The 56,223-nt window shown below is 39.2% G+C and carries 63 protein-coding genes (2 of these 63 only partly in view); 37 read left to right on the top strand and 26 right to left on the bottom strand.

What is annotated here, in order from left to right; genetic code table 11:
* The 11 genes in view from B9A18_RS15910 to B9A18_RS15860 are tightly spaced (at most 48 nt apart) and all read left to right on the top strand, a layout consistent with a single transcriptional unit that may run on beyond the window.
* Positions 1-494 carry the end of a cbb3-type cytochrome c oxidase subunit I gene (locus tag B9A18_RS15910; protein ID WP_084290324.1) on the top strand. Its footprint begins 1,570 nt before the window's first position, so only the last 494 of its 2,064 coding nucleotides appear in the window; its start codon lies off the left edge, out of view; its stop codon occupies positions 492-494.
* An 11-nt stretch (positions 495-505) separates the two neighbouring features.
* Complete coding sequence (locus B9A18_RS25690) at positions 506-1,519, top strand: cytochrome c (RefSeq protein ID WP_084290322.1); 1,014 nt, start codon at positions 506-508, stop codon at positions 1,517-1,519.
* Complete coding sequence (locus B9A18_RS15900; RefSeq protein WP_084290320.1) at positions 1,519-1,830, top strand: phosphoribosylpyrophosphate synthetase; 312 nt, start codon at positions 1,519-1,521, stop codon at positions 1,828-1,830. The genes B9A18_RS25690 and B9A18_RS15900 overlap by 1 nt, the downstream gene beginning before the upstream one ends.
* 25 nt (positions 1,831-1,855) lie before the next feature.
* Positions 1,856-2,116, top strand: a complete 261-nt coding sequence (locus B9A18_RS15895; protein ID WP_084290399.1) for a hypothetical protein — start codon at positions 1,856-1,858, stop codon at positions 2,114-2,116.
* A gap of 1 nt (position 2,117) precedes the next feature.
* The gene (locus B9A18_RS15890; protein ID WP_084290318.1) at positions 2,118-2,531 is read left to right on the top strand and encodes a cytochrome C; all 414 of its coding nucleotides are present in this window, start codon (positions 2,118-2,120) and stop codon (positions 2,529-2,531) included.
* Entirely contained in the window at positions 2,528-2,914 is a 387-nt protein-coding gene (locus tag B9A18_RS15885; protein ID WP_084290316.1) for a group III truncated hemoglobin, read from the top strand. Before B9A18_RS15890 ends, B9A18_RS15885 begins: the two co-directional genes overlap by 4 nt.
* A gap of 7 nt (positions 2,915-2,921) precedes the next feature.
* Positions 2,922-3,323: a group III truncated hemoglobin gene (locus B9A18_RS15880; RefSeq protein ID WP_235005338.1), complete on the top strand. Its 402-nt coding sequence runs from the start codon at positions 2,922-2,924 to the stop codon at positions 3,321-3,323.
* Positions 3,324-3,371: 48 nt separating this feature from the next.
* A complete protein-coding gene (locus tag B9A18_RS15875; protein ID WP_159452671.1) occupies positions 3,372-3,848 on the top strand; it encodes a hemerythrin domain-containing protein in 477 nt (158 codons plus the stop codon).
* Positions 3,829-4,152 (top strand): 2Fe-2S iron-sulfur cluster-binding protein, encoded by a 324-nt coding sequence (locus B9A18_RS15870; RefSeq protein WP_084290395.1) that lies wholly within the window; start codon positions 3,829-3,831, stop codon positions 4,150-4,152. The genes B9A18_RS15875 and B9A18_RS15870 overlap by 20 nt, the downstream gene beginning before the upstream one ends.
* A gap of 8 nt (positions 4,153-4,160) precedes the next feature.
* On the top strand, positions 4,161-4,730 hold the full coding sequence (locus B9A18_RS15865) for a uracil-DNA glycosylase family protein (protein ID WP_084290312.1): 570 nt from the start codon (positions 4,161-4,163) through the stop codon (positions 4,728-4,730).
* A 44-nt stretch (positions 4,731-4,774) separates the two neighbouring features.
* Positions 4,775-5,089, top strand: coding sequence for a cupin domain-containing protein (locus B9A18_RS15860; protein ID WP_084290310.1), 315 nt, complete (start codon positions 4,775-4,777; stop codon positions 5,087-5,089).
* Positions 5,090-5,412: 323 nt separating this feature from the next.
* Here B9A18_RS15860 and B9A18_RS15855 read toward each other — a convergent pair whose 3' ends face one another.
* The gene (locus B9A18_RS15855) at positions 5,413-7,155 is read right to left on the bottom strand and encodes a chloride channel protein (protein ID WP_084290308.1); all 1,743 of its coding nucleotides are present in this window, start codon (positions 7,153-7,155) and stop codon (positions 5,413-5,415) included.
* Between the two features lie 221 nt (positions 7,156-7,376).
* Here B9A18_RS15855 and B9A18_RS15850 point away from each other — a divergent pair, with 221 nt between their 5' ends.
* The 14 genes from B9A18_RS15850 to ric all read left to right on the top strand — a co-directional run bounded on the left by B9A18_RS15850 (position 7,377) and on the right by ric (position 21,320).
* Positions 7,377-8,069: a Crp/Fnr family transcriptional regulator gene (locus B9A18_RS15850; RefSeq protein ID WP_084290306.1), complete on the top strand. Its 693-nt coding sequence runs from the start codon at positions 7,377-7,379 to the stop codon at positions 8,067-8,069.
* A gap of 637 nt (positions 8,070-8,706) precedes the next feature.
* Positions 8,707-9,162 (top strand): carbon-nitrogen hydrolase family protein, encoded by a 456-nt coding sequence (locus B9A18_RS15845; protein WP_084290304.1) that lies wholly within the window; start codon positions 8,707-8,709, stop codon positions 9,160-9,162.
* Between the two features lie 207 nt (positions 9,163-9,369).
* Positions 9,370-9,762, top strand: coding sequence for a hypothetical protein (locus B9A18_RS15840; protein ID WP_084290302.1), 393 nt, complete (start codon positions 9,370-9,372; stop codon positions 9,760-9,762).
* 157 nt (positions 9,763-9,919) lie between these two features.
* Positions 9,920-10,738: a FixH family protein gene (locus B9A18_RS15835; protein ID WP_084290300.1), complete on the top strand. Its 819-nt coding sequence runs from the start codon at positions 9,920-9,922 to the stop codon at positions 10,736-10,738.
* A 4-nt stretch (positions 10,739-10,742) separates the two neighbouring features.
* Entirely contained in the window at positions 10,743-12,764 is a 2,022-nt protein-coding gene (locus tag B9A18_RS15830; RefSeq protein WP_084290298.1) for a TonB-dependent receptor domain-containing protein, read from the top strand.
* Positions 12,765-12,786: 22 nt separating this feature from the next.
* On the top strand, positions 12,787-13,383 hold the full coding sequence (locus B9A18_RS15825; RefSeq protein WP_084290296.1) for a Crp/Fnr family transcriptional regulator: 597 nt from the start codon (positions 12,787-12,789) through the stop codon (positions 13,381-13,383).
* Positions 13,384-13,509: 126 nt separating this feature from the next.
* Entirely contained in the window at positions 13,510-14,040 is a 531-nt protein-coding gene (azu, locus tag B9A18_RS15820; RefSeq protein ID WP_084290295.1) for an azurin, read from the top strand.
* 27 nt (positions 14,041-14,067) lie between these two features.
* Positions 14,068-16,302, top strand: coding sequence for a nitric-oxide reductase large subunit (locus B9A18_RS15815; protein WP_084290294.1), 2,235 nt, complete (start codon positions 14,068-14,070; stop codon positions 16,300-16,302).
* A 29-nt stretch (positions 16,303-16,331) separates the two neighbouring features.
* Complete coding sequence (locus B9A18_RS15810) at positions 16,332-17,060, top strand: hypothetical protein (protein ID WP_084290293.1); 729 nt, start codon at positions 16,332-16,334, stop codon at positions 17,058-17,060.
* Between the two features lie 48 nt (positions 17,061-17,108).
* Positions 17,109-17,789, top strand: a complete 681-nt coding sequence (locus B9A18_RS15805) for an anaerobic ribonucleoside-triphosphate reductase activating protein (protein WP_084290292.1) — start codon at positions 17,109-17,111, stop codon at positions 17,787-17,789.
* A 41-nt stretch (positions 17,790-17,830) separates the two neighbouring features.
* The gene (locus B9A18_RS15800) at positions 17,831-18,646 is read left to right on the top strand and encodes a DUF2249 domain-containing protein (protein WP_144009517.1); all 816 of its coding nucleotides are present in this window, start codon (positions 17,831-17,833) and stop codon (positions 18,644-18,646) included.
* Positions 18,643-19,935 (top strand): hypothetical protein, encoded by a 1,293-nt coding sequence (locus B9A18_RS15795; protein ID WP_084290290.1) that lies wholly within the window; start codon positions 18,643-18,645, stop codon positions 19,933-19,935. Before B9A18_RS15800 ends, B9A18_RS15795 begins: the two co-directional genes overlap by 4 nt.
* A complete protein-coding gene (locus B9A18_RS15790) occupies positions 19,922-20,257 on the top strand; it encodes a metal-sulfur cluster assembly factor (RefSeq protein WP_200816374.1) in 336 nt (111 codons plus the stop codon). Before B9A18_RS15795 ends, B9A18_RS15790 begins: the two co-directional genes overlap by 14 nt.
* A gap of 100 nt (positions 20,258-20,357) precedes the next feature.
* Complete coding sequence (gene ric / locus B9A18_RS15785; RefSeq protein ID WP_084290289.1) at positions 20,358-21,320, top strand: iron-sulfur cluster repair di-iron protein; 963 nt, start codon at positions 20,358-20,360, stop codon at positions 21,318-21,320.
* A 59-nt stretch (positions 21,321-21,379) separates the two neighbouring features.
* Here ric and B9A18_RS15780 read toward each other — a convergent pair whose 3' ends face one another.
* On the bottom strand, positions 21,380-22,612 hold the full coding sequence (locus B9A18_RS15780; RefSeq protein ID WP_144009516.1) for a hypothetical protein: 1,233 nt from the start codon (positions 22,610-22,612) through the stop codon (positions 21,380-21,382).
* 159 nt (positions 22,613-22,771) lie between these two features.
* On the opposite strand from B9A18_RS15780, the gene B9A18_RS15775 reads away from it, so the two are divergent.
* The 7 genes from B9A18_RS15775 (at position 22,772) to B9A18_RS15745 (ending at position 30,360) form a co-directional block, all read left to right on the top strand.
* Positions 22,772-23,251 (top strand): c-type cytochrome, encoded by a 480-nt coding sequence (locus B9A18_RS15775; RefSeq protein WP_084290287.1) that lies wholly within the window; start codon positions 22,772-22,774, stop codon positions 23,249-23,251.
* Between the two features lie 12 nt (positions 23,252-23,263).
* Positions 23,264-25,258, top strand: coding sequence for a Sec-dependent nitrous-oxide reductase (gene nosZ / locus B9A18_RS15770; RefSeq protein WP_084290286.1), 1,995 nt, complete (start codon positions 23,264-23,266; stop codon positions 25,256-25,258).
* Between the two features lie 63 nt (positions 25,259-25,321).
* Complete coding sequence (locus tag B9A18_RS15765) at positions 25,322-26,353, top strand: nitrous oxide reductase accessory protein NosL (RefSeq protein WP_084290285.1); 1,032 nt, start codon at positions 25,322-25,324, stop codon at positions 26,351-26,353.
* Positions 26,350-27,588, top strand: a complete 1,239-nt coding sequence (nosD, locus tag B9A18_RS15760; protein WP_084290284.1) for a nitrous oxide reductase family maturation protein NosD — start codon at positions 26,350-26,352, stop codon at positions 27,586-27,588. Before B9A18_RS15765 ends, nosD begins: the two co-directional genes overlap by 4 nt.
* Positions 27,585-28,289: an ABC transporter ATP-binding protein gene (locus tag B9A18_RS15755; protein WP_084290283.1), complete on the top strand. Its 705-nt coding sequence runs from the start codon at positions 27,585-27,587 to the stop codon at positions 28,287-28,289. The genes nosD and B9A18_RS15755 overlap by 4 nt, the downstream gene beginning before the upstream one ends.
* 3 nt (positions 28,290-28,292) lie before the next feature.
* The gene (locus B9A18_RS15750; protein ID WP_084290282.1) at positions 28,293-29,060 is read left to right on the top strand and encodes an ABC transporter permease subunit; all 768 of its coding nucleotides are present in this window, start codon (positions 28,293-28,295) and stop codon (positions 29,058-29,060) included.
* Between the two features lie 25 nt (positions 29,061-29,085).
* Positions 29,086-30,360 (top strand): acetyl-CoA hydrolase/transferase family protein, encoded by a 1,275-nt coding sequence (locus B9A18_RS15745; RefSeq protein ID WP_084290281.1) that lies wholly within the window; start codon positions 29,086-29,088, stop codon positions 30,358-30,360.
* Between the two features lie 279 nt (positions 30,361-30,639).
* On the opposite strand, the gene B9A18_RS15740 is transcribed toward B9A18_RS15745, so the two are convergent.
* From B9A18_RS15740 to B9A18_RS15720, 5 genes are all read right to left on the bottom strand, one after another.
* Entirely contained in the window at positions 30,640-31,014 is a 375-nt protein-coding gene (locus tag B9A18_RS15740; RefSeq protein ID WP_084290280.1) for a hypothetical protein, read from the bottom strand.
* A gap of 61 nt (positions 31,015-31,075) precedes the next feature.
* Positions 31,076-31,444 (bottom strand): hypothetical protein, encoded by a 369-nt coding sequence (locus tag B9A18_RS15735; RefSeq protein ID WP_084290279.1) that lies wholly within the window; start codon positions 31,442-31,444, stop codon positions 31,076-31,078.
* Positions 31,445-31,493: 49 nt separating this feature from the next.
* Positions 31,494-32,567, bottom strand: coding sequence for a DUF932 domain-containing protein (locus B9A18_RS15730; protein ID WP_084290278.1), 1,074 nt, complete (start codon positions 32,565-32,567; stop codon positions 31,494-31,496).
* 3 nt (positions 32,568-32,570) lie between these two features.
* Entirely contained in the window at positions 32,571-32,750 is a 180-nt protein-coding gene (locus tag B9A18_RS15725) for a hypothetical protein (RefSeq protein WP_084290277.1), read from the bottom strand.
* A gap of 116 nt (positions 32,751-32,866) precedes the next feature.
* Entirely contained in the window at positions 32,867-33,388 is a 522-nt protein-coding gene (locus tag B9A18_RS15720; protein ID WP_084290276.1) for a hypothetical protein, read from the bottom strand.
* A 432-nt stretch (positions 33,389-33,820) separates the two neighbouring features.
* Between B9A18_RS15720 and B9A18_RS15715 the strand changes: the two genes are divergently transcribed.
* On the top strand, positions 33,821-34,087 hold the full coding sequence (locus tag B9A18_RS15715; RefSeq protein WP_084290275.1) for a hypothetical protein: 267 nt from the start codon (positions 33,821-33,823) through the stop codon (positions 34,085-34,087).
* A gap of 61 nt (positions 34,088-34,148) precedes the next feature.
* Here the strand turns inward: B9A18_RS15715 and B9A18_RS15710 are convergent, their stop codons facing one another.
* The 15 genes from B9A18_RS15710 to B9A18_RS15640 form a co-directional block, all read right to left on the bottom strand.
* Entirely contained in the window at positions 34,149-35,135 is a 987-nt protein-coding gene (locus tag B9A18_RS15710; protein ID WP_084290274.1) for a hypothetical protein, read from the bottom strand.
* Positions 35,136-35,222: 87 nt separating this feature from the next.
* On the bottom strand, positions 35,223-36,278 hold the full coding sequence (gene traM / locus B9A18_RS15705) for a conjugative transposon protein TraM (protein WP_084290273.1): 1,056 nt from the start codon (positions 36,276-36,278) through the stop codon (positions 35,223-35,225).
* Positions 36,279-36,350: 72 nt separating this feature from the next.
* On the bottom strand, positions 36,351-36,575 hold the full coding sequence (locus B9A18_RS15700) for a hypothetical protein (RefSeq protein ID WP_084290272.1): 225 nt from the start codon (positions 36,573-36,575) through the stop codon (positions 36,351-36,353).
* On the bottom strand, positions 36,572-37,198 hold the full coding sequence (gene traK, locus B9A18_RS15695; RefSeq protein ID WP_084290271.1) for a conjugative transposon protein TraK: 627 nt from the start codon (positions 37,196-37,198) through the stop codon (positions 36,572-36,574). Before traK ends, B9A18_RS15700 begins: the two co-directional genes overlap by 4 nt.
* Positions 37,199-37,201: 3 nt before the next feature.
* Complete coding sequence (gene traJ, locus B9A18_RS15690; RefSeq protein WP_084290270.1) at positions 37,202-38,398, bottom strand: conjugative transposon protein TraJ; 1,197 nt, start codon at positions 38,396-38,398, stop codon at positions 37,202-37,204.
* A gap of 6 nt (positions 38,399-38,404) precedes the next feature.
* Entirely contained in the window at positions 38,405-39,031 is a 627-nt protein-coding gene (locus tag B9A18_RS15685; RefSeq protein ID WP_084290269.1) for a hypothetical protein, read from the bottom strand.
* 4 nt (positions 39,032-39,035) lie between these two features.
* Positions 39,036-39,686, bottom strand: a complete 651-nt coding sequence (locus tag B9A18_RS15680; protein WP_084290268.1) for a hypothetical protein — start codon at positions 39,684-39,686, stop codon at positions 39,036-39,038.
* A complete protein-coding gene (locus B9A18_RS15675) occupies positions 39,673-40,371 on the bottom strand; it encodes a conjugal transfer protein TraI (RefSeq protein WP_084290267.1) in 699 nt (232 codons plus the stop codon). The genes B9A18_RS15680 and B9A18_RS15675 overlap by 14 nt, the downstream gene beginning before the upstream one ends.
* Positions 40,372-40,385: 14 nt before the next feature.
* Complete coding sequence (locus B9A18_RS15670) at positions 40,386-40,766, bottom strand: hypothetical protein (protein ID WP_084290266.1); 381 nt, start codon at positions 40,764-40,766, stop codon at positions 40,386-40,388.
* Between the two features lie 34 nt (positions 40,767-40,800).
* A complete protein-coding gene (locus B9A18_RS15665) occupies positions 40,801-43,266 on the bottom strand; it encodes a TraG family conjugative transposon ATPase (RefSeq protein ID WP_084290265.1) in 2,466 nt (821 codons plus the stop codon).
* Positions 43,263-43,598, bottom strand: a complete 336-nt coding sequence (locus tag B9A18_RS15660; protein WP_084290391.1) for a DUF4133 domain-containing protein — start codon at positions 43,596-43,598, stop codon at positions 43,263-43,265. Before B9A18_RS15660 ends, B9A18_RS15665 begins: the two co-directional genes overlap by 4 nt.
* Before the next feature lie 85 nt (positions 43,599-43,683).
* Positions 43,684-43,974, bottom strand: coding sequence for a DUF4134 domain-containing protein (locus B9A18_RS15655; protein ID WP_235005340.1), 291 nt, complete (start codon positions 43,972-43,974; stop codon positions 43,684-43,686).
* Between the two features lie 172 nt (positions 43,975-44,146).
* Positions 44,147-44,638 carry a hypothetical protein gene (locus tag B9A18_RS15650; protein ID WP_084290264.1) on the bottom strand — a complete coding sequence of 164 codons (492 nt, stop codon included), beginning with the start codon at positions 44,636-44,638 and terminating at the stop codon, positions 44,147-44,149.
* Between the two features lie 146 nt (positions 44,639-44,784).
* Complete coding sequence (locus tag B9A18_RS15645; protein WP_084290263.1) at positions 44,785-45,744, bottom strand: RteC domain-containing protein; 960 nt, start codon at positions 45,742-45,744, stop codon at positions 44,785-44,787.
* A 301-nt stretch (positions 45,745-46,045) separates the two neighbouring features.
* The gene (locus B9A18_RS15640; protein WP_084290262.1) at positions 46,046-46,669 is read right to left on the bottom strand and encodes a helix-turn-helix transcriptional regulator; all 624 of its coding nucleotides are present in this window, start codon (positions 46,667-46,669) and stop codon (positions 46,046-46,048) included.
* Between the two features lie 574 nt (positions 46,670-47,243).
* Here B9A18_RS15640 and B9A18_RS15635 point away from each other — a divergent pair.
* The 3 genes from B9A18_RS15635 to B9A18_RS15625 are packed head-to-tail and all read left to right on the top strand — an operon-like array spanning position 47,244 to position 53,330.
* Positions 47,244-50,438 (top strand): SusC/RagA family TonB-linked outer membrane protein, encoded by a 3,195-nt coding sequence (locus B9A18_RS15635; protein WP_084290261.1) that lies wholly within the window; start codon positions 47,244-47,246, stop codon positions 50,436-50,438.
* Positions 50,439-50,447: 9 nt separating this feature from the next.
* Entirely contained in the window at positions 50,448-51,836 is a 1,389-nt protein-coding gene (locus tag B9A18_RS15630) for a RagB/SusD family nutrient uptake outer membrane protein (protein WP_084290260.1), read from the top strand.
* Between the two features lie 9 nt (positions 51,837-51,845).
* On the top strand, positions 51,846-53,330 hold the full coding sequence (locus B9A18_RS15625) for a TlpA family protein disulfide reductase (protein WP_084290259.1): 1,485 nt from the start codon (positions 51,846-51,848) through the stop codon (positions 53,328-53,330).
* Between the two features lie 85 nt (positions 53,331-53,415).
* Here the strand turns inward: B9A18_RS15625 and B9A18_RS15620 are convergent, their stop codons facing one another.
* The 4 genes from B9A18_RS15620 to B9A18_RS15605 form a co-directional block, all read right to left on the bottom strand.
* The gene (locus tag B9A18_RS15620; RefSeq protein WP_084290258.1) at positions 53,416-53,727 is read right to left on the bottom strand and encodes a hypothetical protein; all 312 of its coding nucleotides are present in this window, start codon (positions 53,725-53,727) and stop codon (positions 53,416-53,418) included.
* The gene (locus tag B9A18_RS15615) at positions 53,714-54,202 is read right to left on the bottom strand and encodes a MauE/DoxX family redox-associated membrane protein (protein ID WP_084290257.1); all 489 of its coding nucleotides are present in this window, start codon (positions 54,200-54,202) and stop codon (positions 53,714-53,716) included. Before B9A18_RS15615 ends, B9A18_RS15620 begins: the two co-directional genes overlap by 14 nt.
* Before the next feature lie 230 nt (positions 54,203-54,432).
* A complete protein-coding gene (locus B9A18_RS15610; protein ID WP_084290256.1) occupies positions 54,433-55,083 on the bottom strand; it encodes a Crp/Fnr family transcriptional regulator in 651 nt (216 codons plus the stop codon).
* A gap of 38 nt (positions 55,084-55,121) precedes the next feature.
* Entirely contained in the window at positions 55,122-55,898 is a 777-nt protein-coding gene (locus B9A18_RS15605; protein WP_084290255.1) for a helix-turn-helix transcriptional regulator, read from the bottom strand.
* A 198-nt stretch (positions 55,899-56,096) separates the two neighbouring features.
* Here B9A18_RS15605 and B9A18_RS15600 point away from each other — a divergent pair, with 198 nt between their 5' ends.
* A protein-coding gene (locus B9A18_RS15600; RefSeq protein ID WP_084290254.1) for a hypothetical protein crosses the window boundary here: on the top strand, positions 56,097-56,223 show its start. 176 nt of this gene lie beyond the right edge of the window; 127 of the gene's 303 nt are visible here — the first part of the coding sequence; the start codon lies at positions 56,097-56,099; the stop codon falls past the right edge of the window.

Below are 56,223 nucleotides of genomic sequence, written 5' to 3'. Positions count from 1 at the left end.
TCATCTTCTACTTTACAGGATCTTTACAAGGTACTGCTGAGGCATTTCGTACCACAAATCTGGTGTGGCACTTTACCGATTTTACTGTAGCACACTCCCATTTAACCATGTACGGGATTATCTGTTTCTTTCTTTGGGCAGGTATTTATGCACTTGTCCCTAGATTAACCGGAAAAGAAGCACCGCAGATTACTGTTGGTGCACATTTTTGGTTGGCGCTGATTGGCTTAATGTTTTATACCATTCCGCTGATGTATGGAAGTACCCTGAAAGGGTTGATGTGGATGGATGGTAAGCCATTTATAGATAGTGTGGTATTTATGGCGCCATACTGGTTATGGCGTGCAATAGGTGGAAGTTTGATGTGGTTGTCGCATTTGTTTTTTGCTTACAACTTTTATAAAATGTTAAAAGGTAATAAAACCATTGATGTTACAGAGGTTGCCATCGAAAAATTGAATCTATCCAATGCTTCGGCAGAAATTAAGCTTTAAAATCAATAGATATGGATTTCTTTAACAATCATAAACAACTTTTTACTGCGGCATTTTTATTATTTGCTGTGCTTACATTATTTGTCTGTATCATTCCAGCCTTTAATAACGAACAGAACAATGCCCCCTTGCCTAATGCGATTCCTTTGGACGAGCAGGCTATTTTGGGTAAGGCTGTATTTATTGCAAATGGCTGTGTGGCCTGTCATACCCAACAGGTCCGCAATGTAGACATGGACAAGGTTTGGGGATCTAGGCCAAGTATTGCTGCTGATTATGCGGATATTCACAGGACAGATACCTGGCGTAATACGGCTACACTTATGGGTACGGAAAGAACAGGGCCTGATTTGACCAATATTGGTCTACGTCAACCCAGTATAGACTGGCATCTTGTCCATTTATACAATCCGCGTATTGTCGTAAAGGAATCTATCATGCCTGCTTATCCTTTTTTGTTTGAAGTTAAAAATAAGTTGGAAGAAGGTGATGTGGTGGTGAATGTTCCTGATGAATTTAGAAATGGGCGTAAAGGGAAAATAATTGCCGGTGCTGAAGCTTTACAACTGGTGGCTTATTTAAAAGCGCTAAAACAGACCAAATTACCTGACGGTACACCTGAGCCTGATTTCCTATACAAAAAACCGGGAGATCTTGGTTCTGCGAAGAAAGGCGAACCCAAAGAACTCAATGGTGCCATGTTATATACCAATAATTGTCAGAGTTGTCATCAGGGGAATGGAGAGGGCTTGAAAGGTGCCTTTCCGGCACTTAAAGGAAGTAAGATTGTATTGGATGACAATCCGGAACTTATGGTCGACATCATCATGAATGGTTATAGTGCAAGGGAAAATGAAGGCTATGGGGCAATGCCTGCGGTTGGGACCAATAGCAAGTTAAAACCGGAAGAGATTGCGGCGATTATGAATCATGAAAAAACAAGTTGGGGAAACAACGCTAAAAAGGTAACTACTGAACAGGTAAAGGAATTAATGGAAGTTGTAAAAGTTAAAGCCAGTAAATAATGAAAAGTTATGAAACGGTAAGTGAAGCTATAAATGACCTATTTGATCTGGGCTATACGAAAGATTTTAACATTGCGACGGATGAAGACTGTTTAATTTGTAGTAAAACCGGGCTGTCATTGTCTCCTGATGAGTTTCAGATTGATGAGGTGTACCGTTTTGAGGGAGAAACAGATCCCGGTGATGAGATGGTCATTTTTGCAATATCTTCCAAAGTCCTGTCGGTAGGGGGAGTATTAGTCAATGCTTATGGTGTATATGCAGATGAGCATGCATGGAAAGTTGTGCAGCGCTTGAAAAAATATGTATAAAGAGTTGTTATCAAAATTTGAGATCATGAAAAAAGCATTTTTAACCAGCATCGTTTTGTTTTTGTCTATAACAGCTATGGCTTGTCCTGCTTGTGAAAAACAGCAACCTAAATTATTGAAGGGAATTACCCATGGAGCAGGTCCGGATAGTAATTGGGATTATGTGATTATCAGTGTTACGGCAATCATTGTTATGTTTTGTCTTTTTTTCTCTGTAAAATGGTTATTAAGACCTGGAGAGAAATCTGCATCGCACATCAAATTTTCAATCTTAAATCTGGACTGATATGGAAGAGAAAAGCAAAGTATTTATTTTTATTGACGAAGAGATTAAACCGATAGCGGAGCTAATTTCTCCTGTCAACTTTGAGCTGGATACCTCAAAATTGGTCGATGGCAAACATGTACTTAGAATTGTCAGTAAGGATCCTACTGGTAAGGAAGGGATTAGGTTGATTCCGTTTGAAGTTAGAAACGGACCGGCCATTGCCATTGAAGGAATCCAGGAAAATGCGGTTGTTGATGGTATTGTCCCCATCATGATCAATGCTTATGGAAAAGGCAATCAAAGGAATTTTTTAATTGTTGGAAGTGAAACGCCACAAAGTATTCCATTCTGGATATTTATTTTATTAATCCTTTTTGTTGGATGGGCCATTTATTATTTGGTCACCTCCAATGCAATAAAACTATTTGTATGAAAACCGACATTAACAATTTTGAAGATATCGTATGGTTTGTGGATTCATTTTACCGCAAGGTGCAATCAGATGATTTGATCGGCCCTGTATTTGATGCCGTAATTATCGATTGGAAGCCCCACCTGGAAAAGATGTATAAATTTTGGAATGCAGCACTGTTTGGCATTCCGGGCTTCAGGGGCAATCCATTTGCCAGGCATGCACCTTTATCTCTTAAAAAAGAGCATTTTGATCGTTGGTTACTGCTATTCAATAAAACCATTGATGATCAATATGAGGGGAGTATGGCTAATGAAACCAAAAGGAGAGCTCAAGTGATGGCAGAGATGTTTTTAGAAAGGCTAGAAAATATGAATGGCGGTGCAGGTAAGGTCATTGTATAAAACGGATATGATGGAAGAAAATAGAAAGGATATAGCAGATGAAACTGATGTGGAATTGCTCGTAAACAGCTTTTATACGAAGGTAAGAAATGATCATCTTTTAGATGCTGTCTTTGGGCCTGTTATTAAGAATAATTGGGATAACCACCTGAAAATTATGGTTGATTTTTGGTCAACCTTGCTCTTATATACAAGGAAATATAATAGTGACCCTTTGCCTAAACATCTGCCACTGGAGCTCTCAAAGGAGCATTTTGATCGATGGATTCAATTGTTCAATGAAACAGTTGATGAATTGTTTGTGGGTGTAATTGCTGAAAATGCAAAAAAACGGGCCTCAAGCATCGCAAAAATTATGAAAGCAGTTAAAGGAATTTCTGATGTTGAAGTCAACAAACAGGGTTCCTAAAGTAAGCAGACTGAGGGCCATATTTAAATGTTATAGAGGAACATGTTTATGAAAAATCAACCAATAAAACGTAGCGAAGATATGAAGCTTTTTTCCAGGGATCACCATTTTGGTTTATTGTTTTCCTGGAAGATTAAACAAGGGATAGCTAATAATGTAGCTACCATAAGGATGAAAAATTATTTAAATTTTTTCTGGGACCAACACCTGAAAGATCATTTCTTGGATGAAGAAGTTTTGTTATTTAACAGGTTCGATGTAGAGGAACCTTGTGTGCAGGCAAAAAATGATCATCGACAGATTGTTAACCTAATAGATCAGGTGAATCTAGCCAGTCAGGGAGATTATGCGGTATACGAAAAACTGATCACCTTTCTTAATGATCATATCCGTTTTGAAGAGAGAGTAGTTTTTCCGCATTTGGAAAAGACATTATCTGAATCGACTTTAAGTAGTATTGGCCATTTTCTGGAAAGTCGGCATGATGAGTTCAAAGATGATTACCATGATGAATTTTGGAAATAATATTGTACTTACTGTAATATGGGATGAAGAAAGTTATGAAATACAAACCTTTCCCAATGAATACCGTAGTTTAATGATGTTGATCTTTGATCGGATAAGTCCGGAAGAATTTGGGGGATGTCTGGGAATGGGAAAATGTGGTACTTGTCTGGTAGAAGTTATTCAAAGTAGTATGTTAACTAATTTCAACAGAAATGAAAGCAATACACTTAGTAAGCATGGAATAAGTAACCCTAACCTACGCTTAGCCTGTCAGATATTGATCGATGAGCAATGCAATGGGATGATTGTTAAGATAGTATAAAAAAGGTCATGGACAAACTTTTAGAAGATATCAGAAATTGTAAAGTATGTGAAAGTTATCTGGAATTAGGGGCTAATCCGATTGTTTCGGCAAGTTCGAAAAGTAAAATTGTTATTATCGGGCAAGCGCCGGGGAGAATTGTTCATCAAACGGGCATTCCTTGGAATGATAACAGTGGGGATAATCTAAGAAACTGGTTAGGTGTTGATAAAGAAACCTTTTATAATGAGGATATTTTTGCATTAATGCCCATGGGATTTTGTTTTCCTGGAAAGGGAAAATCTGGTGATCTTCCGCCAAGAAAAGAATGTGCTCCCTTATGGCATGATAAATTGTTGGATTATATGCAGGGAAAAAGGCTGATTTTATTAATTGGTCAATATGCGCAGCATTATTATTTAAAAGAGAGACGTAAAAATACGCTGACAGAAACGGTGAAGAATTATGAAGTGTATTTGCCTCAATATTTGCCTTTACCACATCCATCGCCGAGAAATAATATTTGGCAGGCAAAAAATAAATGGTTTCAATCAGAAGTGTTGACGACATTAAAAGATCAAATTAAAATGGTGCTTTAAAACTTGAACAGTAACTTTCAAAAGAACGTACACGAACATATAACATGATTATAAAAGAAGTTTTAGCGCAGTTGGCACAAGCGCAAACAGGGCCAGTAATTAAAGTATTAGAAAAAGGGGATCAGTTTAAATTGATCGTACTTGGCTTTAAAAAGGATATGATTTTAAAGGCTCATCAAACCTCTTTAAAAGCTAAGCTGGTCGTTATTGAAGGTAAAGTAAATTACATTGAATCAGAACGTTCAATTGTGCTTGAAAAGTTCGATGAGTTGGAAATACCAAAAACTATTGTTCATAGTGTAGAAGCATTAGAGGATAGTATCTGCCTGTTGATTCAGTCTCAGGATTCAGTTAAATAGTAGGTTTTTATTGACTCAGTTTCGAGCAGTTTATAAAACTGTGGTTTCTTAGAAGGAGCGGACAGATAAACGCAATAAACTATCCCCGCTATATTAACTCCCTACTAACATGCTGAATTGTAAGACTCCGTCAATACCGTAATTACCAAACCGAGGCTTATTAGCGTGCCGTCCTTTTAAATTTTAGAGATTTTTAACTTTGATGTCATTTTAAACAGAAAAGGTGCAATTTCTTGTGTCTTTTCTAATCCTTGTGGAGTGATTATCTTACATGTTATTAAATAATCACATAAAAATAATTACCTATAAGAGATAAAAGAACATCATATAGTGCCCTGTTTTTTCATTAGTTTACGACTTTTGATCATTATTTTTATTCGTTGTCTTTTAAGCGAAAGGTTAATTCCTGCCTCTTGATTTTCTTTATGATATAACTCATAGGCATGGAGTATATCATTATAGCTGAGCATACCAATAACTTCCTTTGAATTTTTATTGGACATTACAGGCAAAACCTCTTCACCATTGATGGCCATCAATTCTACTGCTTTAGAAAGTGGATCATTGGAGCTTAGTATAGGGACATTTCTTTGTAGCAATTCTTCAATAGTAGGTGTTTGCTGTGCAATCTTTTTGCCTTTTCCAAGCACCTGTGCAATAACGATTCTTCTCAGTATATCAGGTTCATATGCATCTGGGGTATATATGCCTCGTCTGGCAATTTTCTCGGTCATGATGGTGTTTTCCATAAAGAAAAAGGAAATCAGGTATGAGGCGGTACAAGCTCCCAACAATGGAAGTAAGGCCTGTGACTGCATTGTTGACTCCAAAGCAAAAATAATACTGGTTAAATAGGCCCTGGAAGCACCAGCAAACATAGATGACATGCCAACAAGAGCAGCCATAGGGATACTAATTCCCGTGCCTGGAAAAAACATCAGTATCAAAGCCCCTAAAATAGCTCCTCCAGCACCGCCAATCGTTAAAAGTGGGGCCAGCGTTCCACCTGAGGTGCCACTTCCAAGGGCTATTGCCCAGGAAAGGAATTTAAAAAAGCATAAATTCAGCATCAGTGCAAGTGGAATTTTTCCAGAAAGTATATTGATAATGTTGTTATAACCAACCCCCAGAGTATTTGGGAAAAAGTATCCGATTAACCCGACAGTGAGTCCGCCTATTGCTGGCCACCACACCCAATGAATAGGAAGTTTCTCAAAAGTATCTTCAATCCAATAAACTATTTTAGTAAGCCCTAAAGAGATAAAGCCAATAATTATACCAATGACGCTATAAATGGCCAATGCAAAATTTGTTGGACTTTCTAAATCATGCATTGGGAAAACCGGACCTGATTCGAAAAGAAACTGGTGGCCTGCAGCCCCGGTTATACACGCCAATGCAACAGGCAAAATTGCTTTAGGGGAGAACTCAAAAAGTAGCAATTCAATAGCGAGGAAAATGGCTGCAATAGGGGTGCCGAATATGGCTGACATGCCTGCTGTAGCACCCGCTGCCAAGATAATTTTGCGCTCATTAGAGGTGATTTTAAAAAACTGACCAATAGTTGAACCAAGTGCCCCGCCGGTTGCAATAATTGGGCCTTCGGCTCCAAATGGCCCGCCTGATCCAATTGCAATTGCCGATGAAATGGGTTTCAAAAAAGCAATAGCTGGTTTAATCTTGCTGTGATTGGTCAGTATTTGTTCCATCGCTTCAGGTATACCATGACCCCTGATTGCTTTAGAGCCAAATAATGCCATTAATCCTACTAAAATGCCTCCAATTGCTGGAAGAATAATGACGAATAATCCCAAATTATTTTCAGCCGGACTGTGAAAAGCTAAATCAAAGGAACCATAGAAAGAAATATTGGTAACCAGGTTGATTAGCAATACCAGAACTTTAGCAATTAAGCTAATGAGAATGGCAACGCCAATGGATAAAAGAGATATTTGCAACAAACGTATTTTTAGGAAGCGAGCTCTAGGTAAGATATTATCTTTTTGTACAAGATATGGTAAAGATGGAGCGATAGAAATTCCATTTTTATGTATGTTTTTTTTCATCGTTTTGGTTTATTAAATAATCGTTTTAAGCGAACCGCCGCAAAGGTAGAGTTTTCAATTCGTATTCTGAAGTGATTAATATTGTTAATGATATATTATTATATTATTTTTTATTGTTTTATTATTAAATAATATTGTTTTAACAATGTATGTTGATGTTGAATCTGTTTGTTGTAATCTAGTGATTTAAGGTTTTGTTGTAAAAGTTGCATATTTGAAGAATGAAAGAATGCGGTAATGCTTGTGATCTTAAAACGTGTTTTTTATGTAAACTTTGTTTACCTGAATGGCTCCCGGCTTTGGCGGTGCAGAAAAGGAATTTTGAGGTGAAAAAGGGAGAGTTGATATTTAAAGAAGGGGATGCCGTTAATGGAATTTATTTTGTGCACAAAGGCAGTTTTAAAGTTCATAAAAGTTGGGATAAGGATAAGGAGCTGATTATTCGTTTTGCAAGATCCGCAGACATTATCGGTCACATGGGTTTAGGTAAAAGACTCCTGTATCCGGTATCGGCAACAGCGCTGGAGCCGTCTGTAGTTTGCTATCTGGAGATTGCTTTTTTCGAAGCTACCTTAAAGGTAAATACTGAACTAGCCTATCAGCTGATCCGATTTTTGGCAAATGAACTTGATGATTCCCATAGAAGCATGCGTGATTTAGCCCATATGTCTGTTAAAGCGCGTATAGCGCAGGCATTTATTTCCCTTCACCAGCAGTTTGGAATTGATGAGCAAGGCTTTATTGATGTAGAAATCAGCCGACAGGACATTTCTTCATTTGCAGGTACAACTTATGAAACCTTGTTTAAGGTTTTGAATGAGTTCGCTAAACAGAGTATATTGACCTTAACAGGGAGGAAGATTTTCATAGCAGATCATTTGAAACTACAGGAAATTGTTAATAATGACCATTGATCTTGCAGGATTTGAGTTAAAAAAGGAATAGTACAGTCGTTAAGGGATCTTGGATTTATATTGTGACCATGTAGATTTCTTTGTTAAATTTTATGACTTGTTTTTCATCAAGTCTGCAAATTATAATAGAATAACATTTTTCGAATTCTTCGATTTCTAGAACCGAGCCTAGGTTCACCAGGATGTCGTCTATTTCAATTTTAGAAATGTGTTTAACTTTGATTTCGGGAAGATTTTCAGAGTTATTGCATAATGTAGATGATTAATATTCAAATGGAGCAGGTGAAATATTTAGTTAAATCATAAGAGCGTTTTAATGGGGTATTTAGTTTTTAGTTTAGCATGATTTATCAGTACTGCGCAATAGAATTTTTACTAAATGGCAAATGGCGGAGGAAAACCAAGGCTGGCAGCCCCCGCACATTAACGCCTCGCATTAAAGAGACTAAAAAACTATTTTAAGTTTATAATATTTCGATTGAAAATACTGTATTTTCTTGTGAATCTATGGTTTGTGTTGGATTTGTATGCAATCTGAATGCCTAACAAATTCTGAAAAATTTAATAAGAGAATCGAAATATCTGCAAAGCAATAAATATGAATTGTTAAATTCGATTTCTAATTAAAATACTTCTAATGAATTTTATAATACTTGGCACAGAGATTCCAGATTATACTTTACCTATGATTGAGAAATATAACAGTCTAGATGAAAGTCAGATCGTTTCAGAGGACGTAAAAATGTACAATGCAGCTAAAATGTTAACTTCAGACACTTACGTAATAGATATGGAGCAAACCAGGCTCTATTATAAACAAAAAGTTTATGGCCTAAAGGTCTGCTTTGACCGATGTTTACTAAGTTTTGGCAAGTTCGATATTCCTAGCGGAGGCCTCGGTGTATGGATACCATTTGATAAGCCAGTCTATGTGGATTCTGCCTTACTGAGCTTAGTAAGTTGGGATTGTATATCACATCTGAAAATATTTATTTTAAACCATACGAGCCTATCCTGGGAATTCGGATCGGATTTGGGCAGCACGACCTTAAGACCTTTGATGCTGCATTCAGTTATCTTGCTACTGCCTTAAAATTTTAGTTGTTTTTTTACATTGCGTTAGGCAGTGTAAACTATTTTTTTATCGTTTCTATCTGCTTTTCAGGATCTTCATCTGTGTTAATATCGATTCCACTGCAAGTATGGAAGGGTCAATGCGTGAAAGTGATTAATATCAGATTTTTAAACGATGCTAATCATTACGCCAGATCTATTTAGTCATTACTTTTACCCTTAGAATATGGAGAGCGATAACAGGATGAAACAAGTAGTAAGTGTCGTGTTAATTTTACTTTTAGGTGCCCAATGCCTGATCCAATTGGGATTAATGGCCAGTTATCAACTCGATAAAGAATATATCGTTAAATCGCTTTGTGAAAATAGAAATAGACCTGAACTACATTGTGAAGGAAAGTGCTTCTTAAAAAAAAGGTTGGCTGAGGCCGAAAAAAAAGAGCGGCAAGCTTCCGGAATAGAGAAGCAATTGGAGATACCTTTGTTCCTTATGGTTGTTGATGAGTATGGCGCCATCGGATCGTTTGCAATCGTGGAAAGGAATATACCACTGATCAGGAATTATACGCATATTATTTATGTCAATATATTTCATCCTCCTTCGGTTTACTCTGCCTGAGCGATTTCACGAGCATATCTTGTTGCTGGACTAATTGCTGTCTAGTTTTCTTACTGTGGTCATTTGTTTCTTTAATGAGAAATGAAAAAACACGCCCTAAAATTCCCTTTTTCGTAATTGCGAAGCTTTGCTTTGTGCTTTTTTATCTTAAATCATCATGAAAAAACTATATATATTCTTCTTATTATGCTCAATCTTAACTGCCTGTAAAAAGGATGTAATCAACCAAACTGTGACTGATCCCAAAGCGGGACTCCAAAAAATCTCAGAAGTTTATGCTTTGGGGATATCAACAAAAGTGGAGTTATGGGCAGAAAAAGACCTTACCACAGGACATAACCAATTGTTTGTGACACTTTATGATTCTGTTTCTAATCAGCCAATCACTAAAGCTTTGGTTAAAATCCTGCCTGTTATGGATATGGAAATGAATGGGATGTATATGTCTCACTCAACCCCTTGCCTGCAACCGGAAAGCAGTGAGGTCGAAAACACTTTGTTTCCTTTTGCAGTAGTTTTTACCATGCCGGGTAATACTGACCAAAGTAAATGGTCTTTTGATGTAACCATTAAAAGAGATGGACAAAATAAGATCGGCACGGCTAAATTGGCAGTGGCGGTGGGGGCTTCTTCGCCTGAGCGGGTAAAAATGCTGACGACTACCCAGGGCGAGAAACTGGTAGTTTCGTACTATTTTCCGAACCCTCCAAAAATTGGAATTAATGATTTGGAAGTGATCATTTATCGTCAGCAAGATAAGATGAGTTTTCTTTCCGTTGATAATTTTCTCTTGGTCATGAGGCCTGAAATGCCTGCTATGGGACATGGTTCTCCCAACAATATCAATCCTGTTCATACAAAAAATGGGTATTATAAAGGAAAGGTCAATTTTACCATGACAGGCGACTGGAGAATCAATTTGGACCTGGTTAACGCTGAACAGAAAAATACTATATTTTTTGACCTTAGCTTTTAAGGTCATGTACAATTTTTTTCAGTTTGTTGCGACTATTATTTTGGTGGTCTCAACATCGGCGGCTATAGCGCAGCATCAGCAGGACAGTGTGATCAAGGAACTGTCATTAAAAGAGGTTCAGATACACACCATCAGGAAAAGTAAACAACCTGGAACCACTTTTTATCAATCTTCGCTACTTGCCAGTACGGAGGATATTTTGGCCAGGGTGGAAGGCGTAAATTTGATCAGGCGCGGACCGATTGGTATGGAGCCTGTTTTAAGGGGGTTTTCTGCTGGGCAGATTAATGTTGTTATTGATGGGATGAGAATTTTTGGTGCCTGTACGGATAAGATGGATCCGGCAACGATTTATACTGAACCTGTAAATTTAAAAAGTATTGATATTAAATACGGTGGAGATGGTATTGGAACGGGCGCGACTATTGGTGGGACGCTAAATTTAAAATTGGCTGATGCCTTGATCGATTCCAATAGTAGATTTACAGGGAGCCTTGCTTCCGGATACTATTCGGCGGCCACTGCTGTACAAAACGCAGTAGTGATGAACTATAGTGAGAAAAAATGGGCCATTCGTTTTAGTGGCGTGTATCGAAAGGGAGGAGATTATACGGACGGTGAAAATAAAAAAGTAGATTTTTCTCAGTACGGTAAAATGAATACCAGTGTTTCCGGAAAATATCAGTTCAACAAAAATAGCACGATAAAGGCAGATTTTATATTGGATGATGGCTGGAATATAGGATTCCCGGCATTGGCTATGGATGTGGGTTATGCGAAAGCCAGAATTGCTTCTGTTACCTATGAGCGGAATAATTCTGCCCAATTTATGCAGGAGATAGAGGCTAAAATTTACGCAAATGCTGTCCGCCATGCTATGGATGATACAAAAAGACCTGCCACTGCCATGCATATGGATATGCCTGGACAAAGCCATACGTTTGGCGCTTTTCTTCAGTTTCGACTCCGGAAGATGGGGATACATAACTTTAAGGTAAAAACGGACTTTTATTACAATTCCGTCTATGCGGATATGACGATGTATCCTAAGGATGCGGCGCCAATGTTCATGCTTACCTGGCCGAAAAACCATCAGAAGGTAGCTGGGCTTTTTGTGGAGGATGAAATGTATCTATCGAGCATGAGTCGACTTGGTCTGAAATTAAGAATCGAGGCTGTCAATGCGAAAGTGACCGATGAAATGGGGCAGGATCAGTTTTCGGTTTTGGGCTATGATGTGCATCGGCCGGTTAAACAGATCTTGAAAAATGTGAATATTAGTTATACTCGTTTTTTGAGTTCAGTTCTTACGGCATATTTAAGTGCCGGCTTTAATGAAAGATCTCCGACAACTTCTGAAAGGTTTGGTTTTTATCTTTTTAACCAGATGGACAACCACGATTATGTGGGTAATCCCTTATTGAAAAATGAACAGGCTTGGAATGGCGAGTTTAATTTGCTGTTTGCTAAAAAAGACTTCTCCTGGAAGTTGAGTGCTTTTAGCAGTTGGGTAGCGCATTATATTATGGGAAAAACCCAACAAAGTCTAAGTGTGATGACTATCGGGGCTACTGGTGTCCGCTCTTATGAAAATATTCCTTCGGCCAGACTTTTCGGCGCTGAAAGCAGTTTTAGTTACCAATTGCTAAATAGGCATTTGACTTTCAACAACACCTGGAAATGGTTACGTGGAGAAGATAATGAAAAGACCCCGCTACCACTGATGTCTCCTTTAAAAATTATGACTAGTGTTCGTTTCCAGCATCGAACTTTGTCTTTTCAGGTAGAGAACGAAATTTGTTCGAAGCAAAATCAAATCAATATCGATTTTGGTGAAAGTGTAAGCCCTGGATATACCTTGTTCCATATCAGGTCTGGTTATGGTTTTGTCATAAAAAAGCATAAATTAGATTTTTCTGCAGGTATCGAAAATCTATTGAACAAGGCTTATGCTGACCACCTGGATTGGGGGGCAATCTTAAGACCCGGGCGGAATATTTATGGTTTGTTGACTTTCAAATTTTAATTAAATACTATCCTTCAGAATTATGATTGATGAAAATTTATTGATTCAGTTCGGATCTAAGCTCGCCAGTTTTGACAAGGGGGAAGTTTTATTTAATAAGGGGGATATGCCTAGGTATTACTTTCAAATCCTTAATGGGGCTGTAAAGATGAATAATTTCAATGATGAGGGAAAAGAATTTGTTCAGGGGCTTTTTAGTGAGGGGGATAGTTTTGGCGAACCTCCGCTTTTTCTTAAAGACGCTTATCCTGCCAGCGCAGTAGCAATTGTATGTTCGAAAGTTTTTCTTTTACCAAAGGATAAATTTATGGAATTGTTAATGGCTAATCCAGAGATTCACCTCAACATGACCACCAACCTTGCCAGAAGACTTTATTATAAGTCGATTATGGCTTCAGAAATTTCTTCACAGGAACCTGAACACCGGGTGTTAAGTCTGATTGATTATTTTAAAACGAAAATCGATAAAGTGCCTGCAGACCAGAAGTATAAGGTGGAGATTACCCGACAGCAAATTGCGGATCTCACTGGTTTAAGGGTAGAAACGGTCATTCGGTCTATTAAATCGCTTGAAAAGAAGGCTGAGCTGATCATCCGCAATCGCAAAGTTTTCAGATAAACATCTCCTCAAATATCATGGTTATTCTTTCTCCTTTTTATGATCTCACTCATAAAGATTGGACTCCTATGGCTATAACTTTGATGATAATTTAGAACTATTAATTATCATTAAAAATAACAAAAAATGAAACAATTACTAAATATCTCAGGATTAGCCATCGCTTTTATGATTACGTTTTCTTCATGCGGAGGAAATGCGGAAAAAGAATCTACAACAACACAATCTGCCGAAACATCAACCCTGGAAGCTGAACCTGTAAAGCCGGATGAGTCTAAACTGAGCAATGTGCTAGCCCTGGAAGGAAATGATCAGATGCAGTACAATCAAACCGAATTTAAAGTTGCCGCTGGACAGACGATTACCTTGACGCTCAAACATACCGGTAAACTTGAAAAAAATGCCATGGGCCATAATTTCGTTTTGCTGAAGCCAGGTACCGATGTAAATACTTTCGCACAAAAGGCACTGGGGGCTAAGGACAATGATTACATTCCTAAATCAGAAAGTGCCAGTATTATTGCACATACCAAACTTCTTGGTGGCGGAGAATCGGACACCATCACTTTTACAGTTATTGAAAAAGGCACCTATGACTTTATCTGCTCTTTTCCTGGCCATGTCTCTATGATGAAAGGTAAACTGATTGCGGAATAACAGAAGGTCTAATTTAAGTGAATTTAAATGAATAGAGAACGAAAACTTTGGATCGGATTTGCACTGGTAATGGGAATTTCATTTGCCATTTTGGGCTATTTCGGTTATGAAATTTATCAACAGGCTCCGCCTGTTCCGTCAGAAATTATTTCCGTTGATCAAAAAACGATTTTTACCGAGGCAGAAATAAAAGATGGTCAGAACATCTGGCAAAGTATGGGCGGGCAGGAAGTCGGCTCTATCTGGGGTCATGGTGCCTATGTAGCACCAGATTGGACAGCAGATTGGCTACATAGGGAGGCAGTGTTTATTTTGAATAGCTATGCGAAGAAAGATTTCAATAGTAAATTTGAGGCGCTAACTGAAGAACAAAAGGCGGGATTAAAAATCAGACTTCAGCAGGATCTGCGAAAAAACACCTTTAACGCAGCATCCAATACCATAACCGTGTCCAAAGACCGGATAGCTGCTATCGCATATTTAAGCGAATACTATAAGGGATTGTTTATGGACGATCCTAAGTTTGATCAACTACGTCATGACTATGCTATTCCTAAAATGTCGATTAAGGATCCAGAAAAGATGCGTAAAATGAGTGCTTTTTTCTTTTGGGCAACTTGGGCAACAGTAACAGAAAGGCCAGGTTCCAAAATATCTTATACCCACAACTGGCCCTCAGATGAACTTGTAGGAAATGTAGCCACGTCGAATTTATTAATTTGGTCAGGGGTTAGTATCATCCTGCTCATTTTCTGTATCGGTGCATTGATTTTTTACCATGTGAAGTCAGGTGAAGGCGAACATCTGGAAACACCGGTAGCTGATCCGCTATTGAAACAGGGCATGACTCCCTCTATGTTCAGAATCAAAAAATACTTCCTGGTGGTCAGCTTACTCATCGTGCTACAAGTAATTATGGGGGTTATTACTGCCCACTATGGCGTGGAAGGAAACGGTTTTTATGGAATACCATTGGATGAGTGGCTTCCTTATGCGGTAACAAGAACCTGGCATACTCAGCTGGCTATTTTCTGGATCGCAACCGCATGGCTTGCTACCGGTTTATATATTGCTCCGGCAGTATCCGGTAAAGATCCTAAATTCCAGGTTTTTGGCGTAAATTTTCTATTCGTTGCCTTGTTAATTATTGTATTGGGCTCAATGGCGGGACAATGGATGGGCGTCATGCAAAAGCTCAACTTGATTCATAACTTTTGGTTTGGTCATCAGGGCTATGAGTATGTAGATCTGGGTAGGTTTTGGCAGGTGTTTTTGTTGATTGGTCTGTTTTTATGGTTGACATTGATGGTTAGACCTTTGCTTCCCGTACTAAGAAAAAAAACAGAGGAGAAGAATCTGATCATTATGTTTCTGATCTCCTGCACAGCAATAGCCTTATTTTATGCTGCGGGGTTAATGTGGGGAAGGCAAACCAACCTGGCTATCGCTGAATACTGGCGATGGTGGGTAGTTCACTTATGGGTGGAAGGCTTCTTTGAAGTATTTGCTACGGTTGTGATTGCATTTCTTTTTGTGCGTTTGGGCTTACTTAAGACTAAAACGGCGACCTTAAACGTAATCTTTTCGACCATTATCTTTATGTCAGGTGGAATATTAGGTACCTGCCACCATTTATACTTTTCTGGAACTCCGGTTGGCGTAATGGCATTTGGTGCGACTTTTAGTGCATTGGAGATCGTTCCACTTGTGCTAATTGGTTATGAAGCCTATCACAATTACAGACTCTCAAAATCCACAGAATGGATCAGGGATTATAAATGGCCAATTTATTATATGATCGCAGTCGCTTTCTGGAATTTCCTGGGAGCAGGTGTATTTGGTTTTATCATTAACCCTCCAATAGCATTGTATTATGTTCAGGGATTAAATACAACGCCATTGCATGGACATACAGCTTTGTTCGGCGTGTATGGAATGCTTGGGATCGGATTGATGCTCTTTGTTTTGAGAAGCCTTTACAGACATGAACTCTGGAACGAGACATTGATGAAGTTTATCTTCTGGGCTACCAATATTGGATTGTTAGCTATGGCACTTTTAAGCCTTTTGCCGGTAGGTATCTGGCAAGCTATAGCCAGCATAGAACACGGAATGTGGTATGCTCGGTCCAGCGAACTTATGCAACAACCGGCAATGGTTACACTAAAATGGCTCAGAGCAATCGGTGATACAATATTTGGGTTTGGAATTTTGGGCTTATGTTATTTTGTTTTTGAAATATCATTTAGAAAAAAAAGATAGCATAAGCATGCTGGATTTAATTAAATATCATGATTATAAATTATAAAGTTACAATCGGAGATATGATTGCCATGGACTTTAGGACTGCAGCGCTGTTCCTTGGGTATGAGATAGATTTATTAACCGAGCGCGATAAAACAATAGCAGTAGTTTGCAAGGACAATGAAATTAACCTATTGCATTTGATGGGTGACCTCAATGCTATTTTAACAAGTACCAGAACTCCTTCGAGTAATTACAGCTCCTGGCCCCTGAGGTTGTTAAGTGATTTAATCTCCATTCGTTACAGTCACCTTAAGGACAATCTGCCACTCATTAAACAATTTTTAGATAGGTTGTCAGAAATTCATGAAGGCCATAACCAGCGTATTATAGATCTTCGCACAAGTTTTAATACTTGTGCGAAGCGATTGATTTTATCGTTGCAAAGACAGGCTCCGATCTTGTTTTCCTCGATTAAACAAATGATCCGTACAGAAGAAGATCATATTTTTTTTACCGGCTCTGCTTTCGAAACGGTGGGCTATTCTATAAAAAGGATGACAGATGATCTCTCGATTCACAAACAGAATTTTTTATCAGTGGTTGGCTTGATCAATAGCTATGTTCCTCCATTGAATGCATGTGGCTGCTATAAAATATCACAAGATTTGCTGACTGAACTCCAAAATGATTTATATAAAATCATTTGCTTGCAGAATATTTTATATACCAGAGTTATGGCTCTGAGAAATAAACAGGTAATGGATTATCAATAAATTAAAGATCTGAAAAATGGAAGAATGTGTGTTTAAAATTTTACTGGGATGAGGGATCCAGCTCCAATATATAACATCACGCCCTTCACCTTAATGGATTATCCAGATAAGGTGGCATGTGTCGTTTGGCTTGCAGGTTGCAACATGCGTTGTCTGTACTGTTACAATCCGCATATTGTTTTGGGTAAGGGATCGATCAACTTTGAAAAAGTACTGGAATTCCTGAATTCGAGGAAAGGGATCCTGGAGGCAGTGGTGCTGAGTGGAGGTGAATGTACCATGCATAGTAAAATAATTTGGCTGATAAAAGAGATAAAGGCGATGGGCTTCTTTATAAAACTCGATACCAACGGATCACGGCCAGTGATGATAGAACATCTGGTTACTTTGGGCTTGGTGGATTATATTGCTTTGGACTTTAAGGCTATGCGCAATAAATTTGAAATGATAACAGGTTCAGATTTATTTGAGAATTTTGAACGCACTTTAAGTTTTTTAATCGCATCGGAGCAAAAATTTGAAGTGCGGACCACTGTTCATTCCGATTTGATCAAGGAGAAAGATTTTGGAGAGATGGTCCGGTACCTGAACTTGATGAAATATACAGGTACTTATTATATCCAGAATTTTCTTAATGGTGTTCCTACAATTGGCAATTTAGGTTACTCTGTTAATCAATTGAAAGGCATTGCTTGCCCCAAGCACAATATGAAAGTCGTTTTCAGGTAAACACAGCAAAAGCAACCATCATAAAAAATAAACTTATACTGATGAATATCAATTTAAACACCCGGATAAAAGCATTATTGGATGTGGACCGGGAAAAGGTAATTGACAGTCTTATAAAAATAAATCGCAATTTCTCAAAGCTGCGCAATCCTGTCTTGCGTAATTTACTGGCCCGTCGTGTAACTATTGCAGAGGCATGTAAAATTGCCGGTTGTAGTCCCGGTGATTTCTTTAGCAGCATGAAAGCCATTGGTTTTGTTATTGATGAAACGATGAAAGAGCCGGTAATTGAAAAGGTAAATACCATCGATTTTGAGCTGCAGACAAATGTCTATGAACTGGATGTTCGTCCACTGCTTTCCAAAGATCAGGACCCACTCAAAGAAATTCTTAACCTAGCTAAACGAATTGGGCCCGGAGAACGTATCAAGATCATCAATTCCTTTGAGCCAGTACCATTAATAAATTTACTGGCCGAAAAAGGTTTTTTACATTTCACTGAAGTTGTGGGTGAAAAATTAATCATTACCTGGTTTGAAAAGACAGCGCATAAAATTTCATTAACGGCATTACCTGCCGAAGTTCATGACGAAGCTCAGCAAGGACTATTTGATAAGGTATTAAGCCGGTTTCCTGCACACAAGATTAAATATATCGACGTTCGCGAGCTGGAAATGCCCCAGCCGATGATTCAGATTCTGGCACAACTTGAAAAGATGAATGCCGATGAGTTGCTATACATTTACCATAAAAAGGTACCTATATACCTGCTTTCCGAACTCAATAGAAGGGGGCTGCTGTCCCTGCTTAACCGTAAATCAGCTGATGAACTGGACATGCTAATTTATAGATCATGAGCACTATTGGCCACAATAACCCGCTTTATAAAATTGTATCAACCCATTATTTAATTGCAGGTCTGTTTTTTTTGGTACTGGCCGGAATGCTCTTGTTTTCCCTTGAAGCCTTGTCCGGACATTACTTTCAGCCTAAAATCCTGGCTATGACCCATACGGCTGCTTTAGGATGGGGTAGTATGATTATTTTTGGCGCTTTGTATCAGCTACTTCCCGTTATCCTGGAAACGAAATTATATAGTATCAAACTGGCCTGGGCTAGTATTACTTTCTTTGTACCTGGAATTGTACTGCTCGTTTATTGTTTCTGGATTTTCGATCCAGGGATGTATATGCAAATTGCCGGAGTGCTGGTGTTTACTGCAATTATATTGTTTAATCTGAATGTTTTTTTTACGGTTAAGTATAAAAAACAGGAATCCATTTTCCAGGAATTTATAATTACAGCCTGTTTATGGCTTACTTTAACGGCACTGCTTGGTCTGTTGATGGTTTTTAATTTCCAATATTCATTCCTGCAAAAAGACCATTTACATTTTCTGAGATTACATGCCCATATGGGAATTGCAGGCTGGTTTCTAATGCTTATTATCGGTGTCAGTGCTAAATTGCTACCTATGTTCCTAATCTCTGAATATGAAAAAAAACATTTACTCTTATTCGCCTATTATTGCATTAATGCAGCATTGTTATTGTTTTTACTGGACGGCTACCTTCATGGGATTAATGGTTATACCTATTTTGTTTGGTTATTGGGCGTTACCGGAGTCTGCTTTTACCTATTTTATATTTTCAGATGTTTTCAGTCCCGCATTCGCAAGGATGTTGATTTGCCCATGGTAAAGAGTTTGTTTTCGTTTGTTTTTCTTGCTGCAGGGATATTGATTTTGCCGTTTATATTGTATTATCATTTAAAAAATGATGCGTTTGCGGTAAACCTGTCCACACTGTATGGAAGCCTGATCTTTATGGGCTGGATCAGTCTGCTGATATTAGGTCAGACTTTTAAAACCCTGCCATATATCGTATGGGTAAAGCATTATGAACAGCTTACGGGAAAGGTTAAAACACCCCTTCCATCAGATCTGATCAACAAAGGCTTACTTTATGCACAATCTTTTGCTTTTTTACTTTTCCTGCTGGCATTTATTTCTGGTTTCCTTTTTAGTTCTTTTACGCTTAAAAGCATTGCCGCAGGCAGTTTGGCGGTAACTGCATTAAGTTATTTTGCACACCTTATTGTCCTTCTTTTACATCAAACAAAGACAGAAGATTATGATCACATTTGATATTCCTGAATTTTTATTTGCCATGAAAGTTACGGTTGTAGATGCTTTAAAAACCGTTATCGATCCCGAACTACACGTTAATATTGTTGATCTGGGCATGGTATATCATGTCAAGGTAGATGATATAAATAAGTGTATCCTGATCGAAATGACCTTGTCCTCCAGAAATTGTCCTATGAGTGAGAGTATTTTATCGGCTGTTAAAAATAGCATCATACGTACTTTTCCAGATTATCAGGCAGAGGTATCTTTGGTTTGGGAGCCAGCATGGAACTACAGGACTATACCAGAAGCGGGATTAAGAAAGCTTCGGGGCCTTTGATATATTTATATATCATTTCAATGTGATTGAGATCATAAACAGCTCGCATCGTAGCTGGTAAATTTGTATTCATATAATAGAGTCACCTAAAATTAATATTATGGAAACGATGAACACATTAAATGTGACGGCTTTGGAGCCACGCTTAAAACATCCAAAAATTTTTGAAATGTATGACGGTCTAAACCCCGGACAGGCCTTTGTAATTGAAAATGATCATGACCCCAAGCCCTTGTATTATCAGTTTCTGGCAGAGCGAGGACAAACATTTTCCTGGGATTATTTGGAAAATGGCCCTGAAATTTGGAAAGTGAAAATTGCAAAAAAGGAAGCTCAGGCTAATGAAGAAACTATAGGTGAAATTGTAACTAAAGACTATAGAAAAGCCCAGGTGTTTAAGCGCTTCGGTATAGATTTTTGCTGTGGTGGGAAAAAGACTGTTTCGGAGGTTTGCGAAAAAAAGGGAATTGATGCGTTGGAAGTGCAAGGAGCCTTAGCATTGCTTACCGGTGAGACGTCAACAACTGAAAATGATTACTTAAGATGGGACATTGGATTTTTGACAGATTTCATTATCAATACACATCATCAATACGTAAAAGAGAATACCCCATTTATTATGGAACTCGCAAATAAAGTAGCGAAAGTACACGGTGGTCAGCATCCCGAAACCCTCAGGATTGCCCAGATCTTTTGTCAGGTGGGGGCAGATTTAATGTTACACATGAGCAAAGAGGAGAGAATCTTATTCCCCTTTATCAAGGAATTAGTGGCGGTTCAGCACCAGGGAGGTTCAGTGCCCACTAGCGCTTTTGGAAAAGTATCCAATCCCATTCAGATGATGGAATCTGAGCATGAGCAGGCCGGTGAAGCATTGCAGACCATACGCGAAATCACCAATAATTTCACTTTACCACCAGATGCCTGTAACTCCTACACCATACTCTACAAAAAGCTTGATGAATATGAGAATGATTTACACAGACATGTACACCTAGAAAATAATGTGCTGTTTCCTAAAGCTATTGCAGTCGAAAAGGCCTTGCAGGTAGCAGCAGGTTGATATTGAATATCCTGATTGTTTTGAATAAGCCAAGCACCCCAAATGCTTGGCTTTTATGGTTAAATAATTTTCAACCGCTTAGTTTTAATCAACATGGCCAGACCGCTTGCCATAGCAATTGCAGCGATGAATAAAACGATATGGGTGTTGGTTGAGGTTTGACTCATCATCGCATCTAATGCCTGGATCATTAAGACCACCTCCTGTAAGATTACCCCGAATATAAAAATCAGCAATCCTGATTTGTTTAATTTAATGCCCTTTCTGATTAATAGCTCATGAAGATAGCCAAGAATGAAAAATGAAATCACACCGAGAAAGCACAGATGGAGATAGCCAATGATTACGGGCCTGAGACCAAAGGCAAAATTACCAAAATAAGGAATGACGGATAAAGCCTGTAAAGTGATTTTGAGTGCAAATGAAATGTAGGCCAGACTCCATAAAAGAGTTGTCATTTTTTTGATAGCAATGTCCGCACTAGTGCTGATTGCTTGTAAAAGTTTGTAGCTATAGAAAAGCGCAGCAAGTTGAATGGTAGCGGAAATTGTTCCAATCCAAAATAAGTAAGCTGGAATTTTAAGACCGAATATAGACAGTAGATAGTTTGGTATAACAGTTATGGCCAGGGTCAGGAATAGACATTTGCTGATTTTTATGAAGTGTAGTTTGTTCTTTTCTTTTAAAAACGAAAATAATAGCCCAAAACAGGAGAAAATGAACCAACCGTTGTATTGAAAATGCAGATAAAAAAAGATGGCTGCAAAATAAAGCTCCTGAACTACGGTGCGGCTGGCCATTAGGTAAGCAAGTCCAAATGCTCCGATGGACGAAACCGCCAATAAAATTAAGGCCGTTTTAAACCAGATTGATATATGTTCTTCCTGTTTAATTTTGTTGAGATCCTTCCAGTAATAATAGATGAAAAAATAGGATACGAAAATCGATAAGGTGGAAAAAGTAATTGAAAATAAAGCATAGCCCTGTAAGATAAAGGCAAACAACATGCCGTATGCCGTTGCCGTATTGGCGATCAGTAACCAATGGTATTTCCTATAATTGGTTACAAGACCCGATCTATGTAGATGATTTACCATCAAAGCCATTAAAGCGAGCGTTACCCAGCCAACAAAAGCAAAATGGGAATGACCGTGCAATAAGTTTTTTTGATTAATTAAAGGTAATGGGAAGTTGATCTTGTACCTTAAAATGACACCTGCAAGGGCTACGATAAAGAAATTGATCAGTGCAATTCTGATCCACCTACTGCTATTGAATTGAATAGTTACCATAATGTGGGACAGCAAATCTGCTGTTTTAAAATTTCTTGAAATAAGGCAATAAATGCCATTAAAAATATGATAACAATCTAAGGTAAATATGATTGAAATCATATTTTGAGGATGGGGTATTCCGTAACATTACACTATAAAATAAATCAATAAAATGTTATGAAAAAGCTGTTTTTGATGTTTTCAATAGCCTTATTTTCTGCGGGATGCGCAGGTGGAGGCAATTCTGATTCCAACGGTTCGACTGAACAATCTGCTGCAGACGAGACAAAAACTCCTGGTACGGAAGCTTATGATCCGAAGAGGGGTGAGGGTAAGTTTACAGAAGTAAAAATTAGTGATAAACTAGATGCGGAAATGGCCGCCAGAGGTGAAAAGGTTGCGGATCTAAAATGCATTTCCTGCCACAAACTTACCGACGAGAAATTGGTTGGGCCAGGATGGGCGGGTGTCACTAAACGCCATACGCCGGAGTGGATCATGAATTTCATGACCAATACAGATGCAATGATCGACAAAGACCCTAAGGTACAGGCCATGCTTGAAATTTGCATGGTGCGTATGCCGAATCAAAATCTAAGTGATGGTGATACAAGAGATATCCTGGAATTCCTAAGGAAAAATGATGGTGTAAAATAATAAAAAATTGATATGAAAAGAAACTTATACATTTTGTGTTCATGTGCAGCATTGTTAATGCTGATGAATCTTTCCGGTTGTAAACCAAAAAATGCAGGTGACGCCACTGGTGGTGATGCAGCCGGAAGGGTGTATGTTGCACCAGGGAAATACGATGAACTTTACAACTTCGTTTCTGGCGGATTTAGCGGTCAGGTTAGTGTTTATGGGATTCCTTCTGGTCGCTTGTTAAGGGTGATCCCGGTTTTTTCCGTTGACCCGGAAAAGGGCTGGGGATTTAGCGAAGAAACTAAACCCATGCTAAATACCTCTCATGGAGAAATCCCCTGGGGAGATCAACACCATCTTGCGCTTTCTCAGACTAATGGAGAGATAGATGGACGGTGGTTATTTGCAAATGAAAACAATACGCCGCGTATTGCAAGGATTGACTTAAAAACCTTCCGTACTACTGAGATCATTGAAATTCCGAACAGTGCCGGAAATCACTCTTCACCTTTTATTACCGAAAATACGGAATACGTAGTTGCTGGAACACGTTTTAGCGTGCCTATGGATAATGAAGATGGAGATGTGCCAATCGATTCATACAAAAAGAATTTTAAGGGTACTTTAAGCTTCGTAAGCGTTGCTCCTAAAGAAGGTGAAATGAAAGTTGCTTTTCAGATGGTGTTGCCAGGTATGAATTTCGATTTGAGCCATAGTGGAAAAGGTCCAAGTAGTGGATGGTTCTTTTTTAGCTGTTATAACTCAGAACAAGCGCACACCTTGTTAGAAGTAAATGCCTCTAAACGAGATAAAGATTACATTCTTGCGGTAAATTGGAAAAAAGCAGCGGAGTATGTTAAACAAGGTAAAGGAAAAAAAGTTAAAGCCAATTATGCACACAATACCTTTAGTGAAGTTACACATAGTGCAACATCAAAAATGGAGACCGAAACTACCCTTATTGATGTTAAAGATTTTCCTGATCTGGTTTATATGATTCCATGTCCGAAATCTCCGCATGGCTGTGATGTGGATCCATCTGGTGAATATATAGTAGGTAGTGGTAAATTGGCGGCACTTATTCCGGTGTTTTCTTTTAGTAAGATCCAGAATGCTATTGCAAATAAAACATATGATGGTGATTACGGTGGGATTCCTGTGCTAAAATATGAAGCTGCATTATATGGGGAAGTTAAGAAACCAGGACTTGGACCTTTGCATACGGAGTTTGATGGTAAAGGAAATGCTTATACTACTTTCTTTATCTCTTCCGAAATAGTAAAATGGAATATTAAAGATCTAAAAGTTTTAGATAGACAGCCAACTTATTATTCGCCAGGACACCTGAGTATTCCGGGTGGTGATACCAAAAAGCCTTATGGGAAATATCTGATCGCTTATAACAAGATCACAAAGGACAGGTTCCTGCCTACTGGGCCAGAACTGTCTCAAAGTGCACAGCTTTTTGATATTAGTGGGGACAAGATGAAATTGTTGCTGGATTACCCAACTATAGGTGAGCCGCATTATGCTCAAATGGTTCCTGCAGAATTAATTGCTAAAAATTCTCAGAAGATTTTCAGATTGGATGAGAACAAACATCCTTATGTTACCATGGGAGAGAAAAATTCGAAAGTGGTTAGAGAGGGAAACAAAGTACATGTTTACATGACTGCTATGCGTTCACATTTTTCGCCGGACAATATCGAAGGGGTAAAAGTTGGGGATGAAGTTTACTTTCATGTAACTAACCTTGAACAGGATTGGGATGTACCTCATGGTTTCGGTGTAAAAGGGAATAAGAATGCAGAATTGCTGATTATGCCTGGAGAAACTACCACGCTAAAATGGGTTCCTGAGAAAGCTGGAATATTCCCAATCTATTGTACCGATTTCTGTAGTGCTTTACACCAGGAAATGCAAGGTTATGTTCGGGTTTCCGTAAAAGGATCGAAAGTACCGATTTCTTTTAGCCTTGGTAAAAACTCTGAAGCAGCAGAGGAAATGCTTAAAAAATAGTTTTGAATAGCCCAGCTGCTGCTTCATGCATGGTTGGGCTATTTTTTATCTGATCCTATAATTATGAAATCTAGAGCGTTAACTGACATAAATAGAAAAATAGTATTGTTATGCGGACTTGCTTTAATTGTGGTTCTTTTTGTTCCACTATGGCAAATTGAGTTAGCTGCACCACAATATCCTGAGGGACTTGTGCTTAAAATGTATCCGCATAAATTAGCTGGAAATGTTGACATCATCAATGGACTTAATCATTATATCGGGATGAAAACGCTGCATACCGAGGACTTTTTGGAATTTACCGTATTGCCATATATCATTACTTTCTTTGCTGTGTTTTCGCTGGCAGTGGCCATCTTTCTTCGAACTGCTAAGTGGTTATCAGTTCTATTTACCCTTTTTGTAATTTTTGGAATTGTGGCAATGGCTGATTTTTGGCGATGGGAGTACCAGTATGGACACGATCTGGATCCGAATGCGGCCATAAATGTTCCCGGGATGAGTTATCAGCCTCCGCTTATTGGTTATAAACAACTGTTGAATTTTGGCGCTTACTCAATTCCTGACATTGGTGGCTGGATATTTATTGGTGTAGGAATAGGTTTGCTAACGGCAATAATACTTCAATATAGACATCAAAAAAACACAGTTGTTATGAAATGGAAAACAGCGCCCTTATTTCTTTCGCTGGTTTTATTGATGGCTTCATGTAGTGTTGAGCCTAAACCTATTAAAATCGGTAAGGATGCCTGCTTTTTTTGTAAAATGGGGGTCATGGATAAGCGCTTTGGAGCGGAATTGATTAGCAAAAAGGGAAAGATCTATAAGTTTGATGATCTCCATTGCCTGATGGAATTTAGCAAAGAAGCAACAGTTAAAAATGTGGATATTCAGGGTATGTATCTGGTGGATTATGAGAATCCTCATGGTTTCATTGATCTGCAGAAAGCCTTTTTGTTTAAAAGTGAAGCACTTAGATCGCCCATGGGAAGTAATATTGCTGCTTTTCTTACAGAAGAGCAATTAAAAGCAACTACGCAATCTATAGAAGGGAGAGTGGTACAATTGAATTCACTGATGCCAACGCTTAAATGAAAAAAGTCTTATATCTCATACTGATCAGCTACTTTGCAGTTTTCTCTGCTGATGCCAAGGTTATCAAGGTTGGTAAAACGAGAAGTGTAGCATTTATACAAAGGGCGGTAGATCTTTCTCAAAATGGAGATACGATTCTTGTTGATCCGGGCTTATATAAAGAGAAAAATATCATCATTCAAAAATCGATCACTTTAAAAGGTATCAATTATCCGGTGCTTGATGGTGAAAATAAATATGCGATCATTTCAATAAAAGCAAAGAATGCAACCGTAGAAGGGTTTAAATTACAGCATACCGGACGCTCGGAGATCAAGGACCTGGGCGCAATAATGATTTACGACAGTTACAAGGTATCGGCATTAAATAATATTTTAGAGGATACAAATTTTGGTATTTACGTTCAGAACAGTAAACGCTGCACTATAGAAGATAATTCGATAACGGCTTATGGGAAAGATGAAGTTCAAAGTGGAAATGGTATCCATTGCTGGCGCTCTGATAGCTTGATTATCATTGGTAATAAAATAAAAGGACACCGTGATGGGTTGTATTTTGAGTTTGTAAAAAACTCCCTGATCTGGAGAAATGTAAGTGCCCAGAATGTACGCTATGGCATTCATTTCATGTTTTCTAACCGCAACACTTATGTGGGCAATATCTTTGAACGCAACGAAGCAGGGGTCGCTGTAATGTATAGTAACAACATTCATATGTACAATAACCATTTTTTAAACAATTGGGGAGATGCAGCCTACGGAATTTTATTGAAGGACATTACTGATAGTGATATCTCCGGTAATCATTTTACTAAAAACACAGTTGCTTTACATATGGAGGGCTGCAGCAGAATTAAGCTCTACAAGAACATCTTTAATAACAATGGTTGGGCGGTTAAAATTCAGGCTAGTTGTGACAAGAATGATTTCAATAGGAATAATTTTATTGGGAATACGTTCGATATTGGGACAAACGGATCCCTGGTATTAAATACGTTTACCGGAAATTACTGGGACAAATACGAAGGATACGATCTTTTTAAGGATAATATTGGTGATGTGCCTTTTCATCCCGTAAGTATGTATTCTATGATTATAGATAGCAATCCGGCCGCTCTAATGCTTTTTAGAAGTCTAATTGTTTCCTTATTGGATAAAACAGAAAAAATCCTGCCGGGTGTAACTCCTGAAAATTTAAGAGATAACAAACCGGTAATGAGACCTATATCCTTATGATAGTAACAAAAAATATTACGAAAACCTTTGGTAAATTAAAGGCTTTAAATGACATCTCTGTTTCTTTTAATAAGGGGGAGTGTATAGCCTTACTTGGTCCAAATGGCTGCGGAAAAACCACGCTAATCAAATCCATTTTAGGAATGGTCGTGCCAGACAAGGGATCTATTGAATTCAATGGCCGGACTATAAATCGTGAGTGGTTATATCGAAGTCAGGTTGGGTACATGCCACAGATCGGTCGTTACCCAGAAAATATGACCATTGCAAACGTTATCGAAATGATGAAGGATATCAGAAAAGACAGTAAGGTGCATTTAGATGAGGATCTTATACAAAGCTTTGACCTGGGTGCATTAATGAATAAAAAAATGCATACGCTTTCTGGTGGTACCCGACAAAAGGTTAGCGCTTGTCTGGCATTTCTATTCAATCCTGATGTTTTAATCTTGGATGAACCTACTGCGGGCCTGGATCCCGTATCTTCTGAAAAATTGAAAGATAAGATCCTTCTTGAGAAGGAAAAAGGAAAATTAATTTTAATCACCTCACATGTTTTAAGTGAATTGGACGATCTGATTACCGAGGTGTTTTACATGCAGGACGGAAGGCTGATGTTTTATAAAAAGCTTTCAGAATTAAAGGCGGATACCGGGGAAGAAAAGCTGTCAAAAGCAATTGCTAAAATTATGGTCGCTTAAAGCATGAAAAAAATATTAAAATACGTAATTGTAGATATCATTCAGAACAAGATAGTTTTAATCTATACCTTTCTGTTATTGTTGATTTCCTTAAGTGTCTTTAACCTTGAAAGTAATGCTGCAAAGGGCTTGCTTAGTCTTTTAAACATTATCCTCATATTGGTCCCTTTAATCAGTATTATTTTCTCGACAATTTATATTTACAATAGCTCGGAGTTTATAGAATTACTGGTTAGTCAGCCTGTTAAAAGAAAGTCCATTTGGCTAAGTTTATTTGGTGGATTGGCTGCATCATTGTCGCTCGCTTTTTTTATTGGAGCGGGCATACCCATCCTGTTGTATCATGCCGACGCAACGGGTATCACAATGATTTTAACCGGACTATTTTTAACGGTTATTTTTGTGAGTATAGCGATGTTAGCTGCGGGTATTACCCGTGACAAAGCAAAAGGGATAGGGCTATCCATACTGTTGTGGCTCTATTTTTCTTTGATCTTTGATGCGCTGGTCTTATTCTTTTTATTTCAGTTTCAGGACTACCCGTTGGAAAGAGCTATGGTGTTTTTTAGTTTTCTTAACCCGATTGATTTAGGCCGCGTTCAAATCTTGTTGCAAATGGATATTTCTGCATTAATGGGCTATACAGGGGCAATATTCAGGGAGTTTTTTGGGAACCAGGTTGGAGTGGTGCTTTCTTTTTTTGGATTATTTATCTGGATTGCAATTCCACTATTTATATCACTAAAGAAGTTTAGTAAGAAAGATTTATAGAAAAAGATATTAACTTATATGTAATATGGAATCAAAAATTATTCAAGCTGCCGAGGCAGTTAAAATTATAAAATCAGGAAATAGGGTTTTCATTCACGGTGGAGCTGCAACTCCGGTGTGCTTGGTTAAGGCGATGCAACAAAGGTCGGCTGAGCTTGAGAATGTTGAGCTGGTTAGCATTACCTCTTTGGGGGATGTTACTTTTCATCAGCCCGAACATAGGCGGTCTTTCTTTTTCAATTCATTATTTGTTTCTGCCGCAACCCGCGCAGTGGTAAATAGTGAACGTGGAGACTATGTGCCGATATTTTTGAGTCAGATTCCTCAGCTATTTCGAAAAAATATCTTGCCGATTGATGTCGCACTTGTGCAGGTATCTCCACCTGATATTCATGGATATTGTTCATTAGGCACTTCGGTAGATATAGCCAGAGCTGCAGTCGATACGGCGAAGGTTGTGATTGCCCAGGTAAATAGCCGAATGCCCAGAACGCATGGTGAAAGTTTTATTCATGTAGACAGGCTTAATGCCCTGGTTTATCATAATGCTGAACTGCCTGTAGTAGATTATTCTTCAGACGTTAATGATGTTGTAGGGAAAATTGGATATAATGTGGCATCCCTTGTCGAAGATGGCGCTACCTTACAATTGGGCATAGGAAGTATTCCTGATCAGGTCCTTAAAAATCTGAGCGGTCATAAAAACCTTGGTCTTCATACCGAGATGTTTTCTGATGGGGTTATAGACCTGATCCATAAAGGCGTGATCAATAACAGTGAAAAGAAATTGAATATAGGAAGATCTGTAACCTCATTTTTAACTGGTACCAGAGAGCTTTACGATTTTGTTGACGACAACCCATCGGTTCGTGTAATGGATATTAGCTATGTGAATGATACAAGCATAATCCGGCAAAATCCAAAGGTAACTGCAATCAACAGTGCTATAGAATTGGACCTGACGGGTCAGGTATGTGCTGATTCGATCGGAACATACCAATATTCTGGTATTGGTGGTCAGATGGATTTTATGCGTGGGGCCTCATTATCAGAAGATGGAAAGCCCATTATAGCCTTACCTTCTCAAACCCAAAAAGGTATCAGCAGGATTGTTCCATTTCTTAAGGAAGGCGCTGGTGTGGTTACTACCCGAGGTCATGTTCATTGGGTAGTAACTGAATACGGAATGGTAAACTTGTTTGGCAGATCTCTGAAGCAAAGAGCAAAAGCACTGATTGAAATCGCACACCCAGATCATAGAGAAGTTTTAGATCGTGCATACTTTAGTAGGTTTAAATGACAGTGGTGTGTATATGATTAAAATATTAAACTCTTAGGTGCATGTTTCGGCATTTGCTTCAATTTTTGTATCGATACCAGATCTGGCTTGATGTTTTCGTAAGGAGTACAAATTGAATGAAGTTTCAATGGTATTTCTTTTCTTCAATATCCTAAAAAACGCTTAATGCCCGTAGGGCCGCCCGCGATTTTAGCCGATGCCACAGGTATGGCAAATGGCGGGCAATATGTTTACCAATGGGTGCGGTTCTTCGCCGCACTTATTGGTAAACTCGTTTTATTACATTTCTATCAGCAGTTTTACTGCCAGTGCAAATTTTGGCGAGCAATCTTCTGTTTCAATGTATTGCATTAAAGCGTGTACAGTAAAAAGGGAAACGCTGTCTTTAAACAGCAGTTTGGCAAACAGTTTCCCACAATGCTCAAAGCTATTGCCATATCTCCGAATGCGATCAAATGTACTGTTAGCGAGAAAAGTCCAGTAACCTTGCTTAATGACATTATTACCCCAGCCACTCGCAATTTCCTCCTTGCTATCGATAGTTTCTATAGCACGATTTTTCAGATAACAGATGTACTCTGGGATTTCCCCAGGGAATAAACTATGCAAGATTTTGATTTTATTTTTTAGACTCAAACGGTGTATTGGTTTCATAATCGTTCGTTTTAACAGGCGAACATTCGCCCAGATTTTATATTTAAAAATTAATAGTGTGTTAGAAGAACATGGGAACTGCCAGTTTAAACTTATCGTTGTAACTTTCTCGCTCGGCATACTGATTCAGTTGATTTATGGTTACAGTGGCATAGTCTAGAAAAAACAAATGCTTGGCAAATGCTTCTCCGCTTGATTCCAGTTCAGAGCGTTTACTTTCTAAAAGCTGAAGAATATATCCCGAGGTTAGCCACCATCTTTCAAAAGGCATTAACCTGACATTCCAAAGTTTTTCATATCCATTTTTGCGTGCGTAAAGATGATTGCAGAATTTTTGTAAGTGGTTTAAAAACTGTGGTATCTCATTGGGGAAAAGCGCATGTAAAAGTTTAGCTTTTTCCTTTGTATTGAGTTTTAACAATGGTTTCATAAAGTTTAGTGTTTAGGGGGATTGGCTCCCCCGTGAAAAATAAGTGAAATTAGGACATGGCTATCCTTTGCGCAAAATCAGTACATAGGTCAAAGGCTTTTTGACTCCTTTGCAAACCTGTGCCATACATGATCGACTTAAATTTGCTTTCTTCATCTTTGTAATTGCGTACATTTTGAAAATATCCAGAAACGCTATTGTAAGTACCATACAAAGTGCCTTTTGTGGTTTCATCCTGTTGAGTAGGGTTAGCCATGGCATATTCAAATACATTTTCAACGGTATTCTTATATACTGTGGAAAGGTCTTCAAATTTACCATTGCGTAAGGATTCCACTGTCTCTTTGTTCGGTGCCATAGCGAATTGGATTAACCTTTTCACCTCGTTATCTGTCACCCTGATCTTAGCCCATTGGTTAAATACCCCTTCTAGTTCATTTGCTAACTGGTTACTGATCCCTAAAAGTTGGTGCGCAATTTTTAACCTATCTTGTACATTGGCTGTGTGCTTGATGCGGATGCAATTGGTTTTATTGCGTAAAGCAGCATTTAAAGTGTTGTTACAAACGATCCTTGTGGGGGTAAAAGCTGCGGTAATACTGCCATAACCATCATGCGAAGTCGTGAGGAAAAGATATTTTTCAATGCAGTCGTTACGGCCAACACGAATATAATCCGGCAATTTGGCGGTAATAAAAATGCGCTCCCCTTTACCCAAAGCACCAGCGGTTTCATATAAGATACCCTCTTTACTGCCGACAATGCTGTCAAAAAAATCAAAGGCCTGTACATTTTGCACAATCTCATAATCTTTACCCACAACACCTAAAACCTCGTCCGTATCTGTTCGGAGCGTTGCAAAGTAATTCGGGACTATAATTCCAGATTCGATCGAATCAAAATAATCGTCCGCATCGGGATCATGGAATAAATGGTTATTGAGTTCATCTACAGTAAACAAAGGCCTCTTTTCGACGGTGTAATCCAATCCTGCAAATTTTAAGGCTTCCGCACTGCTGGGATAGTCCTGTACAAGGGTACCCAGGTTGTGCCATGCTTTTTCTTTCACACTGAAAAAACTGTGTTTGCCTGTCTGCTCGTTATAATGAATGTTGTGTGCCATGATTTAGTTTTTAGGATTTCTGATTATTGATAATATTATTTTGGTTTCCAGTATGTTGATGTTTGCGGTATCAGTCATGCTGATTTTTGAATGACTTTCTATTTCGCTGACGATTTTTTCGACACTGGTATGGTCGGCATGGACTGCCACACGAACCATAATGAACAGAGTTTCGTATTTCATTTTTAGAATTATAAAGTTTTGTGAATTGGGTTAACTGGTGGTGAAAATCTTTCGGGTTTATATACAAGGGTTTGAAAAGTAAATTAATGCCCCGAACTTTGCAGGGCATTAACCTGCTAGGCAGGGATCAGGTTTACAATGTCCATTTCTACCTCTTCCAGTTTTTCAGTACAAAGGCTGCTGACCTGCTCAGCTACTCCTTTAATTATAGTAGGATTTTTAGTGGTAAAAGTTTTACCGTTATCATCTTTAATAGTCAGCAAACAGCCTTGATAATAATTGCCATCTGTTTCATCCACATTGTCTTTTAATTGCAATTCAAACTCATCAAGGGTGGTAATGATATTTTTTAAATTGTCACGGTGTCTAGTCTTGCGGGCAAGATCATCACCGAGTTTAATGTGACGTTCTAGTCTCGCTTTTTGTTCTGCGATCTTTTCCGCAAAATTAGCTTTGATTTCCTTTTTAGTAGGCTCTGCACTAGTTTGAACAACGTCTAGAAAGGTAATCTCTGGATTTTCATCCTTTGCTTTGGATACTGCATTAACAGGATTGCCAGCTACGAATTTTGGAGTTCTGTCTGGTTTTACGGTGTTTGCTATTTTAGCCTGTCCGTTTTCATTTTCTTTAGTGTCCATTGTCTATTGGTTTTAAAATTTGCAACCTGCTTACTACATTTCGGCAGGAGCCAGTCCCTGGCTTTTTGATATGACCCTCACCTGATTTAGCAGGGAAGACAGACAAGGCTTTTGGAAAAAAAATACCTCGGGAGCGAAGCGAGCAGGGAAGATTATTTTTTCAAAACAAGCGAAGTTTACGGAGCCGCCTTGACTGGCGAAACTGCGGATCAGAAATTTGTGCATCAAATAGCCTCAAACATTGTTTGATCAATCGTAAAAAGGCTTAAAAGAGGTCTGTTAGACAGCGCTGTGTAGTGGAACTAAGCCTTGAAATTTGCAGGTATAGAGATGCGGACGACCCTGTAATAAGGAATTAGAACCATTGAAATTGCGACGCCGGATTTTTGAGATTTCAGCCTGAATATTTACATTTGAGAAAAATAAAAACCCATGTTTGAACCCATATCGATTAAAAAATATGTCGATTTATACGTTAAAAATAATCCGTCTGAAAAGAAGCGGGAAGTGGAGGAACGTTTAAGGGATGTGTTACATCATGCTGTTACTGGTACAAAATGCAGATGTGGGAATCCTATTTGGGTTGTGGGTGGCGCTGATGCAGGGTTTTCCTGTTTTACCTGTATCACCGGGGAAAGCTCGCCAAATGAAGATTATGAAATTGATGAGCATTTATCGTATCTCAATCAATTGAGATAAAGCTTGTAAAATGAAAAAGGCTGCCGAATTTTTATATCCGACAGCCGATTACAACAGGTTGTTACATAGTTAATCCTTGATTTTCTGACTTTTGCTGTTTCAGTTTCCTAGAAAAAGTGTTTTCCTGTGCCAGTTCCGACTTGTTTTCTTTCTGAAATTGCTCCCGTTTCTCCGCTTGACCATTTAGGTGGTAGAAATTGATGTTTCCGTAGCGCGGCATGGCTTTGATCGCCATTTTGAACTCCTCATCATTGTTGTTTACTACGGTTACAATAGGACGTTCCCCATCTTTCATATCACTGATAATACCTGCAAGTTTTTCCGGCATATCCAGTTCTTTGATTTTGTACCCTTGTAGTTCATTTTGCAGATTAAAGCCATATCCTTCACTATATTGTTTGATTTGTAAGTTCCCGTAATTGTCCCTTGGTTTGTCAAAGACATAAGTATTCCATGCTTCGTATTGTTTACCTACACGACTAACCAGGTCATCACGGTAGGCGGAGCCGCCTTGTAGCATATTGGCTCCTTGCTTTAAATTGAAACCGACGCCTTTATTTACGTAAACGGTATTTTTTATAGGATCACTATAGTAGGTAGTTTGAAAATCTTTGCTGACGTAATCTACGGTACCTGCTTTCATTGTGCCTACAGTAAGATAATCTTTTATACTTTTACCAATTGCCAGTTCGGCGTTGCCGTCACGTTTTTGAAAATTTTCTATGGCCTCAATTGGACTTTTGAAATTTTTGAATTGCTTTTTTCCATCTTCGGAAGTGGAGATCACCATGTAATTTTTTCCTTCTTCAAGAGGTTTCGCTTTGCTGTAGGCCAGTTCGTATTTATTGAAAAAGTAGTAATCTGACTGCTGGGATCGTTTGATATGCAGGGTGGCTTCCATATAGCCTTTGCGGGAAGGTAGCTGATCTTTGATTTGGATATAGGGTAAACCTTTTTCCATTAATGCTTCAGCCTTAGTAACCATTTCGGCTGGTACTTTCAATGCTTTGGCTTCTGCTCTGAAGTCCTCCAAACTGTTTTTATTCATGTTTTTATGGTTTAAATATGATCTAATCATGTTAATAGGGTGCTAGGCTATATTTATAGACTAGCCTTAATTTTTTGGCCACTCATGCTACTTTAACTTTTTAGTATTGTCACGTAGCAATAGGGGATAACCAGCTTTTAGCTTTTGTCTAATGCGCCTGAGCTTTTTGGTAAAGAGCGATTTAGCTGCATCTATTCCGGCACCAGCAATTTGCGTAGTTAAACTCTGATCAAAACCCATTATACCCATGCCTCCGATAGCATCAGAGCCACCGGAATTTACCGCATCGGTTAACAGCGCTTCAGGAGCATTAATGCCACGCATGGCATCCCTTTTGTCGAATACGGTGAGGTTTACTGGAATAATCTGATTGCTCAAACGGATATTTCTGATCTCCAGATTCAGCCTTTGATTACTAAACTCAGCCAGTCCATACACTTCATGGTCTTTTGGGATTAACTGTCCATTAATTACAATTGTGTCCAGTAAACGCAGTTTAACAACTGATCCTTGTGTGGCTTTTTGATTTTCTGCAATCACTGCTGGAATAGCTTTAAATAAGCTGTCGACTTCTGATATTGGGGCTTTGGGATACTTTTGCCTGGCCAGTTCCGGGTTCTGGATTTCCTGAATGCTTTGCAGGATGGTAGATAGCTGCTTCATTTCAGCATCTTCAGCACTGCTGTCTTTCATATTTTTCATCAGCATTTCCAGCTTTGCCACATCTTTTGACATGGATTCATTTGCAGGACCATAACTTTTAACCGGTTCTGTATGTCCTTGTGGCGTTACATAAGGTGTATTGATCTCCCGGTTAATGATCGCAAGTTTTTCATTGATTTGCCCGGTTTGGATATCTTCAGCGCCGGAAAACCCTAACTTCCCGACAATCGCATCAAAACCATTATCTGCTGAAGCGGTAGAGTCTCGCTTGGTTTGGTTGTAAATACCCATTTTATCAATAGGTACTTCTTTTTTAAAAGCGGCATCGGGTAAAGCTGTATTGATGCCTTTTGGCGAAACTAAAGTATCTGTTGTTTCAGCATTGCCGCCACCAAGGACTTTAAAGCCCAGCGCCATAAAAGGCAGTGCCAGTAAGGGCAGGAATAATAAAATCCTGCGTTTTTCCATTCTTTTACTCATAAATTCTTCTTTTTTTGGTTTAAATATTGTTCGTGTTTAACATGAATTGGTTTTCAAAATGGCTTCGCCGTTTTAATTGTTAAAGACCTGCGCAAGCAGGTAAATACAATAGCCACCGAATAGGATGCAAAAACCAATAAGTAGCAAACGCCAGGTTTTAACAGATATGCCAGCGGTTTTACTACTCAGGTAATCGGCTACCTTTCTTTGAGCTTTCACAATTTTATCCGCTATTTTTTCAGCTGTCTGCTCTTGCCCATTGCTTAGCTTGTCTTTGGTCTGTCTGAATATGTTCATGGCTGCATCGCTTTAGGATTGATATCAGTATTGATTAGCGTTTCCCATTTTTGGATCAAAAAGCCATGTGGATTGTTGTCAGTTTGTGCCTTTAAATCTCTGACTTCACCCTGGGTAACCAGCTTCCGTGTAACGGTACTGCTTGCCCGAATGAGATTTTCTGTAGCATAACAGGTAAAAGTGTAGGGGTAATTGTTGATGTTCAGCCGGATGCTGTCGATATTGATCTCCTGGGAAATATTTGCTGAGATCAGGTTGTTGTAATAACCCGATTCTTTTAAATTGTCATGCTGTTTTTTAGCGGATTCATCGGCCAGGTAGAGGGCTTTGGAAACGCGGGCTTGTATAGCCTTGTCGTCAGGACTTAAAGTAAAAAAGTACTGGTGAAAGGTCTTGATATGATCCCTCAGCTCTACTTCCAAATTACTTTTCTTATCTGATGCGATGGCTTCCAGCACCTTGCCATTATATAGTATATATATACGTTGACTGTTGTTATGTAGGACCTGGCAAAATTTATAGATACCAAAACAAATAGTCAGGAGATTGGCAAGCAGGAAAAAGATACTAAATCGCTTGATGTGCTGAAAAGCACTGTCTATATTTTTAAGTTGTGTAAACATAGGTTAGGAGTTTTTAGAGTTACCTGATACTTTATCTTTGAAATAGTCATTGCCTGCTGCTTCTGCCATACCCTGTGAGAGGTTGGATCTTGCGTTATCGAATCGGTCTACGATCATACCTGCAGCGCCTTGAGCTGCTCCAACAGCTTTATTAGTACCACCCGTTACAAGCGTGTTGACTTTTTGGAGCATGGCATTTCCGCCACCAGCATGAACAATATAATTGGCTACATTAGGTACAGTGAAATAACCGACTATACCAATCACCAAAAACACAAGATAGCTCGTGTCCTGGGCACTGAAAAAGGTATCACCTTCTAGTCCGATCTGTGATATGTCTATTTTTAGCATGTTTTCCTGTATCTTTCCGAGAATACTGCCAAAGATGTTGGCAACAGGCAGCCACATAAAAATGTTAACGTAGCGGGCAATCCAGACGGTTAAAGTATGCTGGAAACCATCATACACGGCAAAGCCAAAGACCAATGGCCCCAATATGGCCAGCACGATTAAATAAAAGGTGCGGATGGTGTTGATACAAAGGGCTGCTGCCGCAAATAAGACCTGCAATACCTCACTCATCCATTGCTTAATGGTATTGCGAAAATTGTAGCTCTGTTTGTCCATCCAGAACTTTACATCATTACCCAATCCTTCAAAAACACCTTCTTTATCACGTTCTGGGTCTTTGGGATGGGTAAATTTGTACCACTTGTTGCTATCGCCATAGCCGCTGTCTCCTACATACATTTGCCATTGTTTGCTTTTTTTTACTGCAGCTTCTTTTTGTTTCAGCAAGGCCTCAATCGCTCGATTTGAGTCTTTCACCATCCCGCCAGTTGCGCTAACTATAGGTTGAAGAATGCCGTTCATAACTCCGATCACCATGGGGAAAAGTAGGATGGCCATGCCCAATGCAAAGGGGCGAAGTAAAGGGTAAAAGTCCACGGGCTCGGCATTGGCAATGTTGCGCCATACCCGTGAAGCGATATACCATAAGGCACCAAAGCCTGCCAGGCCTCGGGCTACCCCAATAAGCTTACCACATAAGGGAAGCATGTCGTTGTAGACATTATCCAGTACCGGTTGCATGCCATTGATCGAGCCAGCGAGGCCGCCACCACTCTGCGCATAGGCAATAAAAGGCAACAACGTGGCCAGTACCGCAAATAATACGGTATTAAAAATTGATCTGTACATGATTGTTTAGTTAGGTTTATAAAATTGTTGAAGCCCGGAGATGTCAGCCTTTTCCCTGGCACGCTGAAGGTTTAGGATGCTTGTCTTTTGATTAAATGACCGTAAAAACATCAGTTTATCTTCCGTATCTGCAAAGATCCGGTCAATGGCCTGCAAGCGTTCATCGTCAGACATGCGCAGTTTGTTCGCTGTAATGACCATAACCAGTTGATCTAGGTTATCAAGGCTCTGGTTAAACAATTGGGAATAGACCTTGCTTAAATAATCTAGCTCGGAAATGGTAAAATTTCCACCGGAACGGAACCGATTAAAAGCCGATTTATACTCAGATACAATATCCGACTGGTATGTGATGATGTCCGCAATCCGACGGTATTTCTTTACTTCAGGGCTAACCAGCATCATAGCATCTAAAAATACTTCGTGCAGAGAGAAATTGCCTTGAGCAATATTTTTCACGGAGTTATATCCTTTGGATACTACTTCATAGCCTTTTTTCATATCCGAAAGGATGTTTTTCATCTGGCTGAGTTTTTCCACATTTAACAGCAATTGCTGTACTTCCTGCGATTGACCGTAGCTGATTCCGGCAAAGGCCGCCATCAGCATGAATATTAAAATGATCTTCTTCATGGGCTTATTCTTTAAAATGAAACATTCGGATCATGGCATCGATCTCATTTCGCTCTAGCTCCCGCTGACGGATCAGCTGTACAGCCTCAGTACAAAAAGATTGCGTAAAGGTGGATTTATCGAGCATGTTTTCATAAATACTGTTCAGTCTGACTAAGCGCTCATCATCCTTCATTTCCAGTTTACCGGAGGTAATCACCAATAGCAACTCTTCCAGATCTGTAAAACAATCTCTAATTACCTCTTCATACACTAAAGTGATATAGCCCAGCTGATCAGCCGACAACAAAGGCGTATTTTTAATCCCACCAAAGGCTTTTACAATAGAGATTTGCAAGGCGATGATTTCAGCAATACGGACATCATTACGAATGGCTGGGCTAACCTGCTTTAGTGAACTGATAAATGAGTTATGCAGTTTAAATTCACCGTTAGAAATATCCTTTACCGTTTGCAAACCTGAACCTACGATATCATAGCCTTTTTTTGCATAGCCGATGTATACCTGTAAGGCTGCAATCTGTTGCAATAAATACTTTTTCTGTGTTTTCTTTTGAGAAAACCATTCTGACCAGGTCTGTGCCTGAAGAGTGGGAGCCATGACCATCATTCCTAAAAACAGACATAAGGCGAGTTTTAGCTTACTGGACTTCATAGATCTCTTTTATTTTTTTAACCTCCAGTGCAGATTTGGAACGTTGGATGCTGAGGGTTACATTCTGTTCATTAAATTGACGTAAATCTGCATAGTTCTGATCCATTTGCTGCGCCGCTTCGCTGATCAGTTCCAACCGTTTGGCGTCAGTCATTTGCGTTTTGAAAGAATTAATGACCACAAATACCTGATCTAAGTTTCGGATACTGGCATCCAGAATGCCCCTGTAGATTTCTTCCATGTGTAGCAGTTCATCTACACTGAAATGTTTGTCCTTTTTAAATAAAGTGCTGGCCCAGTTGTATTCTTTCACAATCTCAGCTTGCGTCTGGGCCAGGTCTTTGATCCGCTTGTAAGTAGAGATCAGTGACTTTACTCTATGCAGCTCATCATAATAACCTGCATAGAGCTTTCGCTGACGTTCTGTCCAGTCAGAGATCTCGGTCAGCTTCAATTTGGACAATTGATTTTCAATTACCTTTTGTGCATTCTGTAGCCAGATGGTTTGATTCTGCAAGCGCTGTACCTTCAGGTCAACGGCTTTGATTACTTTTTTTACTCCTGCTTTGATCACTTCGGCAATGGCCAGCTGTGCATTTGCCCCGGTGGGCAATGCAACCAGCAAAGTCATGGCACTAAGGGGCAGGACAACCATATAGGTTCTCATATATTTCTTAATTCTCATTGTAAATAAATTTGTTAATTGATACGCTGGTATTTGCTGTTCTCAAGCATTAATACCCCCTTATCAGGGTCAAATGAAATCACCCTCGCTTTCTTGTTTTCAGTCATGCTCATCGAGCCTATATCATATTCTGCTTTCCATTCTTCGCTTTCCTGTTGTAATTTTCCGGGCTTGCCAGCCTCATTTTTTATTCTGAAACCTGTTTTACGGTGAATCAGGTAGTGCCGTTGCTGCACATGTTCCACCTCAAGGGTATCATCAGCGATACTGAATTCGCCTTCGGCATGATTGATATAAGTGCCATCTAGGCTGGGCTGGTTACCGTTATTGCAGGCATTAAATAGGATGGCTGCAATAGCCATGATAAAAAACTGGATTTTTGAGAATGATTTCATTGGATTAGATTTTTGTTTTTTAAAGATTAAACGGTTATAAAATGGTAATTCCGGTACGGATCTCCGCTGCGAGGGCGGTGACCCCTTTGACGATGTCTCCATACCTTGCGGTAAACTCCTGGACTTTAAGTTTTTCTGTTTCTTCGGTTGTGTACACCAAGTACTCTTCAAGACTTAACTCGTTCCGGTAAACATTTAGGCGCTGACCACCCTGATCGATGAACATTTCACGGTATACTTTACCTTCCTCATTGGCCTTGTTGAGCGATAGCAACAGCGTTTTTGCTTTCTCGGATAAGCCCAGCACTTCCTGTACTTTATCGAATTTGTTCATGAACTTGCGCATGTCTAACAGTATTTTTGTATCTGAAAGATTGATCACCGTTTCTTTGATGATGGGGGAGGAAATCAGATCATCAACCTCCTGGGTAATGAGTGCCGCAATCCCATTGAACTTCCGAACTGTTTTATAGAGGTAGCGGATAAAATTAGCCATGCCACTCTTGGCAATGGCTACCCAAGCTTCATCAATTGCCAATATCTTACGTTTGCCTTTGAGCTTGCGCATCTTGGAAATGAACATTTCCATAATGATAATAGTCACCACCGGGAACAAAATCTCGTGCGATTTGATGTTGTCCAATTCGAAAACAATAAAGCGTTCATTCAGCAGGTCAAGGTTTTCTGTGGCATTGAGCAAATAATCAAATTCACCGCCCTTGTAATAAGGATTTAAAACATATAGGAAGTTTGAAAAATCAAATTCCTTTTCCTTTACGTCTCCGTTCTTCAACACCACCAGGTATTCTTCCATCAGAAAATCGTAGAAAGAATTGAAGCCAGGAAACACATCAGGATATGTTGTTAAATGTTCATAGTATAAGGTAATGGCATTGGAGATCGCTACGTATTCACTGCGGTTATAGCTCTCGCTGTCTTTCTTCCACAAAGCAATGAGCAAGGTTTTCAGGCTTTCCTTTTTCTCGATATCCAGTTCGTCCCCTGCGCCGATATAAAAAGGATTAAAGCAGATCGGATCTTTTTCTGTGTAGGTAAAATAATAACCACCTACCAAATCGCAAAGGCCTTTATAGCTTCCACCAATATCAATAGTCACACAGTGGGTACCATCCTCATACAGGGTGCGCAGCATATGGTTCATAGCTGTCGATTTACCTCCGCCACTTCCACCACAGATAAATAAATTCCGGTTGGTAATTAGTCCGGATTTCATCGGTCCGTTAAAAAGGTCAATATAGACAGGTCTTCCCTGAAGTCTGTCCCCTAAACGTAAACCAGCACCATCAGATCTGCAAGCACTTTCCATGTTCAGGAAGCAGGCGGCTTGTTCTGCGAACGTATCAAAAGTATCATTCATGGGGAAATCAGCTTCATTACCAGGCATTCCGGCAAACCATACTTGAGGGGCGCCATCGGTTTCTTGTTTGCAGGTCACATCCATAGCTGACATGGCAGCGCTGACCTTGTTTTTCAGTTCGGAAAATTCAACCGGATCATCAGCCCAAGCCAGCACATTGAAATGCGCTTTGACCGGAAGTTTCTGCGTAGCAATTGCTTCGTTTAAAAAATCATTGCAGGCATCACGGCCAATGGCGTTTTCACGGGAATAGGCAGATAAGGATTGCAAACGTAGTTTTTTGGCTTCCAACTGCTTCAGCGTTTTGCGGGGATCATCTATAAAAATGTATTGGTTAAAGATGTGGTTACAATTTAAAAGCTGTCCCAAAGGACTGGAAAAACCAATACTAAAAGTGCTGCGGTCAGTAGAGTAGGGGTCATAATTGATGCGTGAACCGCAAAATGCAGGCAAGTTTACTGCATCGGCAAGCGTGTATAGCTCTACCAGCTTTTCACCGACTCTGATCTGGTCTTTGATATGAATGTCTCGGATTATGGAATGCTGACCAGGGTTTAACAAGAAGCAATATTTTTCAATGATGCCTGGTTTGTTTGCTGTTCCAGCTAGTTCATCATCAGTCAGCCGCTGCAAGCGTACACCACTGCTATCCGAAAGGATACGCTGAAATTGTCCGCAAGCTGATAAAAAGTTTGCAAACCGTTTTTCATCCTGCATCTGTACCGGGGCAATGGATTTGCGCAGGATATTGGAATAGGACGAAGAGGAGAGTTTTCTACTCGCGGGTTTTTGAGTCAGAAAGATAAAACACTCATGCGCTAAGTATGGTCGCCCCTTAAAGAACTGATCCGAAGCATTGGACAAAATGCTTTTAATGCTTTTTTCATCAATAGTCCTCGCTTCTGCTTTGGTCACCCAATCTGCTTTATGAAAAACTGTACCAGGAGTTAACACCCGCAAAGCCTTAACAAAAGCCTGGTGTCCTGCTTCAAATTCCGCTGTGGATTGTGTGCCGATTTCCGGTAAAGTCACTCTATATGCAATGGTCATATCACCCTGCATGGAGATCATTGCATGATTTTCTACCTTCCAGATGGGAAGTATTTTTTCGACCTCTATCATCTGCCTGCCTTTCCTGATGTTCTCAATACAGTAAACACCCGCCTTGATTTAAACTTCACATATTGTGGCAAACTACTCTTGGCCATAAACTTGCTTAAACCATGTACGCCGAAACGTTTAGAAAGCGATGTGACGGTAAAGAACAGACCTGATCCCAGACCTAAAATCAGTGGTAAGATCACCGGAAGCGGAATTCCGGCTATGTAGAGTAAGGCAAAGGATATCAGCAATAAAACAAGCCCCACAGCGAGGTAAGCAATGTACTGACCATAAAGTCCGCGGAATTCTATTGGTTTCCCAATCCCTTTATTAATTTGATATATTGAACTCATAATTTTAGAATTTTTATTCATCAGCGGACGAAACTCCTTGCCATTGTTCTTGCATTGTGCTTCGCCCGCAATGAATTAGTTATCGTTATATGCCAAAAAATGATTTAAGCACGGTCGCTACTACCACAAGGAAGATACAAGAGCCAAACCATGCCGCCGCCACCTTGTTGGTGTCCGGCTCACCCGCATTCCATTTATTAAATACTTTTACTGCACCAATCAAGCCTACAACCGCACCAATGGCGTACATCAGGTCACATCCGGTATCAAAATAGCTGACCACTTTTTCAGTTGCTTCTCTGATGCCCGCCTCGCCATCTTGTGCGAATAATGACAGGCTGGAAAGCAGACTGTACACGCAAATCGTTATTGCCATTAACCAGCCCCTGGCCATCAATCCTTTCCTGAAGTTTTCCGTAGCCGGAACACACTTGTTTTTTTTCTTCATGTTTTTAAATTGTCTATCGTTTCCTAATTGGCAGCTTCTTGCTGTCATTTCTTAATTGTTTGGAAACAAAGGCAATCTGATTACATGAGCGTTAGTTGTATTAGCTCCAAATATTCTCCAGCTCCTGATCGCTCAATTGAAAAGGTACATGCTCAGAAATAAATTCATTCAAATCAGCTAATGCTGAACTAGAAGCGATTTCAGGATATTTATCCTTAAGCATTTCAAACAGAGAGAAGAAGTCTTCTTTTGTGCCATCTTCACTGGCAATAATTTTGCAAATGGTTTTGATCTCTTCCCGTAGTTCGGGTGGATCTTCCAGCTGATCCGGATATTCATCCCTAAGTTCTCTTTCGGCAAAAGAGAAGTCTTCGGCCTGTACAATACTTACCCCGTGTTCCATTGCCGGTTTACCCATCAGGTTGTCCTGTTCATCTAGTTGATCGAACTCCTCCTCCCAAGCATGCGGCAAAGGAATCGGTGATAGTGGTTCCGATTTTCTGTAAAACAGTATCCAGACGAGGAGATACCAGATCAGTGTCAGGATGGTTGCGGCAAGTAAAAAATCCTGCCATGAAAATGCTTTTAACATATGGTTTTGCTTTTACCCCTAAGCTCCATTGCTCCGGGATTCGAAAGCAAAACTCTGAAAGCAGTGAATTTTTAAATGGTGACTTTTTAGGGGACTCCCTTAAAGTTTTTTTTAAAGGAGTTCCCAAGTCACAAAAAAGATTGATTTTAACTGCTTTTATTTTTTGCATCATCAGCAGTTTTCTTTTCAGTAGCTTTTTTCTCCGACAGTTTCTTTCTTTTTTCTGCCCTTAACCTGCGAGCTTCTTCCTTATCAGGATCGTATTCATTCTTGCGGTCAATCCGGTTCAATATTGCATCCCGTAACCTGTCAGTAAAATCAGTCTTGCTGATGATTTTTCTAGATTCAATTTCATCAAATCTACGGTGTGGTTTCTTTATACTGATATGCAGATGTTCCTCCATCCATTCAAATATTTCCACTAAGCTCGCCTTGCCATCATTTAGCTGTCCTGTATCATGTAAACTGAAACCTAGCTCCACGGCGTTAATTGCATCACCTGTCCAGCGCAGTTCCCTACGGCTTTTACGTTTCACAGGTGATTCGTGCATAAAGGGTAAAGGCGTACGCAACGCTTCCACCAGATAATTCTGCAACTTTTCAAAGGCAATGAACTTAGCAAACAAGTAATCCATCGCCGTAGAAAATTCAGGATCTGGATCAGGCATTTCCGGCACCATTGCTAATGGAATATCTGCACCACGAACAAAATACAAACTGTCTAGCTCAACTGCATTTGAACGATAATATTGGTACAGAAAGGCATATTGCTGGAAAAACCGGTGAATTAGGCGAAGCTCATCCTCCAGAAAAGACCGTATCATATCAATAGTGCCCACAGGCTTGTTCATCTCCACATTGTACACCTCAAAAGCAAAGATCTTCTCCGCATAAAATTTGGGTTTGATGTGTTTAAAGAAATGGATTTCTGTAGCCTGTGAAGTAAAGGGGACATCCAGTACCAACTGACGGAGTTCCGCCATAAATTTACGAGAGAGGGCTAAGTTCTCCGCAAGAGATTTAACAGGATTGGTACCACCAGGCACAGAACCACTCAGCGAACTAATAAACTGCACATACAGCTTTTCATAGATTTCATACTTCATAAAGGGATTAGTTTAGATAAATCCCGTAACCAGCCAGTTGACGGGCTCTTAATTAAATCACAGTTACGGAGAAGAGTAGAATTTTTTGCATACGCTATTACTTAAAGATTACACTAAAAGTATAGACATAGAATTCCAAAAAGAGCAAGGGTTTGCCCCCAAATTGTAATTATAAGGGTAAACCCTTAGACAAGGTTAAAATCTAAATACAGAAATTATGCGTGTGTATGCGCTAAGAAAAATGTGTGGATTTGAGAGAAATGGAAATTACAGTTTGTTAAGCTATTAGAAGGTCTGGTGGTTATTTTTGCCCCAAGCTTAGTACTAACTTTCCAGCTTTAGTGGTGTAATACTTTTGGTCAGGTCTGTTAGGAGTTGTTGGGTGAGTCATGACTGTCCATTTCGAACTTATTAAGAAATCCAGTAGAGTTTCAAAGTTCGGAGTAGTAGACTTTAGTTTTATTTTTTTTAGGATTTGATTCTTAGAAACCTGATCTAGCCCTGAAGTCAGTATGAGATACATTCTCTCGATGTCATTGTCGTCAAATTTATTAGCATCTTTTGTCCCTACCAGCAATTCTACTTCATGACGAACTTGCTTAATGAGATAAGCGTGGCTCTTTTCAGAAAGTGGATTTAGCTCAACGCTACCCAATGTTAGAAACTCTTTATTAAATATATCTTCTTCATTAAGGCCAAATTTGAAAGCTGTCTCCAATAGTGCGCCAATCCTCATATTTGTTCTCCCCGCTTCGTACTTGCCATATTGGCTTCTATTCAATTCAACTGCGTTTGCGAAGCTTTCGTAATTAGTATAGCCCATGCCTTTTCTTAGAATCTTTAATGAATTACCTATTGCTTGCTGAAGCTTTATTACCCTTGGGTTGTCTGATTTCGTTACTTTCTTTTTAGGTCGATTTTCCATTCATAAATCAACATTTAAAAAGTGTGAAATATTACTCCTTTAAGTGTGTAAAATATTTTGATTTGCAATTATTTATGTTTATAATTGTGTGTATAATGAAATTTAAAACAAGTTAATGTTTAGAATTTAGTTAAGTATAATTTAAAGAGTCTCGTTTCCCAATCCTCACAATACAATTCGAACACGAGAACGATAGATTATGCCTGCATGTCTTAATATGCTATATTTGCGTCATTAAGGATGTGGGCACTGTCGTTTATGCGGAGTTCGAAGGTGTGAGGCCGGGGGATAAAGCATGGTGGCGTGCCCATCCTTATTTTAAATAATGAGACTCGTTATAAAATAACGAGCATTGAAAAAGCAGAACAAAACCATTATTCGATTTGAATATTCCCCTTCTATAAATAGGGTGGGATACTGTTTTGTCTTTTCCCATCTTGTTTCAGGCATTAGTCCATTTGAAAAACTCTTCGGTATTAAGCCTAAAAATCCGATCTAACTTCATTCAGTTTTCATTATGACAGTCTTATAATTCCTGTCATTTTTCCTTATCAACTAACTGAACTTATTTCACATGAAAAAAACGATACTATATATTGTACTGGCTGTGCTTTGCTTAATTTTTAGCGCTAAAGCGCAAACCCAGCCCTTTCTGCTTACGGGGCAGGTAAGTGACCAAGGGGGAAGAGCTATTCCAAACGCCTCCCTTCAAATAAAGGGTGAAAAGACAACTGCATTGAGCAATGAAGAGGGGAAGTTCTTCATGAAATCGACCAAACCAACGGGTATATTAACTGTAAGCCATATCGGTTATGAAGCGGTTGAATTGGATTTTAATGGCAATTCACTAAAACCTTTTAATATCATCCTTAAAGAAGATAACAGTCAACTTAAAGAAGTAGAGATCGTATCAACAGGATATCAGAATATTCCAAAGGAGCGGGCTACGGGAAGTTTCGTGCTAATTGATAGTGCCTTATTGAACCGCAGGGTCAGTACAAATATATTGGACAGGTTGGATGGTGTCACAAGTGGGTTGATATTTAACCGGAACAAAACTCCAGGCGCAAACGATTTCAATATTCGCGGAAGGAGCACAATTTTGGGAGAAGATAAGCCACTAATCATTTTAGATAACTTTCCATATGAAGGGGATATCAATGCTATTAATCCTAACGACGTAAAAAGTATTAATATTCTCAAAGATGCTGCTGCTGCCTCTATATGGGGAACCCGTGCGGGAAACGGTGTGATCGTGATCAGTACCTACAAAGGGAATTATAATACAAAGCAGAAGATCAGCATCAACACAAATATTACTATAGGTGAGAAGCCAGACCTGTTCCAAGCACCGTGGTTCTCCTCCTCACACTGGATCGAAATTGAACAATTCTTATACACCAAAGGAGCTTACACAACTGTCATCAGCAATGGATACGGTGCAATTTCCCCTGCAGTAGAGATTATGGATCAGAAAAAAATGAACAAAATTTCATATGCTGATTCTCTTAGCCGCATAAATGAGCTGAAAGCGTATGATGTAAGAAATGACATGCTGAAATATCTATATCGATCCAATGTAAATCAGCAATATGCCTTTAATCTGAATGGTGGTGGAAATCAAAATAGGTATTCAGTGTCAGCCGGATACGATAATAACCTGTATTCAAAAACTACTGACAGTTATAACCGACTTACACTAAATGCAAGTAATTCTTACCGCTTCTTGAACGACAGGATAGAGTTAACAGCCGGCCTATTATTCACAAATAGCCGATCTAAAAGTAATATTTATAACTATAGCCCCGGATCACCCTATGAAAGACTAGCCGATAGTGAGGGAAAGCCTATGGCTGTTCGTAACCAGCTCAGGCTAAGCTATATTGATACTGCCGGTAAGGGGAAACTACTAGACTGGCAATACAGACCGATAGATGAAAATCTTCCTGAAACACAGTCAGGTTTAACCAGTTACACCATAAATGCAGGATTGAATTATTTGATCATAAACGGACTAAAAGCTTCGGTGCTATATCAATATCAGCTGCAAACTATTGAACAAAAAACAGCACATCTGAAAGATTCCTTTTACGCAAGGAACCTGATAAACCGATTCAGCTCAATTAACTCCACAACCAGATCTGTACTAAGAATAATTCCTTCAGGAGATATTTTGAACGACCTCAGAACCAATTATCAGTCAAATAATGCAAGATTTCAATTGAACTACGATACCTACATGACAGAAGACCACCAGATCACTGCGCTTGGAGGAATCGAAGTACGAGATAACCATTCTGAAAATATTGCTCAGACTTTATACGGTTACAATGAATCTATCGGAATCAATGCCAATTCGACCATTGATTTTACAAGAGACAATCCCTTGTATTACAATCCCGCAAGTTCAGAACGGATTGATCCTGGGCAAAGTACAGGGTATATTTTAGACCATTACGTTTCTTTCTATTTCAACGGAGCCTATTCCTTTAAAGAAAGGTATGGGCTCTCTTTTAGCATCAGGAAAGATGAATCCAATTTATTTGGAGTAAAGCCAAATCAAAAAGGTGTACCCTTATGGTCAGCAGGATTGCTATGGAATATTAGCAAAGAAAGTTTTTATCGGGCGAAGTGGCTTCCTTATCTTAAACTCAGGGCAAGCTATGGATATTCAGGAAATGTTAGTAAAAGCATTTCGGCCTACTTGACCGCAAGCAGTACAGGGCCCAATGTATACGGACCCGTATATGGCAGGATTGTCAACCCCCCAAATCCTTCTCTAAAATGGGAAAGGATTAAGGTTATAAATCTCGGGCTGGATTTTGCCAGCAAAAAAAACGTCATTTCCGGCAGCATTGAGCCTTACTTTAAATATGGAATCGACCTGTTTGGTGAAAGTCCCCTTGCTCCGCAAACTGGCGTAATAACCTATAAAGGGAATTCTGCAAACACTGTGACAAAGGGTATAGATGTAACGATCAACACGATCAACCTCAATGGCGCCATCAAATGGAATTCAAATATTCTGTTTAGCTATAACCAGGATAAGGTTACTAAATATTTGGTCGCAGCGGGCACGAATTCGGCAGTGACCTCAGCGGCCTACAACAATCCAATAGTGGGAAATCCATATTTTGCTATTTACGCTTACAAATGGTCAGCTTTAGATGATAAGGGTGATCCAATGGTAATATACAATGGTACACCGAGTAAAGCCTACAGCGTAATTTCCAGCTCATTAGATAGAAACAACATCCGATACCTCGGATCACTTGTTCCTACAAAATTTGGGAATATCCGCAATATGTTGTCTTATAAGGATTTAGAGTTGTCGGCGAATATTACTTATAGGCTGGGGTACTACTTTAGACGCATATCACTAGACAATGCAGCGATTTATGGTACCAAAGGATTTCAAAGTGAAGTAGACTATGACCTGCGCTGGCAAAAACCAGGAGATGAAAAAAACACCTCGGTACCCACATTGATGTACCCGAATTCAGCACAACGCACCAATATCTATACCTATTCAGATATTCTGGTTGAGAAAGCAGACAACATCAAACTCCAGGATATAAGGTTTTCAGTTCAGTTAAAAAATCCTTTCAAGCATGCCATTTCCAGCTTGCAAATGTATGTCTATGTCAATAACATCGGCTATCTCTGGAAAGCAAACAGCTATGGCTTGGACCCGGATAACTTCAGACAGGACATTACTAGTTTTTCCTCACAGAAAACAATAGCCCTGGGTTTAAAAGCAAACTTATAACAAAACGATATGAAACTACTAATTCACCAATACTGCATATATCTGGCCATTCTCGTGTCATTTACAGCTTGTAAAAAGGACTTTCTGGACGCCAAACCATCCTCGGATATACTTGCCCCGGCCACCCTTGAAGAACTGAACACTTTACTTGAAAATGTAAACGTGACGAACAAAACAGGTGCCCTGGCACAAGTCTCGTGTGATGATTACCGTATTGTATCCGATCAGAACTTCTTGTCCTTACCCACAGCCACGGAAAGGAACGCCTATTTGTGGCAAAAGGAAATCTATGAAGGAGAAAGCAGCAATGACTGGAACATTCCATTTAGCCAGATTTTCTATGCCAATAGCGTCTTGCAGGTAATCCAGGAGAAAAATCTGGGAAAGTTAACAGAAAGCAATATCACCAAAGGATGGGCATACTTTGTCAGGGCCTATGCACTCTTTGACCTTGCCAGGAATTTCGCTCCAAGCTACAGGCTGGAGACCGCGACTACAGATTTAGGTATTCCCTTAAGACAAAGCGCCGGTGTTGATCAAATAATCCCCAGATCTTCTTTGCAAGAAACATTTGATCAGATCCTTAGTGACCTGACTTTAGCTGGTAATCTTCTTCAAACGAATATCCCCGAAGAAAACAGGAACAGGCCGTCTAAAGTAGCTGCGTTGGCCATGAAAGCACGTGTTTATTTATACATGGGTAATTATACAGATGCAGAGCGCTACTGTGACAGCACTTTACTATTTCACAATAAATTGATTGATTACAATGCGATTAGTAGAACTTCAGATACTCCCTTTGGATACAATTCTGATGAAGTGATCTACCAATCCACCCAAATTGTTGCCTATGGTCTGAGTTCAGGAGTCGGGAACCCAATGTTGTCTATCGAAGTAAATCCCGATCTGTATCGTTTATATGCATCCGGCGATCTTCGAAGAACGATCTATTTCAAGACTAATTCCTTAGGTAGGATCAATATGAAAAGGGGTTACATTGGTGCGGGGATTTATAATTTCACAGGACTGGCAACCGATGAAATTTATTTGATTAAAGCGGAATGCCTTGCAAGAAGGGGAGCATCAGAACAAAGTATGGAAGTATTAAACGGTCTGCTGATCAGGCGCTTTAATAACAAAGACCTGTACGTATCCCTAAAAGCCACTTCTCCATCGGAAGCGCTTACGCTGATACTTCAGGAAAGAAGAAAAGAGTTGATCTGGCGGGCTTTGCGCTGGTCTGATCTAAAACGTCTGAATAAAGAGGGAGCTAATATCACCCTGACACGCACAATCAACAATATCACCTATACACTTCTTCCGAATGATCCGAGATACGTATTCCCAATTCCGGATCAAGAGATAAACTATAGTGGAATTCAACAGAATATCAGATAAACCAATATCATGAAGACTAAAATTTTAGCGTTGCTAATGACAACTGCGATTACAAACATTGAGGCTCAAAGTATAAAGGATCAAGAACGGAGTGTTGATGCTCCATATTCTATCAAACTGGAAATCCTGGAGAAAAACCATTCATCAGCCGTACCCACCAAGCTCTCTTTGGAAGTTTATGAGTTCTTTAGTGCTTATGGAATAAAAGCAAACCAATCCATTGTTGAGCAAGATATCCGTGGGAAGAAACTCACAAAGTCGCTGGCTATACCTTCAGCGGTTAGTTTTCTGCAAATCAGGTATAAATTTGGCAAGAGTTATGGTAAGTTTTTCGGGGGACAACGCGCTTACCTGATTGAAGATGGAGATGATTTTACCTGTGAATTATATCCGGATTCGGTTTGGTTCCATGGAAAAGGTGCTCTGAAGATGAACCTTCAAACACAATTGTTTAAGCTATTGATTAAGTACGAGGATAGGAAAACTGATATCTTTAATCCTAATTACTTTGAGGATGAGATGCGGCTTTTTAACCGGATAAACAATGAACAAATCGAACTACTGACCAGATATAAAGGATTGGTCAGCGACAAGGTATATAATTACCTATATCATCAATGTACCGGATCAGAAAACTTTAGAATGTTAGCCATAGTAAGAAATACGGTGTTGAGTAACCTGCCAGAATCGTCTGGGCGGGCAATGGCATTTTACAGCAAGCATATTGCTGGGGCACGCTTCGAAAACCTCAGTGATAGCGTACATATTTCCTCTACCTTCATGGATTTTCTCTATCTGAAAGAGAAATTTGATTTTGAACTTATCTCAACAGATACCGCACATATTAATAAAATTGGAGCTATCACCTTATTCAGCAATATTAAAAAAAAATATAAAGGCAATATAAGATCGAGGTTGTTCGTCATTGGGTTTTCAGATCTGGCAAAGAGGTACAGTGATGTCCTTGGATACTTAGATACTGCGATCCACTCCTCAAAGAATACGGCTTACTTCAATCTGCTGCAAAAATTGAGCAAGTCCTTGACAAATGGGCAAATGGCATATCCATTTGAACTCCCGGATTCAAGCGGTAAACTCCTTAAACTCGAAGATCTAAAAGGAAAAGTTGTAATAATGGATTTTTGGTTCACCGGGTGTATCGCTTGTAAAGTGCTGGCAAAACAAATGATACCTATTTTAAAGCATTTCAAGGGGAAAGACGTTGCATTTGTGTCAGTAAATGTTGATCATGCTAAAGAAACATGGTTGAAATCCTTAAGAAAAGGAGAGTATACGCACGAAGGTAATTTTGATGTTTTTACCGACGGATTAGGATATGGGCATCCAATTTTAAAGCACTACAATTTCAATTCTTATCCAAGACTGATCATTATCGGTCCTGATGGCCGGCTGATCTCGGCTACGCCACCAAGACCGGTTGATGATCAGCATTTAAAAGATTTGATGAAACTAATTGAAAGCAATTTATTATAGAAAAGTTTCGTCGACTCTAAAGGAAAGAAAATCCCGGTAGTATATCAAAAGGGAACTGCGGATCTTCACGGCAGTTCCCTTTATTCTAATTAAAATAGTACGCTTCTGGAGAACTTTCCTCAGCTGGCGATAATTGTGCTTCTTCATTTGCGTCCAAATCTGGGCCAAAATCGGTCGTTGGTGAGATTAACACACAGTCTTTAGGGGCTCCAGGTGTACATTCTTCAAAAACAGGAGAACCTGTAATAATTCGGTATACATCATCGGTTGCATCCAGTCCGTAATAGAACGGCGCCAATTTGGTTTGATCTGTTTTTTCAGTATTTTTAAAAGCACTGAATCCAAAAGCAAGAACTGCTACCAGCAATCCTGAAGCTAATTTTTTAATATTTGTCATTTTGTTTTATTAAAGATTTATATTGATTGTTTTTTATTAACCAAAGTGCAAATGCAGCCAGACCAACAAAGGCCAGATTAAATACCACATGTTCACCCCAGCTTAACTTTTCGATGAGCAAATTACAATGACAAGGCAGCTTTTCAGACCAGAGCAGCATACTTCCAATGTAAATCGTAAATACCATCATTAACCCTATAAATCCATAAAGTCCCCACTTATGTGTTTTAGGGATGATTAGAAATAAGGATACCACAATTTCAGCAACTGGTACAGTCCAGGATATAAGCCATGCATAGTGGCTTATAAATGCCACTTTCAATAAGCCATTCATAAATCTATCATGCTCCTCAATTTTAGTATAGGCAGAAGTCAGGAACAAAAATAAACAGGTTAAGACTATACCAAAAGCCAGGTGTTCCCGGATCGTATCGGTAAATTGAAACTTATCTTTACTAATGATTGTACTTGCCATTGTTTTAAATTGTAATGTTCATCAATATTATATTTTGGTGGCTCCACCACCTGCAGGTACGTAACCTGCAAAATCAATTTGGTACTCTTTGTCACGGCGCTCCTTTCTGATTTATGTTTGTTCATCACCCTCACATTCATTCTACAGATCAAAGGTAACCTGTCTTAAAATCAGTTCGCTGTGCCCTGGAACACAAATAATTTGCAAAGACTGTGACAGGGAACACATTTTTATGGTTTCTTTCTTTTTTTGATGACTTTGAGCTTATTACGGCAAACTGTTTCCCTGTTTAAACCGAGATAAGAGCCAATCCAATAGTCACTGAATACAATAAAGCAGTCCGGCCATTTGTCATAAAGCCAGCTCAGGCGCTCCAAAGCATTCATGGTCTGCAATTCACGCTTACGGCTAAAGTCATCTATCTCCAATTTATCTCTCCAGAGATTGGTTAGTACAGCTGTTTCAGGGAATTTTTTCAGCATCAGTTTATATCTGCGGGTATCGATAAACAGCAGTCGTACAGGTTCTGCTATCTTCATCCCCAGTATACTGCGACTGGCGCTAAAAAGCTTTAGTGGGAGGATGAAATCACCAGTGCGTAAAATATGATCGATTTGTATGTATCCTTTAAGATCTGTACCCACAAGCACACTACCACTCAGCAGGAAATAAACGCCGACAGGCACCTGATCTTCCTGTTGCAGTAAACAATGCTTTGGTAAAGTATGTAGTTTGAGCCATTTACGTAGTCTTTTAATAAACTTTATACCCAGTTGAAGTGCTAATGGCTTTAGCAGCTCCTGAAGTGCTGCTTCAACGGCAGCAAAGTCAGCTTCATCTGGGGTAGTGTATGGGAAATTTGAGGCGTAAATGGGTTTCATAAGTAGGAGAGATTTATTTTTTAAAACAAAAACTAGGATCAGCCAAGCCCTAGTTTTTGTATGAGTTCAATTCTGTTTTTAGCACCTGTTTTCAAAAAGATGTTATGAGTATGTCCTTCAATAGTTTTTTTTGCAATAAAGAGCGTTTTGGAGATCTCTTGATACCGGAGCCCTTTACACAATAGCACTGCTACCTGGGTTTCCCTTTCGCTTAATCCACAGTTCCAACAGTTCGATCTGAATCTATTCAGCTGTTCTGCTTTAAATTTTGTTAAGCTTTGTTCAAGCATGCGGACATTGGTTATCGTTTTTGATATCAACATTATGTTGAGTATCATAAAACCGATATTGGTGACGAGCACCTCAATCCATTGGGAAACCTGAAAAAATGGAAATATGGTCATACTAATCCAGGAAACCAAAGTTCCATATAAAACGTGGACCTCCAATTTAGTCAGATAACTATTCGTTGGCTGCATGGAGGATTTTTGACGTATATGCAGAGCATGAAAACGCAAGTTTTCTAGTTCAAGGACTTTATAAAGGAAAAACGGGAAGTAAGAAGCCATTAAAAAAAGACTGCCATAGGCAATAACATTCTGGGCAATCAGTAGCAAGTTATATGTGGGATCAGGAAAAAGTCCGCGGGTAACATTGTAAAGAATCAACAATATAAGCAGGATTAGGTGCCATAAACGGGACTTGTCCTGGGGGCGGGTTAAATAATATGGCAACTGGTAAAAAAGCAGCATGCCAGATTGAAGCAGAACGATCACATAAGTTAATATGTGCATTTCAGAATTAAATACTAACATAGGCAGAAGTAGGGGATAGGTTATTCTGTTTTTTTGCAATCCCTTTTTCTATAGACACATTGATATACCTTTTCGGGGTACAAATCACATTGACGATTTTAGGTTTGACAAAAGAAAAGTGACCCCAACCAGTCTATCCCTTATCAATCTAGTGGTAATGTTTTGTTGCAAAACAAAATATCACTAACTTCATTTGATATGAAAAATTTACGTCTTGCTCTAGCAGCTTTGGTTATTGCTGCCGGCTCATTCACATTTTTTGCATTTACAAAAGCAAATGGTGAAGCAAAAAAAGCGCCCAAAACATATTGGGTAGTTGGAATGA

The organism is Pedobacter nyackensis (assembly GCF_900176505.1).
Taxonomy (GTDB): Bacteria; Bacteroidota; Bacteroidia; order Sphingobacteriales; family Sphingobacteriaceae; genus Pedobacter; species Pedobacter nyackensis.
Note: the sequence above shows the minus strand (reverse complement) of the source record. Positions and strands in the feature narration are given on the sequence as shown.

Excerpts from the sequence above, each read along its gene's own strand:
- B9A18_RS15810 (WP_084290293.1), top strand. The coding sequence starts at position 16,332 with ATGATTATAAATTATAAAGTTACAATCGGAGATATGATTGCCATGGAC.
- B9A18_RS15740 (WP_084290280.1), bottom strand. The coding sequence starts at position 31,014 with ATGAAACCAATACACCGTTTGAGTCTAAAAAATAAAATCAAAATCTTG.
- B9A18_RS15715 (WP_084290275.1), top strand. The coding sequence starts at position 33,821 with ATGTTTGAACCCATATCGATTAAAAAATATGTCGATTTATACGTTAAA.
- B9A18_RS15835 (WP_084290300.1), top strand. The coding sequence starts at position 9,920 with ATGAAAAAACTATATATATTCTTCTTATTATGCTCAATCTTAACTGCC.
- B9A18_RS15845 (WP_084290304.1), top strand. The coding sequence starts at position 8,707 with ATGAATTTTATAATACTTGGCACAGAGATTCCAGATTATACTTTACCT.
- B9A18_RS15890 (WP_084290318.1), top strand. The coding sequence starts at position 2,118 with ATGGAAGAGAAAAGCAAAGTATTTATTTTTATTGACGAAGAGATTAAA.
- B9A18_RS15660 (WP_084290391.1), bottom strand. The coding sequence starts at position 43,598 with ATGAGTTCAATATATCAAATTAATAAAGGGATTGGGAAACCAATAGAA.
- B9A18_RS15625 (WP_084290259.1), top strand. The coding sequence starts at position 51,846 with ATGAAGACTAAAATTTTAGCGTTGCTAATGACAACTGCGATTACAAAC.
- B9A18_RS15745 (WP_084290281.1), top strand. The coding sequence starts at position 29,086 with ATGGAATCAAAAATTATTCAAGCTGCCGAGGCAGTTAAAATTATAAAA.
- B9A18_RS15635 (WP_084290261.1), top strand. The coding sequence starts at position 47,244 with ATGAAAAAAACGATACTATATATTGTACTGGCTGTGCTTTGCTTAATT.
- B9A18_RS15795 (WP_084290290.1), top strand. The coding sequence starts at position 18,643 with ATGAGCACTATTGGCCACAATAACCCGCTTTATAAAATTGTATCAACC.
- B9A18_RS15885 (WP_084290316.1), top strand. The coding sequence starts at position 2,528 with ATGAAAACCGACATTAACAATTTTGAAGATATCGTATGGTTTGTGGAT.
- B9A18_RS15685 (WP_084290269.1), bottom strand. The coding sequence starts at position 39,031 with ATGAAGAAGATCATTTTAATATTCATGCTGATGGCGGCCTTTGCCGGA.
- B9A18_RS15825 (WP_084290296.1), top strand. The coding sequence starts at position 12,787 with ATGATTGATGAAAATTTATTGATTCAGTTCGGATCTAAGCTCGCCAGT.
- B9A18_RS15880 (WP_235005338.1), top strand. The coding sequence starts at position 2,922 with ATGATGGAAGAAAATAGAAAGGATATAGCAGATGAAACTGATGTGGAA.
- nosZ (WP_084290286.1), top strand. The coding sequence starts at position 23,264 with ATGAAAAGAAACTTATACATTTTGTGTTCATGTGCAGCATTGTTAATG.
- nosD (WP_084290284.1), top strand. The coding sequence starts at position 26,350 with ATGAAAAAAGTCTTATATCTCATACTGATCAGCTACTTTGCAGTTTTC.
- B9A18_RS15860 (WP_084290310.1), top strand. The coding sequence starts at position 4,775 with ATGATTATAAAAGAAGTTTTAGCGCAGTTGGCACAAGCGCAAACAGGG.
- B9A18_RS15755 (WP_084290283.1), top strand. The coding sequence starts at position 27,585 with ATGATAGTAACAAAAAATATTACGAAAACCTTTGGTAAATTAAAGGCT.
- B9A18_RS15610 (WP_084290256.1), bottom strand. The coding sequence starts at position 55,083 with ATGAAACCCATTTACGCCTCAAATTTCCCATACACTACCCCAGATGAA.
- B9A18_RS15700 (WP_084290272.1), bottom strand. The coding sequence starts at position 36,575 with ATGAACATATTCAGACAGACCAAAGACAAGCTAAGCAATGGGCAAGAG.
- B9A18_RS15675 (WP_084290267.1), bottom strand. The coding sequence starts at position 40,371 with ATGAGAATTAAGAAATATATGAGAACCTATATGGTTGTCCTGCCCCTT.
- B9A18_RS15815 (WP_084290294.1), top strand. The coding sequence starts at position 14,068 with ATGAATAGAGAACGAAAACTTTGGATCGGATTTGCACTGGTAATGGGA.
- B9A18_RS15620 (WP_084290258.1), bottom strand. The coding sequence starts at position 53,727 with ATGACAAATATTAAAAAATTAGCTTCAGGATTGCTGGTAGCAGTTCTT.
- B9A18_RS15720 (WP_084290276.1), bottom strand. The coding sequence starts at position 33,388 with ATGGACACTAAAGAAAATGAAAACGGACAGGCTAAAATAGCAAACACC.
- B9A18_RS15670 (WP_084290266.1), bottom strand. The coding sequence starts at position 40,766 with ATGAAATCATTCTCAAAAATCCAGTTTTTTATCATGGCTATTGCAGCC.
- B9A18_RS15640 (WP_084290262.1), bottom strand. The coding sequence starts at position 46,669 with ATGGAAAATCGACCTAAAAAGAAAGTAACGAAATCAGACAACCCAAGG.
- B9A18_RS15805 (WP_084290292.1), top strand. The coding sequence starts at position 17,109 with ATGAGGGATCCAGCTCCAATATATAACATCACGCCCTTCACCTTAATG.
- B9A18_RS15875 (WP_159452671.1), top strand. The coding sequence starts at position 3,372 with ATGAAAAATCAACCAATAAAACGTAGCGAAGATATGAAGCTTTTTTCC.
- B9A18_RS15735 (WP_084290279.1), bottom strand. The coding sequence starts at position 31,444 with ATGAAACCATTGTTAAAACTCAATACAAAGGAAAAAGCTAAACTTTTA.
- B9A18_RS15895 (WP_084290399.1), top strand. The coding sequence starts at position 1,856 with ATGAAAAAAGCATTTTTAACCAGCATCGTTTTGTTTTTGTCTATAACA.
- B9A18_RS15630 (WP_084290260.1), top strand. The coding sequence starts at position 50,448 with ATGAAACTACTAATTCACCAATACTGCATATATCTGGCCATTCTCGTG.
- B9A18_RS15840 (WP_084290302.1), top strand. The coding sequence starts at position 9,370 with ATGGAGAGCGATAACAGGATGAAACAAGTAGTAAGTGTCGTGTTAATT.
- B9A18_RS15605 (WP_084290255.1), bottom strand. The coding sequence starts at position 55,898 with ATGTTAGTATTTAATTCTGAAATGCACATATTAACTTATGTGATCGTT.
- B9A18_RS15650 (WP_084290264.1), bottom strand. The coding sequence starts at position 44,638 with ATGTTAAAAGCATTTTCATGGCAGGATTTTTTACTTGCCGCAACCATC.
- B9A18_RS15855 (WP_084290308.1), bottom strand. The coding sequence starts at position 7,155 with ATGAAAAAAAACATACATAAAAATGGAATTTCTATCGCTCCATCTTTA.
- B9A18_RS15900 (WP_084290320.1), top strand. The coding sequence starts at position 1,519 with ATGAAAAGTTATGAAACGGTAAGTGAAGCTATAAATGACCTATTTGAT.
- B9A18_RS15730 (WP_084290278.1), bottom strand. The coding sequence starts at position 32,567 with ATGGCACACAACATTCATTATAACGAGCAGACAGGCAAACACAGTTTT.
- B9A18_RS15710 (WP_084290274.1), bottom strand. The coding sequence starts at position 35,135 with ATGAATAAAAACAGTTTGGAGGACTTCAGAGCAGAAGCCAAAGCATTG.
- B9A18_RS15775 (WP_084290287.1), top strand. The coding sequence starts at position 22,772 with ATGAAAAAGCTGTTTTTGATGTTTTCAATAGCCTTATTTTCTGCGGGA.
- B9A18_RS15665 (WP_084290265.1), bottom strand. The coding sequence starts at position 43,266 with ATGATAGAGGTCGAAAAAATACTTCCCATCTGGAAGGTAGAAAATCAT.
- B9A18_RS15750 (WP_084290282.1), top strand. The coding sequence starts at position 28,293 with ATGAAAAAAATATTAAAATACGTAATTGTAGATATCATTCAGAACAAG.
- traJ (WP_084290270.1), bottom strand. The coding sequence starts at position 38,398 with ATGTACAGATCAATTTTTAATACCGTATTATTTGCGGTACTGGCCACG.
- traM (WP_084290273.1), bottom strand. The coding sequence starts at position 36,278 with ATGAGTAAAAGAATGGAAAAACGCAGGATTTTATTATTCCTGCCCTTA.
- B9A18_RS15850 (WP_084290306.1), top strand. The coding sequence starts at position 7,377 with ATGAAAGAATGCGGTAATGCTTGTGATCTTAAAACGTGTTTTTTATGT.
- B9A18_RS15780 (WP_144009516.1), bottom strand. The coding sequence starts at position 22,612 with ATGGTAACTATTCAATTCAATAGCAGTAGGTGGATCAGAATTGCACTG.
- B9A18_RS15725 (WP_084290277.1), bottom strand. The coding sequence starts at position 32,750 with ATGAAATACGAAACTCTGTTCATTATGGTTCGTGTGGCAGTCCATGCC.
- B9A18_RS15655 (WP_235005340.1), bottom strand. The coding sequence starts at position 43,974 with ATGGCAATAACGATTTGCGTGTACAGTCTGCTTTCCAGCCTGTCATTA.
- B9A18_RS15615 (WP_084290257.1), bottom strand. The coding sequence starts at position 54,202 with ATGGCAAGTACAATCATTAGTAAAGATAAGTTTCAATTTACCGATACG.
- B9A18_RS15870 (WP_084290395.1), top strand. The coding sequence starts at position 3,829 with ATGATGAATTTTGGAAATAATATTGTACTTACTGTAATATGGGATGAA.
- B9A18_RS15865 (WP_084290312.1), top strand. The coding sequence starts at position 4,161 with ATGGACAAACTTTTAGAAGATATCAGAAATTGTAAAGTATGTGAAAGT.
- B9A18_RS15830 (WP_084290298.1), top strand. The coding sequence starts at position 10,743 with ATGTACAATTTTTTTCAGTTTGTTGCGACTATTATTTTGGTGGTCTCA.
- B9A18_RS25690 (WP_084290322.1), top strand. The coding sequence starts at position 506 with ATGGATTTCTTTAACAATCATAAACAACTTTTTACTGCGGCATTTTTA.
- ric (WP_084290289.1), top strand. The coding sequence starts at position 20,358 with ATGGAAACGATGAACACATTAAATGTGACGGCTTTGGAGCCACGCTTA.
- traK (WP_084290271.1), bottom strand. The coding sequence starts at position 37,198 with ATGTTTACACAACTTAAAAATATAGACAGTGCTTTTCAGCACATCAAG.
- B9A18_RS15765 (WP_084290285.1), top strand. The coding sequence starts at position 25,322 with ATGAAATCTAGAGCGTTAACTGACATAAATAGAAAAATAGTATTGTTA.
- B9A18_RS15680 (WP_084290268.1), bottom strand. The coding sequence starts at position 39,686 with ATGAAGTCCAGTAAGCTAAAACTCGCCTTATGTCTGTTTTTAGGAATG.
- B9A18_RS15790 (WP_200816374.1), top strand. The coding sequence starts at position 19,922 with ATGATCACATTTGATATTCCTGAATTTTTATTTGCCATGAAAGTTACG.
- B9A18_RS15800 (WP_144009517.1), top strand. The coding sequence starts at position 17,831 with ATGAATATCAATTTAAACACCCGGATAAAAGCATTATTGGATGTGGAC.
- B9A18_RS15645 (WP_084290263.1), bottom strand. The coding sequence starts at position 45,744 with ATGAAGTATGAAATCTATGAAAAGCTGTATGTGCAGTTTATTAGTTCG.
- azu (WP_084290295.1), top strand. The coding sequence starts at position 13,510 with ATGAAACAATTACTAAATATCTCAGGATTAGCCATCGCTTTTATGATT.